52 protein-coding genes (1 of these 52 running past the window's edge) are annotated in these 55937 nt (G+C 69.3%); 31 read left to right on the top strand and 21 right to left on the bottom strand.

Annotated elements, in window-relative coordinates:
• Window positions 1-372 carry the final stretch of a preprotein translocase subunit SecA gene (secA, locus tag ACZ7SW_RS41890; RefSeq protein ID WP_470235920.1) on the top strand. 2547 nt of this gene lie to the left of the window's left edge, so 372 of the gene's 2919 nt are visible here — the last part of the coding sequence; the start codon falls outside the window, past its left edge; its stop codon occupies window positions 370-372.
• A gap of 212 nt (window positions 373-584) precedes the next feature.
• On the opposite strand, the gene ACZ7SW_RS41885 is transcribed toward secA, so the two are convergent.
• Complete coding sequence (locus ACZ7SW_RS41885; RefSeq protein ID WP_470235919.1) at window positions 585-1064, bottom strand: Rv3235 family protein; 480 nt, start codon at window positions 1062-1064, stop codon at window positions 585-587.
• A gap of 361 nt (window positions 1065-1425) precedes the next feature.
• Here ACZ7SW_RS41885 and ACZ7SW_RS41880 point away from each other — a divergent pair, with 361 nt between their 5' ends.
• Window positions 1426-1809 (top strand): HAD-IA family hydrolase, encoded by a 384-nt coding sequence (locus tag ACZ7SW_RS41880; protein WP_470235918.1) that lies wholly within the window; start codon window positions 1426-1428, stop codon window positions 1807-1809.
• Here ACZ7SW_RS41880 and ACZ7SW_RS41875 read toward each other — a convergent pair.
• Window positions 1802-2566: a TrmH family RNA methyltransferase gene (locus tag ACZ7SW_RS41875; protein ID WP_470235917.1), complete on the bottom strand. Its 765-nt coding sequence runs from the start codon at window positions 2564-2566 to the stop codon at window positions 1802-1804. The two genes, ACZ7SW_RS41880 and ACZ7SW_RS41875, sit on opposite strands and share 8 nt — an antisense overlap.
• A gap of 34 nt (window positions 2567-2600) precedes the next feature.
• On the opposite strand from ACZ7SW_RS41875, the gene ACZ7SW_RS41870 reads away from it, so the two are divergent.
• Together ACZ7SW_RS41870 and ACZ7SW_RS41865 are read left to right on the top strand one after the other, a co-directional pair.
• The gene (locus ACZ7SW_RS41870; RefSeq protein ID WP_470235916.1) at window positions 2601-3998 is read left to right on the top strand and encodes a WS/DGAT/MGAT family O-acyltransferase; all 1398 of its coding nucleotides are present in this window, start codon (window positions 2601-2603) and stop codon (window positions 3996-3998) included.
• A complete protein-coding gene (locus ACZ7SW_RS41865) occupies window positions 3995-4486 on the top strand; it encodes a DUF6912 family protein (protein WP_344270789.1) in 492 nt (163 codons plus the stop codon). Before ACZ7SW_RS41870 ends, ACZ7SW_RS41865 begins: the two co-directional genes overlap by 4 nt.
• Before the next feature lie 122 nt (window positions 4487-4608).
• On the opposite strand, the gene ACZ7SW_RS41860 is transcribed toward ACZ7SW_RS41865, so the two are convergent.
• From ACZ7SW_RS41860 to rsgA, 3 genes are all read right to left on the bottom strand, one after another.
• Complete coding sequence (locus ACZ7SW_RS41860) at window positions 4609-5406, bottom strand: SCO4651 family lipoprotein (protein ID WP_470235915.1); 798 nt, start codon at window positions 5404-5406, stop codon at window positions 4609-4611.
• Window positions 5407-5558: 152 nt separating this feature from the next.
• A complete protein-coding gene (locus ACZ7SW_RS41855) occupies window positions 5559-6464 on the bottom strand; it encodes an SCO4651 family lipoprotein (RefSeq protein ID WP_470235914.1) in 906 nt (301 codons plus the stop codon).
• Between the two features lie 310 nt (window positions 6465-6774).
• Window positions 6775-7797, bottom strand: a complete 1023-nt coding sequence (gene rsgA, locus ACZ7SW_RS41850) for a ribosome small subunit-dependent GTPase A (RefSeq protein ID WP_470235937.1) — start codon at window positions 7795-7797, stop codon at window positions 6775-6777.
• A 112-nt stretch (window positions 7798-7909) separates the two neighbouring features.
• Between rsgA and ACZ7SW_RS41845 the strand changes: the two genes are divergently transcribed.
• Both ACZ7SW_RS41845 and ACZ7SW_RS41840 read left to right on the top strand, forming a co-directional pair.
• Window positions 7910-8665, top strand: coding sequence for an SOS response-associated peptidase (locus ACZ7SW_RS41845; RefSeq protein WP_470235913.1), 756 nt, complete (start codon window positions 7910-7912; stop codon window positions 8663-8665).
• Entirely contained in the window at window positions 8662-9270 is a 609-nt protein-coding gene (locus ACZ7SW_RS41840; RefSeq protein WP_470235912.1) for an alpha/beta hydrolase family protein, read from the top strand. Before ACZ7SW_RS41845 ends, ACZ7SW_RS41840 begins: the two co-directional genes overlap by 4 nt.
• A 141-nt stretch (window positions 9271-9411) precedes the next feature.
• Here the strand turns inward: ACZ7SW_RS41840 and ACZ7SW_RS41835 are convergent, their stop codons facing one another.
• The gene (locus tag ACZ7SW_RS41835; RefSeq protein WP_470235911.1) at window positions 9412-10827 is read right to left on the bottom strand and encodes a carboxylesterase/lipase family protein; all 1416 of its coding nucleotides are present in this window, start codon (window positions 10825-10827) and stop codon (window positions 9412-9414) included.
• A complete protein-coding gene (locus tag ACZ7SW_RS41830; RefSeq protein ID WP_470235910.1) occupies window positions 10824-11720 on the bottom strand; it encodes an MBL fold metallo-hydrolase in 897 nt (298 codons plus the stop codon). The genes ACZ7SW_RS41835 and ACZ7SW_RS41830 overlap by 4 nt, the downstream gene beginning before the upstream one ends.
• Window positions 11721-11890: 170 nt before the next feature.
• Here ACZ7SW_RS41830 and ACZ7SW_RS41825 point away from each other — a divergent pair, with 170 nt between their 5' ends.
• Together ACZ7SW_RS41825 and ACZ7SW_RS41820 are read left to right on the top strand one after the other, a co-directional pair.
• A complete protein-coding gene (locus ACZ7SW_RS41825; RefSeq protein ID WP_470235909.1) occupies window positions 11891-12865 on the top strand; it encodes an Lrp/AsnC family transcriptional regulator in 975 nt (324 codons plus the stop codon).
• Between the two features lie 26 nt (window positions 12866-12891).
• Window positions 12892-13620 (top strand): class I SAM-dependent methyltransferase, encoded by a 729-nt coding sequence (locus ACZ7SW_RS41820; protein ID WP_470235908.1) that lies wholly within the window; start codon window positions 12892-12894, stop codon window positions 13618-13620.
• Here the strand turns inward: ACZ7SW_RS41820 and ybaK are convergent.
• Window positions 13617-14096 (bottom strand): Cys-tRNA(Pro) deacylase, encoded by a 480-nt coding sequence (ybaK, locus tag ACZ7SW_RS41815; protein WP_470235907.1) that lies wholly within the window; start codon window positions 14094-14096, stop codon window positions 13617-13619. The genes ACZ7SW_RS41820 and ybaK overlap by 4 nt on opposite strands.
• 188 nt (window positions 14097-14284) lie before the next feature.
• On the opposite strand from ybaK, the gene ACZ7SW_RS41810 reads away from it, so the two are divergent.
• Window positions 14285-14911: a sigma-70 family RNA polymerase sigma factor gene (locus ACZ7SW_RS41810; RefSeq protein ID WP_037816837.1), complete on the top strand. Its 627-nt coding sequence runs from the start codon at window positions 14285-14287 to the stop codon at window positions 14909-14911.
• Complete coding sequence (rsrA, locus tag ACZ7SW_RS41805; protein WP_470235906.1) at window positions 14908-15231, top strand: mycothiol system anti-sigma-R factor; 324 nt, start codon at window positions 14908-14910, stop codon at window positions 15229-15231. The genes ACZ7SW_RS41810 and rsrA overlap by 4 nt, the downstream gene beginning before the upstream one ends.
• A gap of 63 nt (window positions 15232-15294) precedes the next feature.
• On the opposite strand, the gene ACZ7SW_RS41800 is transcribed toward rsrA, so the two are convergent.
• A complete protein-coding gene (locus ACZ7SW_RS41800; protein WP_098515123.1) occupies window positions 15295-15369 on the bottom strand; it encodes a 50S ribosomal protein bL37 in 75 nt (24 codons plus the stop codon).
• Window positions 15370-15561: 192 nt separating this feature from the next.
• On the opposite strand from ACZ7SW_RS41800, the gene ACZ7SW_RS41795 reads away from it, so the two are divergent.
• Window positions 15562-17082, top strand: a complete 1521-nt coding sequence (locus ACZ7SW_RS41795; protein ID WP_470235905.1) for a sensor histidine kinase — start codon at window positions 15562-15564, stop codon at window positions 17080-17082.
• Window positions 17083-17126: 44 nt separating this feature from the next.
• Window positions 17127-18086 carry a GNAT family N-acetyltransferase gene (locus ACZ7SW_RS41790; protein WP_470235904.1) on the top strand — a complete coding sequence of 320 codons (960 nt, stop codon included), beginning with the start codon at window positions 17127-17129 and terminating at the stop codon, window positions 18084-18086.
• Between the two features lie 262 nt (window positions 18087-18348).
• Here the strand turns inward: ACZ7SW_RS41790 and ACZ7SW_RS41785 are convergent, their stop codons facing one another.
• Both ACZ7SW_RS41785 and ACZ7SW_RS41780 read right to left on the bottom strand, forming a co-directional pair.
• On the bottom strand, window positions 18349-18603 hold the full coding sequence (locus tag ACZ7SW_RS41785; protein WP_009082948.1) for a WhiB family transcriptional regulator: 255 nt from the start codon (window positions 18601-18603) through the stop codon (window positions 18349-18351).
• A gap of 271 nt (window positions 18604-18874) precedes the next feature.
• Window positions 18875-19801 carry a diacylglycerol/lipid kinase family protein gene (locus tag ACZ7SW_RS41780; protein WP_470235903.1) on the bottom strand — a complete coding sequence of 309 codons (927 nt, stop codon included), beginning with the start codon at window positions 19799-19801 and terminating at the stop codon, window positions 18875-18877.
• 354 nt (window positions 19802-20155) lie between these two features.
• Here ACZ7SW_RS41780 and ACZ7SW_RS41775 point away from each other — a divergent pair, with 354 nt between their 5' ends.
• A complete protein-coding gene (locus ACZ7SW_RS41775) occupies window positions 20156-20638 on the top strand; it encodes a hypothetical protein (RefSeq protein ID WP_470235902.1) in 483 nt (160 codons plus the stop codon).
• 120 nt (window positions 20639-20758) lie between these two features.
• On the top strand, window positions 20759-22342 hold the full coding sequence (locus ACZ7SW_RS41770; protein WP_470235901.1) for an alpha/beta hydrolase: 1584 nt from the start codon (window positions 20759-20761) through the stop codon (window positions 22340-22342).
• A gap of 51 nt (window positions 22343-22393) precedes the next feature.
• Here ACZ7SW_RS41770 and ACZ7SW_RS41765 read toward each other — a convergent pair whose 3' ends face one another.
• Both ACZ7SW_RS41765 and ACZ7SW_RS41760 read right to left on the bottom strand, forming a co-directional pair.
• Window positions 22394-22876 (bottom strand): GNAT family N-acetyltransferase, encoded by a 483-nt coding sequence (locus ACZ7SW_RS41765; RefSeq protein WP_470235900.1) that lies wholly within the window; start codon window positions 22874-22876, stop codon window positions 22394-22396.
• 1 nt (window position 22877) lies between these two features.
• Window positions 22878-23468: an acid phosphatase gene (locus ACZ7SW_RS41760; RefSeq protein WP_470235899.1), complete on the bottom strand. Its 591-nt coding sequence runs from the start codon at window positions 23466-23468 to the stop codon at window positions 22878-22880.
• 86 nt (window positions 23469-23554) lie between these two features.
• On the opposite strand from ACZ7SW_RS41760, the gene ACZ7SW_RS41755 reads away from it, so the two are divergent.
• Entirely contained in the window at window positions 23555-24031 is a 477-nt protein-coding gene (locus ACZ7SW_RS41755) for a hotdog fold domain-containing protein (RefSeq protein WP_470235898.1), read from the top strand.
• A gap of 124 nt (window positions 24032-24155) precedes the next feature.
• On the top strand, window positions 24156-25778 hold the full coding sequence (locus tag ACZ7SW_RS41750) for a GMC oxidoreductase (RefSeq protein WP_470235897.1): 1623 nt from the start codon (window positions 24156-24158) through the stop codon (window positions 25776-25778).
• On the opposite strand, the gene ACZ7SW_RS41745 is transcribed toward ACZ7SW_RS41750, so the two are convergent.
• On the bottom strand, window positions 25775-26383 hold the full coding sequence (locus ACZ7SW_RS41745; RefSeq protein ID WP_470235896.1) for a dTDP-4-dehydrorhamnose 3,5-epimerase family protein: 609 nt from the start codon (window positions 26381-26383) through the stop codon (window positions 25775-25777). The genes ACZ7SW_RS41750 and ACZ7SW_RS41745 overlap by 4 nt on opposite strands.
• 371 nt (window positions 26384-26754) lie before the next feature.
• On the opposite strand from ACZ7SW_RS41745, the gene ACZ7SW_RS41740 reads away from it, so the two are divergent.
• Window positions 26755-27936: an NAD(P)-dependent malic enzyme gene (locus ACZ7SW_RS41740; protein WP_470235936.1), complete on the top strand. Its 1182-nt coding sequence runs from the start codon at window positions 26755-26757 to the stop codon at window positions 27934-27936.
• Between the two features lie 1020 nt (window positions 27937-28956).
• On the opposite strand, the gene ACZ7SW_RS41735 is transcribed toward ACZ7SW_RS41740, so the two are convergent.
• The gene (locus ACZ7SW_RS41735) at window positions 28957-30381 is read right to left on the bottom strand and encodes a bis-aminopropyl spermidine synthase family protein (RefSeq protein WP_470235895.1); all 1425 of its coding nucleotides are present in this window, start codon (window positions 30379-30381) and stop codon (window positions 28957-28959) included.
• A gap of 96 nt (window positions 30382-30477) precedes the next feature.
• Here ACZ7SW_RS41735 and ACZ7SW_RS41730 point away from each other — a divergent pair, with 96 nt between their 5' ends.
• Genes ACZ7SW_RS41730 through ACZ7SW_RS41715 form a run of 4 tightly spaced genes read left to right on the top strand, consistent with a single transcriptional unit; the run spans window position 30478 to window position 33846 of the window.
• Window positions 30478-31566 (top strand): ABC transporter ATP-binding protein, encoded by a 1089-nt coding sequence (locus tag ACZ7SW_RS41730; RefSeq protein WP_470235894.1) that lies wholly within the window; start codon window positions 30478-30480, stop codon window positions 31564-31566.
• The gene (locus ACZ7SW_RS41725; protein ID WP_470235893.1) at window positions 31566-32258 is read left to right on the top strand and encodes an ABC transporter permease; all 693 of its coding nucleotides are present in this window, start codon (window positions 31566-31568) and stop codon (window positions 32256-32258) included. Before ACZ7SW_RS41730 ends, ACZ7SW_RS41725 begins: the two co-directional genes overlap by 1 nt.
• Complete coding sequence (locus ACZ7SW_RS41720) at window positions 32255-32959, top strand: ABC transporter permease (RefSeq protein ID WP_470235892.1); 705 nt, start codon at window positions 32255-32257, stop codon at window positions 32957-32959. The genes ACZ7SW_RS41725 and ACZ7SW_RS41720 overlap by 4 nt, the downstream gene beginning before the upstream one ends.
• Complete coding sequence (locus ACZ7SW_RS41715; protein WP_470235891.1) at window positions 32956-33846, top strand: ABC transporter substrate-binding protein; 891 nt, start codon at window positions 32956-32958, stop codon at window positions 33844-33846. The genes ACZ7SW_RS41720 and ACZ7SW_RS41715 overlap by 4 nt, the downstream gene beginning before the upstream one ends.
• A gap of 270 nt (window positions 33847-34116) precedes the next feature.
• On the opposite strand, the gene ACZ7SW_RS41710 is transcribed toward ACZ7SW_RS41715, so the two are convergent.
• From ACZ7SW_RS41710 to ACZ7SW_RS41700, 3 genes are all read right to left on the bottom strand, one after another.
• Window positions 34117-34644, bottom strand: a complete 528-nt coding sequence (locus tag ACZ7SW_RS41710; RefSeq protein ID WP_470235890.1) for a GNAT family N-acetyltransferase — start codon at window positions 34642-34644, stop codon at window positions 34117-34119.
• Window positions 34645-34649: 5 nt separating this feature from the next.
• The gene (locus ACZ7SW_RS41705; protein ID WP_470235889.1) at window positions 34650-35858 is read right to left on the bottom strand and encodes an MFS transporter; all 1209 of its coding nucleotides are present in this window, start codon (window positions 35856-35858) and stop codon (window positions 34650-34652) included.
• Window positions 35859-35956: 98 nt separating this feature from the next.
• A complete protein-coding gene (locus tag ACZ7SW_RS41700) occupies window positions 35957-37195 on the bottom strand; it encodes an FAD-dependent oxidoreductase (RefSeq protein WP_470235888.1) in 1239 nt (412 codons plus the stop codon).
• 150 nt (window positions 37196-37345) lie between these two features.
• On the opposite strand from ACZ7SW_RS41700, the gene ACZ7SW_RS41695 reads away from it, so the two are divergent.
• Window positions 37346-37795 carry a nitroreductase family deazaflavin-dependent oxidoreductase gene (locus ACZ7SW_RS41695; protein ID WP_470235887.1) on the top strand — a complete coding sequence of 150 codons (450 nt, stop codon included), beginning with the start codon at window positions 37346-37348 and terminating at the stop codon, window positions 37793-37795.
• Window positions 37796-37853: 58 nt separating this feature from the next.
• On the opposite strand, the gene ACZ7SW_RS41690 is transcribed toward ACZ7SW_RS41695, so the two are convergent.
• Together ACZ7SW_RS41690 and ACZ7SW_RS41685 are read right to left on the bottom strand one after the other, a co-directional pair.
• Window positions 37854-41549, bottom strand: coding sequence for a multifunctional oxoglutarate decarboxylase/oxoglutarate dehydrogenase thiamine pyrophosphate-binding subunit/dihydrolipoyllysine-residue succinyltransferase subunit (locus ACZ7SW_RS41690; RefSeq protein ID WP_470235886.1), 3696 nt, complete (start codon window positions 41547-41549; stop codon window positions 37854-37856).
• Window positions 41550-41804: 255 nt separating this feature from the next.
• A complete protein-coding gene (locus ACZ7SW_RS41685; protein WP_470235885.1) occupies window positions 41805-43319 on the bottom strand; it encodes an FAD-dependent monooxygenase in 1515 nt (504 codons plus the stop codon).
• A 254-nt stretch (window positions 43320-43573) separates the two neighbouring features.
• Between ACZ7SW_RS41685 and ACZ7SW_RS41680 the strand changes: the two genes are divergently transcribed.
• The 8 genes from ACZ7SW_RS41680 to ACZ7SW_RS41645 all read left to right on the top strand — a co-directional run bounded on the left by ACZ7SW_RS41680 (window position 43574) and on the right by ACZ7SW_RS41645 (window position 53811).
• Complete coding sequence (locus tag ACZ7SW_RS41680) at window positions 43574-44596, top strand: methyltransferase (protein ID WP_470235884.1); 1023 nt, start codon at window positions 43574-43576, stop codon at window positions 44594-44596.
• The gene (locus ACZ7SW_RS41675) at window positions 44593-46155 is read left to right on the top strand and encodes an FAD-dependent oxidoreductase (protein ID WP_470235883.1); all 1563 of its coding nucleotides are present in this window, start codon (window positions 44593-44595) and stop codon (window positions 46153-46155) included. The genes ACZ7SW_RS41680 and ACZ7SW_RS41675 overlap by 4 nt, the downstream gene beginning before the upstream one ends.
• Window positions 46156-46239: 84 nt before the next feature.
• A complete protein-coding gene (locus ACZ7SW_RS41670; RefSeq protein ID WP_470235882.1) occupies window positions 46240-46995 on the top strand; it encodes an SDR family NAD(P)-dependent oxidoreductase in 756 nt (251 codons plus the stop codon).
• Between the two features lie 123 nt (window positions 46996-47118).
• On the top strand, window positions 47119-49209 hold the full coding sequence (locus ACZ7SW_RS41665) for an AfsR/SARP family transcriptional regulator (RefSeq protein ID WP_470235881.1): 2091 nt from the start codon (window positions 47119-47121) through the stop codon (window positions 49207-49209).
• A gap of 224 nt (window positions 49210-49433) precedes the next feature.
• Window positions 49434-50687 (top strand): beta-ketoacyl-[acyl-carrier-protein] synthase family protein, encoded by a 1254-nt coding sequence (locus ACZ7SW_RS41660; RefSeq protein ID WP_470235935.1) that lies wholly within the window; start codon window positions 49434-49436, stop codon window positions 50685-50687.
• Window positions 50684-51889 carry a ketosynthase chain-length factor gene (locus ACZ7SW_RS41655; RefSeq protein ID WP_470235880.1) on the top strand — a complete coding sequence of 402 codons (1206 nt, stop codon included), beginning with the start codon at window positions 50684-50686 and terminating at the stop codon, window positions 51887-51889. Before ACZ7SW_RS41660 ends, ACZ7SW_RS41655 begins: the two co-directional genes overlap by 4 nt.
• A 99-nt stretch (window positions 51890-51988) precedes the next feature.
• Window positions 51989-52246: an acyl carrier protein gene (locus ACZ7SW_RS41650; protein WP_067576102.1), complete on the top strand. Its 258-nt coding sequence runs from the start codon at window positions 51989-51991 to the stop codon at window positions 52244-52246.
• 35 nt (window positions 52247-52281) lie between these two features.
• Window positions 52282-53811: an MFS transporter gene (locus ACZ7SW_RS41645; protein ID WP_470235879.1), complete on the top strand. Its 1530-nt coding sequence runs from the start codon at window positions 52282-52284 to the stop codon at window positions 53809-53811.
• A gap of 34 nt (window positions 53812-53845) precedes the next feature.
• On the opposite strand, the gene ACZ7SW_RS41640 is transcribed toward ACZ7SW_RS41645, so the two are convergent.
• Window positions 53846-54868, bottom strand: a complete 1023-nt coding sequence (locus ACZ7SW_RS41640; protein ID WP_470235878.1) for a methyltransferase — start codon at window positions 54866-54868, stop codon at window positions 53846-53848.
• Between the two features lie 168 nt (window positions 54869-55036).
• Between ACZ7SW_RS41640 and ACZ7SW_RS41635 the strand changes: the two genes are divergently transcribed.
• Window positions 55037-55795, top strand: coding sequence for an SDR family NAD(P)-dependent oxidoreductase (locus ACZ7SW_RS41635; protein ID WP_470235877.1), 759 nt, complete (start codon window positions 55037-55039; stop codon window positions 55793-55795).
• Window positions 55796-55937: the final 142 nt, after the last annotated feature.

The raw sequence follows: 55937 nt of genomic DNA, 5'->3' as shown, positions 1-55937 counted from the left end.
CGCGCCGAGCCGGAAACCGTGCAGCAGCCGGAACCGTCGGCGCTCCCGGGCGGCGTCACGTCCGCGACCGCCGCGGCGGCCGGTGCCTTCGGCAACCAGGGCGAGGACGAGGGCAAGCACGCTCGCCCGGCCCCGCCCCAGCCGCCGGCCACCGACTCCGACTCGGTCCCGTCCGCCTTGCGCGGCAAGGGACTCGGCGGCGGTGTCCAATCCGGACTGACGATGTCCGGCCCCTCCGAGGGCGGCGGCGTGGAGTCCCATTCGGACAGTGCGAACGACTCGGAAGCGGGCGGCGCGGGCGGCACCCGACGGGAACGCCGGGCCGCCGAGCGGGCGCAGTCCAAGAAGGGCAAGAAGGGACCGCGTCGCTGACGCGTCCCTGACCGTCCACTGTGGACGGCAAGACTGAGAACGGCAGCACGGGAACGCTCGTGCTGCCGTTCTTTTTGTCTGGCCACAGTGGACTTGAGATCGGTCGGGCCAGCGGATTGGGCGGCAGAGATCCGCTGGCCCGGCCGGACAAGATCTTCTTGGTTTTCGTTGTTGCGGGATCATTGTCCCGATTTCCAGGACGCGTGTCCTGATCAGGCGACTGACGGCCGCCCGGTCTGCGCGCTCTCGGCCCGCGGTGCGAGCACGTGAAAGCGCGTGCACACCCAGCCCGTCCGCGTGCGCTCGAACCGGGCCGCCAGGGCGAGCACGCGAGGTCCGGAATGGATGATCGCGCTGGTTTCGAGCGCTGTCTCAGCCGGACGGCAGACGTGCAGGTCCCCGGCGACGTGGTGGCGGATCCCCGGCATCAGCCCCTGGCTGCTGAGCCGGGAGAACAACGCCTCGTCCACGAGCGGACGGATCTGCCCCGCCGCGCGCCGTCCGGCGAGGACTTCGAGGATGGCGTTGAGACGCTGGCTGAGCCGTCGCCCGGTGGGCGGGTCGGCAAGCCGCAGCAGCCGATGCCCCGCGGGCGGCAGATCGTATGGCGACGGCCACGCGCCGCGTCGGTGTGTTCGTCGGCTCGTGACCCCCGGGGCAGCGGAAAGCGGCCGGAGGCTGTGGTTCGTCATTGAGTTCCTCCCCGAAACATGGACGTCCACCCGGGAGTTAGTGCGCGCCGGCGCCTCGTGATGGGACATTGAGTGCCTGATCCGGCGAAAAGGGCGGAATGACGCAGACTGGGGCTGCCTGATGCGCTATGGGGGCTCGCGCGGCAGTGGCTGCGGAGGCCGTCGGGGTGATGCGGCCGATGTGGTTGAGGCAGAGGGCGTTGCGGGGGAAGCGTTCGCGAGCAGGGCCAGTGTGGGCGCACCGCAGGTGCTCGTGTGGGGCCTGGGAGTCCTGCTTGATCCCCGGCAAATCCAGTTCTGCCAGCCGCGCCCTCCACAACGCGCACCGGCCCAGCGGCCAACCGACAGATAGGCTGGCGAAGTGCTGAAGGGCTTGCTAGTCGACTACGCCGGAGTGCTTACCGACCCGGACGCCGCGCTTCTCTACGACTACCTCCGCGACGCCCGGGCGAACGGCACCCGCACCGCGCTCGTGTCGAACGCGCCGGGAGCCGCGCCGGGGGTGAAAACCGAGCTGTCGCAGTACTTTGACGCGCTCGTCTTCTCCGGAGAGGTCGGGGTGGCCAAGCCGGATCGCGAGATTTACCTCGTCGCGGCCGAGCGGATCGGGCTGGCCGCGCCCAGATGCGTTTTCGTGGACGACGCCGAGCGGAACGTGCGCGGGGCCGTCGCCGCGGGCATGGTCGGCGTGCACCATCGCACGATCGCCGACACTCTCGACGAACTCGCGGCGTTGTTCAGCTGACCCCGCGCCGCACGAGTTCGAAGGACAGCACCGCGGCCGCGGCGGAGACGTTCAGCGATTCGACGTCGCCGGGCATCGGGATCGACAGCCACTCGGTGACCAGTTCCGCGACCGCCTCGCCGACTCCTTCGGTTTCGCCGCCCAGCACGAACGCGGACCGCTGCGGCAGCTCCGCGTCGAACACCGACGTCGCCGCCGAGGCGCCCAGCGCGAACAGGCTGTAGCCGGCCTCCACCAGCATTTCCGCCGCCTCGCGCGCCGATCCGCAGCGCAGTACCGGTGCCCGGAAGGCAACGCCCGCCGAGGATTTCACCACCATCGGATCCAGCGCGGCGACCCCCCGGCGCGGCACGATCACGCCGGACAGCCCGGCGGCCGTCGCGGTGCGCAGGATCATTCCGACGTTGGCCGGCGTCGTGATGCCGTCGAGGAGCAGCACCCGCGCGGGCGGGCGGCGGTCGTCCAGGGCCGCGGCGAGGGCGCGCATTCGCGGCGCGACGACGTCGGCCAGTACGCCCTGATCTTGCTTTCCGTTGCCGGCCAGCACTTTCACCCGATGCGCGCTCGCCCGCTGCACCTGCACCCCGGCGGCTTTCGCGGCGCGCTGGATCTCCGCGGCGGCGGGGCCGCGCGCGGTGTCGGCGAGGATCACCTTGTCCACGCGCAGGTCCGGATCGCCCAGCGCCTCCAGCACGGGCTTGCGCCCGTAAACGGTCAGGAAGCGGTCTTTCGGCGAACCCGCCAGCTCATCACCCACACCGGCCAGTCTCGCATTGTGTAAGGATCGGCTCATGCCCGACCGCCTGTCCGCGCTGGACGCCTCGTTCCTGTACGTCGAGGACCAGACGACGCCGATGCACGTCGGGGGCGTGGCGATCTTCGAGCGGCCGTCGTCCGGATTCACCTACGAGCAGGTGCTCGACCTCGTCGGCGCGCGGCTGGCGTTCCTGCCCCGCTACCGCCAGCGCGTGCTCGCCGTGCCCGGGCACCTCGCGCGCCCGGTGTGGGTGGACGACGTCGACTTCGACCTGAACTATCACGTCCGCCGCTCCGCGCTGCCCCAGCCGGGCAGCGACGACCAGCTGTTCGACCTGGTCGCGCGGCTGATGTCGCGGCGGCTCGCGCCGGAACGCCCGTTGTGGGAGGCGTATTTCGTCGAGGGACTGGCCGGCGACCGGGTCGCGATGGTGACGAAAACGCACCAGTCCGTTGTGGACGGTGTCGGCACGATCGACCTCGGCCAGCTGATCCTCGACGAGACCCCGGAACCGCCCGAGCCGTTCGAGGACATGTGGGCGCCGCGGCGAGAGCCGAGCCGTGCGCAACTGGTTCTCGACGCGATGAGCGAGACCGTGCAACGGCCCGGCGAGCTGATCGAAAACGTGCGCTCGATCGCGGGCGACGCGGTGACCACGGTGAGCAAGGCCGTCGAGACGCTCGGTGGCGTCGCCGCGACGGTGGCCCGGCCCGCCCCGTCCGGGCCGCTGAACGTGCGGGTGTCCGGCGGCCGGGTGTTCTCGGTGGTGCGCACCCGGCTGGAGGATTTCCGCAAGATCCGCGCGGACCACGGCGGCACGGTCAACGACGTCATCCTGGCCGCGATCACCGGCGCGCTGCGGGAGTGGCTGCTCTCGCGCGGGGAGAACCTCACGCCGACCGAAACCGTGCGCGCGCTCGTGCCGATGGCGGTCACCGACGTCGAAACCGCCGAGTTCGCCACGCCCGCGCTGGTCGGCAACGAGGTCGCGGCGTACCTGATCGACCTGCCGGTCGGCGAGCCGAACGCGGCGCTGCGGCTGCAGCACATCGGCCACGCGATGGCCGAACACCTGAATTCGGGAAGATCGGTGGCCGCGCGCGGGTTGCTGAAGGTGAGCGGGTTCGCGCCGGCGACGCTGCATTCGCTCGGCGCGCGGGCGGGCGGATCGCTGTCCGGGCGGATTTTCAACCTGATGATCACGAATTCGCCGGGGCCGCAGGTGCCGATGTACGCGGGGGAGGCGAGACTGGTGGAGATGTTCCCGGTGATGCCGCTGATGCGCACACAGGCGCTGGCGATCGGGGTCACCTCCTACCACGGCGGTGTCTACTTCGGACTCAACGGCGACCGCAAGGCCGCGTTCGACGTCGGGCTGCTCGGCGGGATGATCGAAGAAGCGCTGGAAGAGCTGAAGGGTGCGCACTGGTGAGGGTTTATCTGCCTGCGACGATCGCGATGCTGCGAGACCTGGAGGCCAATGGCGAGTTCCGCGCTCGCAGCGGCACCGGTTTCGCGCTGACGCCCGCCCTGCGCGAGGCGTACGCGAGCGGTTCCGACGAGGAACTGGAATACGCGGCTTTGCTGGACGCGGCCCGGGCGTCGCTGCGCCTGATCGCCGCTGAGGAAAAGGGCGAACCGCGGCGCGCGGTCGTGTCGGTGGACGTCGACGACGCGACGCTGCGCCCGGACCTGGACGCCGCTGTCGTGCGTCTCGCGGGTCCGGTGCCGAAGTCCCAGATCGCGGCGATCCACGTGGACTCGGCCGACGCGGAGGACGCGGTGACCGCCGCGGCGGCGGTGATCGACGCGGCCGACCTCGGCGACGAGGACGCCGAATTCACCCTCGGCGACGCCGAAGACCACGAGCTGGCCTGGTACGCGCTGCAGGAACTGCCCTTCCTGCTCGAACTGCTTTAGCGGTCCTTCACGGCACGTCAGCCGACGACGGCGGTCACGCGGATCTCGACGCGCATGCCGGGCGCGACGAGGGCCGGGACGCCGTCTGCGGATGAGTGAGCTCGCCGACCTGGCCTAGCTGGTCAGCCGCCGGTGAGAGTGCCGACGTCGGCCGGGGCCGGGGCGTCGACCGTGACCGGGGAATTCCAGTCTGTGTAGCGCGCCTTGACCGTGGCGACGCCGGTCTGGCCGGTGGCCTGCATGACCGGCGTCAGGTCCAGGACCAGCTGCATCGGCCGGTGCTGCGGGTCGAGCCAGAGGTCGAACGGGACCGTCTTGCCGCGGTCGCCGAGGCGGGTCAGCGCTTCGGCGGGCAGGCCGCCGGGCAGTTCGGAGCCGAGTTTCGCCAGGTCGACGGTCAGGTGATAGTGCTCGGCCGAGGCCCCGTCGAGCGTGGTTTCCTCGCTGGAGGCCACCGTCCCCGCCGTGCGGATCTGCGCCAGGGTGCGCGTCGGGTCGTTCTGCTCGGCCAGTTGCGCCAGGCTGCCGCCCAGCACCTGCGAGAGCGCATCGGTGCCGTCCGGCGACACCTTCACCCACGCTTTGTGGTCGCTGACCTGGTCCCGCGCGCTTTCCGGGACCTTCGCGTACAGGGTCTTGCCGACCAAGCGCAGTTCGAACGGCTCGCCGACGTAGTCCGTCGTCATCGACAGAGCCGTTCCCGCGCGGTCGAATTTCGCCTGGCCCTTCCCGTGGGACACGAGAGTGCCGGTGGTGACTTCGGCCGTGAACTTCGCGGTGTGTCCGGCCAGGGTCGCGGCGGAGGCGGCGTCCGCGAGCGTGCGGGCATCGGTGAAGCGCTGCGGTTCCGGGGTGCTGGAGCAGCCCGCCGAGGCGATCGCCAGCAGCGCGGCGACACCCGCGACGGCCGTCCTGCGCATCCGAAAACCCTCTCTGACCGGCCGTGAAGTGCCTCCAGCCAAGCACAGCGCGCGGGGCCGACCCGTTCGGGGGAACGCGTGCTACCGGCAGTAGCGCACAAAAAGCGGGCCCCGAGCCGGAATGGCTCGGGGCCCGCGAAAAGCCGCTGGGATCAGCGCCCCATCTTCTTCATGATCTCGCCGAAGTCGGTGACCTGGTCGGCGGACGGCGCGGCCACGTCGACCGGCTTGCCCCAGTCGGTGTACTTGACGGTGATCTTGCCGCCGGCGGCCGCGGCGCTCGAGCCCGTCGACGCGCCGAGCGACTTCATCATCTCGGACTGGTCCATCGTGACCTGCAGCGGAAGCTGGTCCTTGTCGATCCAGATCTCGGCCGGGATCTTGATGTTCTTGCCCTCGAGCATCTTCTTCATCTGCTCCTGGACCTCGGCGGGCTGGCCCTTGGAGTAGGTCTCGATGGACTTGCTGACGTCCAGCTCCACCTTGTAGTGGTTGACCTTCTCGCCGTTCAGCTCGACCTGGTCGGCCCCGGTGATCTGGCCGGTCTTGGAGACCTGGTCGAGGATCTGCGTCGGGTCGCTCTGCTGGGTCGACTGAGCCATGGCCTTGCTGAACGACTGCGACATCGGGTCCTTGGCGTCCGGCGAGATCTTCAGCCACGGCTTGTCGGTGCCGAACTGCTTGGCCTGCTCGGCCGGGACCTTCATGTAGAGGGTCTTGTCGACGTAGCGCATCTCGGTGGCGCCCTGCGGGGTGTTCATCGTCATCGTCATGGCGGAGTTCTCGCCGTCGAAACGCATCGAGCCCTCGGCCTTCATGGACTGGCCGCCCATGGACATGTCCATCGACATCTTCGCCGACTTGGCCTTCTCGGTGCCCTGCTTGGCCGCGTCGGCCAGCTTCAGCGCGTCGCTGAACGGCGACGCCAGGCCGGACCCGCCGTCCTTGGACTGCCCGGCCGGGGCCGCGGTGCCGTTCTCGGCGCTCGAGCCGCAGCCCGTCAGCACCAGCGCCAGCGCCGCACCGGCGGCGACGGCGAACGTCGTGGTCTTGCGCATGGTTCTCCCCCTAGGAAGGAATCGGTCTTTCACTTGCGTGGTCGCCGGTCGGCCTTGACGGCCGCGCCCTTGCGGTCCGGCGCGCGGGCCACTGGCGGGGTGACTCCGCGAGGTTGCTTCTGTGACGCCGTCCGGCGGGAAAAGGTTCCCTCCGCCGGAGAGGTTTCTTCCGGTTTATCTTATCCGCCCACGTCGTCCAGCTGATCCGCAGCTGGCCCCGCGACCTCGAGCGGCCGCGTGACGTCCCCCTGGACTTCAGTGCTGTCGCACTCCGTATCGGCGGCGGACGCCAGGGGTTACACCGGGCAGATCACGATTCGGCGCGGAGGTCCCCGCCGCCGCCCGCCCGCGACACCAGCAGCCTGCGCAGCGACGCCAGCCGGTCCGCTCCGGCGTTGCCGTCGGCGACCACGGCGTCCAGCGCGCAGTCCGGGTCCTCGGGCGGGCCGAGGTGGCCGCAGTTCGTCGGGCATTCCTCGGCGGCCTCGGCGAACTCTTCGAAGGCGTTGACGATGTCGTCCGCGGTCACGTGCGCGAGCCCGAACGACCGGACGCCGGGGGTGTCGACCACCCAGCCCCCGCCCGCCAGCGGCAGCGCGACCGCGGCCACCGAGGTGTGCCGTCCCTTGCCGACCGAGCTGACGTCGCCGGTCGCCAGTTCGGCGGCGGGCACCAGACGGTTGACTAATGTCGACTTGCCGACTCCGGAATGGCCGACGAGGGCGGTGATCCGGTCGCCGAGGCGTTCGCGCAGGCCCTCGGGTTCCTCGTCGTGCCGGGTGACGATGGCCGGGACGTCCAGGCCCGCGTAGCCGGCGAGCAGCGAATCCGGGCTGGCGAGGTCGGCTTTCGTCAGGCACAGCACGGGTTCCAGACCGCCCGCGTAGCACGCGACGAGGCAGCGGTCGATGAATCCGGGACGGGGGAGGGGATCGGCCAGCGAGGTGACGATCAGCAGTTGCGCGGCGTTCGCGACGACCACGCGCTCGTACGGGTCGGTGTCGTCGGCGGTGCGGCGCAAGACGCTGGAACGCTCGTCGACGCGGACGATCCGGGCGAGCGTGTCCGGCCGTCCGGAGACGTCGCCGACCAGCGCCACCGTGTCCCCGACGACCACCGAGACGCGGCCCATTTCGCGGGCCCGCATGGCCATCACGACGCGGCCCGGATCGGCGTCGACCGCGCACGTCCAGCGGCCGCGGTCCTTGCCGATCACCATCGCGGTGACCGCGTCGGCGTGCTCGGGCCTGCGCTTGCTGCGTGGCCTGGTGCCCTTGCCGGGACGCACCCGCACGTCGGATTCGTCCAGCCGCTGCCAGTCGCCTCGCGCCAAGCCGTCCACGTCCTCCCGGTCGCCCTTTGCCTGGTCGAATGATCCCATGCCGGTCGCGCCGGGCCCGGTTTGCGTGCGACGATGGCCGCCGGGGCACTCCGAGGAGGTTGGCATGTGCGGCCGTTACGCCGCGACGAAAGACCCGGCGAAGCTGGTCGAGGAGTTCGCCGCGGTCGACCTGACCGAGGGCCGGGCGCGAGCGGACCACAACGTCGCGCCGACCAAGAACGTCGTGACCGTGGTGCAGCGGCATCCCCGCGACGCCGACGGGCTCGTCCTCGAAGACGAACCGGCGGAGCGTTCGCTGCGGATCATGCGGTGGGGCCTGGTCCCGTTCTGGGCCAAGGATCCTTCGGCGGGTTCGCGGATGATCAACACCCGCGCGGAAACCGCGAAGGAGAAGCCCGCGTTCAAGCGCGCACTGGCGTCGCGGCGGTGCCTGGTTCCCGCCGACGGCTGGTTCGAGTGGCGGCGCGCGGGCAAGGAGAAGGAGCCGTTCTACATGACGGATCCCTCCGGGAATTCGCTCGCGTTCGGCGGAATCTGGGAAAGCTGGCGGCCGAAGGACGACGCCGACGCCGAACCGCTGATCACCTTCTCGATCATCACGACCGACGCCGAGGGCCAGCTCACTGACGTTCATCACCGGATGCCGCTGATCGTGCCGCGCGAGCACTGGACGGGCTGGCTCGACCCGGATCGGTCCGAAGTGGACGAACTGATGGTGCCGACCCCGCCCGCCGTCGTGGAATCGCTGGAACTGCGGCCGGTGTCGAGCCTGGTGAACAACGTCCGCAACAACGGCCCGGAATTGTTGCGGCGCACGGAAACCGGGCAGTCCGTCGACTCGCTGTTCGACCTGTCATGACCACGCTCGAGATCGACACCGAACACGGACCCGCGCGGGTCGAACTGCATTGCGCCCCCGACGGCGACGCGGTGCTGCTTCTCGGCCACGGCGCGGGCGGCGGCATCGGAGCGAAGGATCTCGTGGCGGTCGCCCAGGCGGCGAAGGCGGCCGGGACGCATGTGGCGCTGGTGGAACAGCCTTATCGGGTTGCTGGCCGTCGGGCTCCTGCACCGGCTAAGCAGCTGGATACGGCTTGGTTGACCGTGGCGGATGAGATTTCCGCTCGGTTCGATGATTTGCCGTTGGTGTTCGGTGGTCGTTCTTCCGGTGCGCGGGTTGCTTGCCGGACGGCGTCGGCCGGGCAGGCGGTTGCGGTGCTGTGCTTGGCTTTTCCGGAACATCCGCCGGGGAAACCGGAGAAGTCGCGGCAGGCGGAGTTGGACGCGGTGGAGGTGCCCGCGCTGGTGATCCAGGGGGAACGGGATCCGTTCGGGAGGCCTTCGGCCGCGCCGCATCACGAGATCGTCGTGGTGGCCGGGGATCACACGCTGGCCAGCGATCTGGACGCGGTGGCCCGGGCCGCGGCGGAGTGGTTGGGACGGGTTGTCCGGCCGCATCTTTGACCGGCTGGCTGTGGATAGTCCGATAACCCCTTTCCGCTGGTCAGGGCTCTTTCTATGGAGTTGTCCACAGGGAGTCTCACCTGTGGGCAACTGGTGCGGAGGCGGGTTCCGGGTCGCTTCGGCCGGATAGTGTGGGCGGCGTCAGGTCTTCGGGAACCAATCCTCGGCGAGGCGCGTGATCGCGGGCTCGTCCGCGCGATGGGCCGGCCAGCCCGGGTCGCCGTTCGTGACGTAGGAGACCCAGGCCGCATGGGTGCGAGCGGCCAGCGCCGGATCCGGCCGTCCCACGCCGAGCAGGCCTGATTGGCCGTAGAGGCCTGGCAGAGCGGCGTGGTCGAACACGAACGGCAGCTCGGCGCAGTGGCACGCCCCCAACGGGTGGTCCGGGCCGGGCGGGGGCCATGCGAACTCGTAGACGTGGGTGGGGTTTCCGGCTCCGCTGTGCGCGTCCGCGAGCAGCCGGTTGCTCGCTTCGTACGCCTCGGTCATCAAGCGCGCGGCCAGTTCGCCGGGGGACGCGCCGGGGCACCGCGCCCGGGCGCGGGCGATGGCCGCGGCGGGGTCCGGGAACCGGCGGGCCGCGGCGGCGTACAGCTGGGTCTCGTCGATGTTCGCGGTGTACAGCCTCGCCTCGTCGGCGTTGGTGCCGATCAGGAGGCCGACCGGGGCCGTGCGCCCCGACGCGGGCTGGTCCGGCAGCGTTTCCTCGTCCAGGACTGGTTTGTACGCGCTGTTGCCCAGCGACGTATCGCGGAATCCCGCGATCGCGGCCGGGGGCATCGCGGCCGGTGCGGAGACCAGCCGCTCGTCGTCCAGTTCGCTCAGCGCCGCCGCGGTAGGTGCCACCCCGAGCGCGTCGGCCGTCGCCCGCGTGATCAGGTCCGCCTTCTCGACCGGGAACGCGCATTCGCCGCTGCCGCTCTGGCTGATCGCCCGGCGGAACAGGCCCTCGGCGCCCGGAGCGCCGAGCAGCGCGGCGACAAGCATGGCGCCGGCGGACTGTCCGGCCACCGTGACATTGCCGGGGTCGCCGCCGAACGCCGCGATGTTCCCGGCCACCCAGCGCAGAGCCGCGAGCGCGTCGAGCAGGCCGCGGTTGGCCGGGGCGTCGGGGAGCCGCAACCACCCGGCGACCCCCAGGCGGTACTGCACTGTCACCAGGACGACGCCGTCGCGGGCGAAGGTGTCGCCGTCGTAGAGCTCGGCCTGCCCGGTGCCCGCGGTGAACCCGCCGCCGTGGAAGAAGACCAGCACCGGCAGGCCGGCGGTGGCCGGGTCGGGCGTGCTGACGGTGACCGACAGGTAGTCCGCGCCGGGAATCCAGCCGGAACCCAGCACCGGTCGCAGGTCGGTGCCGCCGAAATCGCGCCGGGCGGCCGGCGCGGTCGGGCCCGGCCGGGTGGCATCGCGCACGCCGTCCCAGCGTGGCGCCGGGGCGGGTGCCTGGAATCGCGCGCCGCCGGACATCGATGCGGCGTAAGGAATCGCGCGAAACGTGTGTACCCCGTTCCGCGTAGTGCCCCGGACTCGCCCGGCGGTGGTGGAAACCACGGTCATGTGTCAGACCCCCATCGCGTCACGGTGAACTTCGATCCGTCCCGGACGACCTCCACGGCCGGTCCGGCTCCGACATGCGCGGGGAAGACCAGCGCGCGGTCCTCGGCGGCCTGGCCGAGCAACCGGTGCCGGGTCGCCGCTGCCCGCACGGGGTCTTCGCAGAAGCAGCTGTTGAGGCCGGGCTCGGCGAATTGCAGCGGGTGGTGCAGCAGATCGCCGACGAACAGCGCCCGGTCGGTGCCGGAACGTACGGTCAGCACGCACGACCCGGGCGTATGCCCGGGAGCCGGTTCGAGCCGGAGTTCGCCGTCGATCTCGCAGCTGTCCTCCCACAACCGGGCTTGTCCACTGTGGACCACCGGAGCGACGCTGTCGGCGAAGACGTTTTCGTTGATCTGGGCCAGTTTCGGTCGGTGCGGGCCAGCCGGGTCCCAGTAGTCGTGATCGGCGCGCGGCAGCAAATAGGTCGCGTTCGGGAACGTCGGGCGCCATTCGCCGTTGTCGAGGCGGGTGTTCCAGCCGACGTGATCGGCGTGCAGGTGGGTGTTCACGACGAAGTCGACGTCTTCGGGTGCGACGCCCGCCGCGGCCAGCCGGTCGAGAAACCCGGTGCGCAGCTGGTGAAACGCCGGGGTGCCGGGCCGGTCCTTGCCGTCGCCGGCGCCGGTGTCGACCAGGATCGTGGCACCCCCGCTGCGCAGCACCCACGTCTGCACACAGGTGCGCAGCAGTCCGGACTCGCGGTCCCAGGAGTCCGGCGGAAACCCGGATTCGTGCGCTCGCCACGTGTCTTGCGCGAGGCCGGGGAACATCGCTTCGGGCGGGCGGGTGGTTCCTTCGTACTCGACGACGCGCGTCGCGGTCACCGAGCCCAAGGCGATCGTGTCGGTCATGCGGTCGCTTTCTCCGTCCGAGACAAGCTCAACACCTCTGTATGGCCGTTTTCCTTCACTAGAGTTCCATGACGTGCCTTATCCAAGCAACCAGTAGTGATATTCGCCTGATCCAGTCATAATCTCCCTTGAGTAGGCTGCGCTGCACGAACTTGAAGGAGGGCACCCGGGTGGCCGACGACGGCGTACTGGACGACTTCGACCTCGATCTGGTCGCCGCGCTGCAGCACGCGCCCCGCGCACCCTTCGACGTGCTGGCCCGCGTCCTGGACAGCTCGGCGCGCACGGTCGGGCGGCGCTACGGCCGGATGCTGGAGGAAGGCATGCTCCGCGCCATCTGCGAGGTCGACTGGTCGCTGCTCGCCGAGGCTCCGCCAGTGCACGTGTGGATCGGCGCCGAGCCCGGCCGGGCCCGCGCGGTGGCGGAGGCACTGGTGCGCCGCGCCGACACCACTCACCTCGCGCTCGCCGCGGGCCGCGGAGAGGTGTACGCCGTGGTCCACGGGATGACCCGCGCCGCGACGGCCCACGCGCTGGTCGACGAGATCCCCGCCGTGCCCGGCATCCGCTCGGTGCGCGCGGAGTGGGCGTTGCGCCGGCTCACCAGCTCCGCGGCGTGGCGGCTTCGGCGGCTGACCCGCGAACAGGAGGAGATGCTCGCCGGGCACGCCGGGGCAGCGGGGGAGGAGCCCGGGACCGAGTTCGGCCAGCTGGAGCGCGAAGTCGCGGCGGTCCTGCGCGACGACGCGCGGACGCCGTACTCGGACGTCGCTCGCGTGCTCGACATCTCCGAGTCCCGGGCCCGCCGCGTCGCGACCGCGATGTTCGGATCCGGGTTGCTGCGGCCTCGCGTCGAGATCGAGCCGGGAAAGCTCGGCTACCGGGTCGAGGCCGTTCTCGGCATCTCCTGTCCGCCGGCGGCGACGGCCCGGCTCGGCGCCGCGATCGCCGCGCACCCGACGACCCGGTATCTCGCGCTCACCGCGTCGTCGTCCACCTTCGTCTACGACGGCGTCTTCCGCGGCGAAGACGACCTGGCCGATTTCGTCAGCGGCGGTTTTCCCGGCAGCGACGACATCACCGCTGTCGAGTGCACCCTTCAACTGGAGATCCTGAAACGCTACTGGCGCGCGCCGACCCCCTGACCGAAGTCCGTGCCAGGGTGGATTCCATGGCTGCCAACGCTTCCGACGAGTCCCTCGCCAACGACTACGACACTTTCGGCGAGGCCTACGCGATCGAAACCGAGCACAGTCTCATCAACGCCTACTACACCCGACCAGCGATTCTGGACCTCGCCGGCGACGTGACCGGCCGGAAGATCCTCGACGCGGGCTGCGGTGCCGGACCGTTGTCCGCCTCGCTGAGGGACCGCGGCGCGCACGTGAGCGGCTTCGACTTCAGTGCCACCATGGTCCGGCTCGCTCGGCAGAGACTCGGCGAGGACGCGGACCTCCGGGTCGCCGACCTCAGCCAGCCGTTGCCCTACGCCGATCGAGAATTCGACGACGTCATCGCGGCCTTGGTCCTTCACTACCTGGAGGACTGGACCGCACCGCTGGCCGAACTGCGGCGGATCATCCGGCCGGGCGAACGGCTGATCTTGGCGGTCAACCACCCGATCCTCTACAAAATCATCCACCTCGAGGGCAACTACTTCGCCACCGAAAGCTGGTCCGAGGAGTACACCTTCAACGGCCAGAAGGGCGTGCTCGAGTACTGGCACCGCCCGCTGCACGCGATGACCGACGAATTCACCAAGGCCGGATTCCGCACGGCAGTGATCAGCGAGCCGTATCCGGCAGAAGGCGCCCAGGAGAAGTTCCCGGACGAAATGCAAGGCAAGGAAGCCTTCCTCTGCTTCCTGTTCTTCGTCCTCGAAGTACCCGAAGCCGTTTAACCCGCCGCGATCCCGGCCACCACCGCGCCAGTCAGCCGGACCAGTTCGGCCGGGTCCAGTTCCACCTCGAGCCCGCGCCGGCCGCCGGAGCAGAACATCGTCGGATAGTCCAGTGCGGAGCCGTCCAGCACGACCGGCAGGCGGCTCCGGTGGCCGAGCGGCGAGATTCCGCCGAGTACGTACCCGGTGGCCCGCTGAGCAGCGGTCGGGTCGGCCATTTTCGCCTTCTTGCCGCCGGCCGCCGCGGCCAGCGCCTTCAGGTCCAGCTGGCCGGTGACCGGCACCACGCCGACGACCAGTTTCCCGTCCACGTCCGCGACCAGCGTTTTGAACACCCGCCCCGGCTCCAGGCCCAGCGCTTGCACCGCTTCCAGGCCGAACGACTCCGCCCGGGGATCGTGGTCGTAGGTGTGCACGGTGTGCGCCACCTTCTGCTTCTGCAGCAGCGCTGTCGCCGGAGTGCCCTTGCCCGCCATGCGGGCGAGTCTACGAACGGGCCGGGAATGCCCGGTCGGCACGTTCTGTTACACCCATCGTGACCACCACGCTCGCCACTCCCCGCGCCAGCAGGAGCCGTCCCGGGACCGGCTTCCCGAACCCCCGCGTAAACTCGGTGCTGCCGTATGCGCAGACGCGCATCGACGCCGAACGGGAAGGGAACGGTTTGCCGAGCACCCCCAACTCCGCGCCGGAGACGGCGGCCGACGAACTGGAGCTCGCCGAGCGCTTCGAGCGCGACGCGATGCCCCTGCTCGACCAGCTATACGCGGCCGCGATGCGGATGACCCGCAACCCGTCCGACGCCGAGGACCTGGTCCAGGAGACCTACCTGAAGGCGTACGCGGCGTTCGCGTCCTTCAAGGCGGGCACGAACCTCAAGGCGTGGATGTACCGCATCCTCACCAACACCTACATCAACGGCTACCGCAAACGTCAGCGGCAGCCGGTGCAGCAGCCCACGGACGAGATCAGCGACTGGCAGATCGCCAGGGCGGAAAGCCACACCTCCGCCGGTCTTCGCTCGGCCGAGGTCGAGGCGATGGACAACCTCCCGGACACCGACGTGAAGGCGGCTTTGCAGAAGCTGCCCGAGGAGTTCCGGCTCGCGGTCTACCTCGCCGACGTCGAGGGCTTCGCGTACAAGGAGATCGCCGAGATCATGGACACTCCGATCGGCACCGTGATGTCCAGGCTGCACCGCGGCCGCGCGCAGCTGCGCGACCTGCTGGCCGACGTCGCGCGCGAGCGCGGCTTCATCCGGGGGAACCGCGAGGAGGTGGCGAAACGATGAGCTCGGAAGACGTGCCCGCGGAGAAGATGCCCTGCGAGGACGCGCTCGCGGAGATCTACCTGCTGCTGGACCGCGAATGCAGTCCGGAGCGGGACGCGGAACTGCGCAGGCACATCGAGGACTGCCCGCCGTGCCTCGAGGAGTACGGCATCGACGAGCAGCTCAAGCACCTGCTGGCCCGCAAATGCGGCGGCGACCTCGCCCCGGCGGAGCTGAAGAGCAGGCTGCGCGCGTCGATCCGGCAGACCGTCGCCACGCAGGGCGGCATCACCGTGGAGCGCACCGAGATCACCGTGGAACAGCGCACCACCCGCGACTGACCACCACGACAACGGCCCCCGTACCGATCAGGTGCGGGGGCCGTGTCAGGTCCTGGCGCGGACTCAGGCGTTGGGCTTCTTGCCGTGGTTGGCGCCGTTCTTCTTGCGGTCGCGACGCTTGCGGGCGCGCTTCGACATGTTCTCTCCTCGGGTGTCCGCTGAGTGGCCCGGGGCGGGGTGCGACACACCGGCCGGGCACGGGTCAACCGCTCAAGTGTGGCATGCGGGCGCCGCGCTCCTCGGCGGCACCCGCCGTACGCTCTGGTTGGATGTACTCAGGAGGTGCGCAGGCATGAACGAACACACCGCATTCGAGGGCGGCCGGTAGCCGTGTCGACCCTTTCCGACCTGCTCGCCGAGAACACCGGCCTCCCCGGCGAAGCGGCCGACCACCTGCAGACCGTCGTCGCGGAGTGGCAGCTGCTGGCCGACCTTTCGTTCGCCGACTTCCTGCTCTGGGTTCCGGTTTCCGCCGAACACCAGCCCGACGGCGGCGATTTCGTGTGCGTCGCGCACGCCCGGCCGACCACCGCGCCCACTGCGCATCCCGAGGACGTCGTCGGCACCCGGTTCACCGTGGACGAGCACCCGCAGCTGGCCAAGGCCATGCGCGAGGTCAAGATCTGCCGCGAGGAAGACCCGCATTGGTACCGCGACCTGCCGATGCGCCGCGAAGCGGTGCCGGTGAGCTTCGGCGGCGAGGTGATCGCCGTGCTGAGCCGCGAGACCAACCTCGCCGCGCCGCGCGTGCCGAGCCCGCTGGAGATCGCCTACCTCGGCAGCGCGGGCGACCTGTGCCAGATGATCGTGGACGGCACCTTCCCGCCCGCCGGCGGCAACCAGACCGACACGCACACCAGCCCGCGCGTCGGCGACGGTCTCGTCCGGCTCGACCAGGCCGGCACCGTCGTGTTCGCCAGCCCCAACGGCCTGTCCGCCTACCACCGGATGGGCCACGAATCGGACCTCGTCGGGCAGCGGCTGGCCCCGCTCACCCGGTCGCTGATCCGCGACCCGTTCGACGCCACCGAGGTGTCGCACCGGATCATCGAGGCCCTCGACGGCAAGCCGTCCACCCGCACCGAGGCCGACTCGAAACGGGGTGCGGTCGTGCTGTTCCGTGCGCTGCCGCTGCGCCCGGCCGGGCAGCCCGCGGGCGCGTTGGTGCTGGTCCGCGACGTCACCGAGGTCAAGCGCCGCGACCGCGCGCTGATGTCGAAGGACGCCACGATCCGCGAGATCCACCACCGCGTGAAGAACAACCTGCAGACCGTCGCCGCGCTGCTGCGGCTGCAGTCGCGGCGCACCACGAGCGACGAGGCCCGGCTGGCGCTGGGCGAATCGGTGCGGCGGGTGTCGTCGATCGCGATGGTGCACGAGGCGCTGTCGATCTCCGTCGACGAGCGCGTGGACCTGGACAAGCTGCTCGACAACGTGCTCCCGATGGTCGGCGAGGTCGCCACCGCGGAATCGAAGGTCGGGATGAGCCGCAAGGGCTCGTTCGGCGTGGTCGTGGCCGAGATCGCGACGCCGCTGGTGATGGTGCTGGCCGAACTGGTGCAGAACGCGATCGAGCACGCGTTCCCGCAGGGACGGCCGGGCAAGGTCGAGCTGATCGTGGAGCGCTCGGCGCGCTGGCTGGACATCCTGATCCGCGACAACGGCCGCGGGCTGCCGTCCGGGTTCTCGCTGGAGCGCAGCGACGGGCTGGGCCTGCAGATCGTGCGGACGCTGGTCGAATCGGAGCTGCGCGGGTCGCTTTCGCTGCGCCAGGTCCGGACCGACGAGGCGGGCAACCGGGTGCCGGGCACCGAAGCGGCGCTGCGGATTCCGTTGTCCCGGCGGCTCTAGAAAACCCGGCGACAGCCAGGGAGCGCCGGATTACTGTCCGGCGCATGCCTGACCTCACGTGGCGGCCGCTCACGAAAGCGGACGCCCAGTCCTCGGCCGATCTGCTCAACGCCATCGAAACGGTCGACCGGATCGGCGAGAGCTACACCGCGGAAGACACTCTCCAGGAGCTGATCGACCCGTACTCCGACCTCGAACGCGCGAGTCTCGCCGCGTTCGACGGCGACCGCATGGTCGGCTATCTGAAGACCCGGTACAAGCGGTACGCCGAGGGAACCCATCGCGTTTTCCTCGACGGCGGCGTCGATCCCGCCTACCGCAGGCGCGGGATCGGGACCAAGCTCGTGGAAGCGGGAATCGCCGGGGCGAAGACGGTGCACGAACTGCACCACCCGACGCTGAAGCTCGCCGTCGACATCCACAAGGCCGAGCACATTGCAGGGACGAAAGAACTCTTTGGCGCGCACGGCTTTTCTCCCGCGCGCTACTTCCAGCGCATGGAACATCCACTCGGGACTGTCGGCGAGGCGGCGGTCCCGGAGGGATTCCGGATCGAACAGTGGACTCGGGAGCTCGACGAGGAGTTCCGGCTCGTCCGCAACGAGTCCTTTCAGGACCACTGGGGAGCGACCCCGGTGGCCGCGGACGCGTGGCAGAACAAGTTCACCAACCACACTCTCCAGCCCGAGATCAGTTTTCTGCTGCGGGACAAGGCAACCGGCGCTCCGGTGAGTCTTGTGCTGACCCTCTCCTGGGTCGCCGACACCGAGACGACCGGCGTTCGCGACGCGCACTTCATGGTGGTGGGCACCATTCCCGGCTACCGGAACCGCGGGCTTGCCAGCGCGGTCGTCGCGCACGCGCTGCGGGCCGCCGTCGAGCACGGGTACGACCAAGCCAGCCTCACCGTTGATTCGGCGAGCGCTTCGGGGGCTCCCGGAGTTTTCGAGCGCGCCGGGTTCGCGCCGAAGATGCGCTACGTGCGCTGGGCGCTCGAAGTGTGAGGTGTCCACAGTGGACCCCAGACGCGTTGAAGGGCCGGTACCAGTGAAGCTCGGCGGTACCGGCCCGTTCAACGTTCCGCGGGAGGACTTGGATAGTCCTGGGTGAGGCGGCACCCGGATGCGGGGTGGCCGACCTCGGTTGTTACGCTCGAACCGGGTATATGTCGCCATGTGCGGCACGGGCACGCGAATGCCCGCCGGGCGAAAGTCCGGTCCGAGGTGGTGAGATGTGATTCTGGGTGGTGCGGCTGAGTCGAAAGACTCAGGCGGTGGTACGCGTGCCGATGTGCGTACGGCGGCGCTTGAGCGCGCGTCGCTCGTCTTCGCTCATTCCGCCCCAGACGCCGGCGTCCTGGCCGCTGGCCAGAGCCCAGGCCAGGCAGTCGGAAGCTGCGGGGCAGCGGTGGCACACGGCCTTCGCCTCGGAGACCTGCAACAGAGCCGGACCGCTGGTTCCCACCGGGAAGAACAGCTCGGGGTCCTCGTCTCGGCAGGCCGCGTCGTGGCGCCAGTCCATGTTCGTGAGCTCCTTCACAGTGACGCGGGAGGGCCGCGCCACAGTAGTGGCGGTCGTGTTTTTGGGTGCTTGTGAATGCTTTCACGAAGCACCGCGTTCGACAAGGGTTTCGACAAGATCGGTGAGTCAGCTCACCCGGCCGAGCTATGCCTCTGACCTGCGGTTTCGTTCTGAAAAGGTCCGCTCGTCGGAAGGCCCGTGCGGTGAGTGGAGGGTTTGCGTCGCCGAGCGGCAGCACGCACTTTGCCGCGGGCGATCAGTGGTCACACCGTCATCCGACTACGGTGAGTGCATCCGGGACGCTCTGAAACTCGACCCGGGTGCGTTGCCCGACGAGGTCCCCGTCGACCTGGAAGTTGACCGGTTCAGCTGCGTCGATGCGGATCAGAGGCACATCGTCGCGGCGGAGCAGACGGCGGCCATGCTGATCGCTCTCCGTGAGCAGAGCTTGCCGTACATGCGTGAACACGGTGGGCAATCGAAGACCGTTCAACGCGAACAGGCCCAATCCGGTCTCGAACGAGCAGCCGGAGTTGAGGTGGACCGGACGTTGTCCGAGGTAAGTCCACGGATCGGTGTTCGACACGAACGCCGTCACCGCCTCGGCCGGTTCCTCGCCGGGGATCCGGACGGTCAGCATCGGCCGCCCGAGCGGCGGACGGAAGTAGGAGCGGACGGCGGCCCGCAGATAGAGGCTGGCGCTGGTTTGCTTGCCGCGCCGTTTCGCGACGCGGCCGACGACGTCGGCGTCCCAGCCGAGGCCCGCGTTGAAAGTGAACCAGTGCCCGTCGGCCAGCCCGAGGCCGATCCGGCGGGTCCGTTCGGTTTCCAGCGCGGTGAGCAGTTGGTGGGTCGCCTCGACCGGATCGGCGGGCAGTCCGGCCGCGCGCGCGAACACGTTGGCCGAGCCGCCCGGCACGACGCCGAGCATCGGGACGGACCCGGAGCGGCCGGGAGCGCCCGCGGAATCGGCGAGCAGGCCGTTGACGACCTCGTTGACCGTGCCGTCGCCGCCGTGCGCCACCACCAGGTCGTAGCCGTCACGAGCCGCCGAACGGGCCACCGCGAGCGCGTGCCCGCGGTAGTCGGTTTCGACGACGTCCAGCTTCACCTGGCTGGCCAGCGCGTGCGCCAGCACGTCCCGGCCACCCGCGGTGGTCGAGGTGGCCTGGGGATTCACGACGAGGATGGCGCGCACTACCGCAGGGTAAGTGCTTTCCGCCCGGCGGACGTACCTCCAGCGCCACATGGTGACGCGAAGCTCAGCCGCTTGCGCAAGCCGTCCCTGGCTCGGTGACCTGTGGCGACCCTGTGGCGGGCGGTCCTCCTCTGCAGACGGCGAAAACTCCGCGCGTCGTGACAAGTGCACCCGGGCCGACCGCCCGCTCATCGACGACTACCCCGATTTTCTCTTCGGCCGCCGCCCCGGAAAACGGCCGACCGGGTGGCATACGATCGGTAGTGCTCACGCACGGTGACTCGCGCTGGTCGGGTGGCTGTGCCCCGGCAAGTTCCCGCGAAGTTCCGCACAGCAGCTGAAAGGGCCGCGACCGTGTCTCATCCGGAGAATCCGCCGCCCACCCCGTTCGAGGTCCGCCTCGCCGGCGTCCTGACCGGGCTGCCCGGGCTGGGCCTGCTGGTCTTCGGCGTGGTGCTGCTGGTGCACGGGCTGCGGACCCCGCCGATCCCGGGCAACAACGTGTGGGCCGAATTCGGCACCTACGCGGTGCTCGCGCTGATCTTCCTCGCCGCTTCCGTCGGACTGCTGCTCGGACAGACGTGGGCGCGTTCGCCCGGCGTCGTCGTGGCGCTGCTGCTGATCGGGGTGGGCTGGTACCTGCTGGGGCCGTCCGGACAGCCGCTGTGGGGCGTGCCGATCGGGCTGTGCGGGCTGGCGGCGCTGGTGCTGCTGTTCCGCCGTCCGTCGCGGGCCTGGGCGCTGGGAATGCACGACGACGAGACCGAGGAAGAGGCGGCCGAGCGCGGCGGCCTGGCGGGACGGCGTGCCGAGCGGGAGCGCCGCGAACAGGACTGAGCGACAGTGACGTCACGTCATAGCGGACAGGTGACGCGGCGACACTGGTCGTAACCCCTCTCAATCGATGGAATCGGGACTGCGCAACCGAATTCATCCGAATTCCGAAGAGGGGAACCCATGCGGAGACTGCGTCTCGTCGTGACCAGCACAGCGGTCGTGTGCGGGCTGCTCGCCGGGGCATTACCGGCAGCGGCGGGCACCGCCACGATCCCGGCCCGCTACACCGGCCAGGCGCTGGACTGGCACGCCTGCGCGCCGGGCGAGCTGGCCGATCTGCCGCCGGGCACCGATATCGCGGGGCTCGAATGCGGCGCCTACCGCACACCCCGGGACTGGGACCGTCCGGCCGACGGGCAGTACCTGACCATCGCGATCAGCAGGCTCAAGCCCACCGGCACGACTACCGCGTCGGTGCTCACCAATCCGGGCGGTCCCGGCGGTCCCGGACGCTGGTTCCCGGTCCTGCTGCGCGGACAGGAGAAACTGCGGCAGCACCAGGAGATCATCGGCATCGACACCCGCGGCACCGGCCGCAGCGCCAACGTGACCTGCGGCGGCGAGGCGAGCACCGGCGCCGATCTCGACCCGCGCGACCGCGATCCGCGCAATCTGAACCAGATCGTCGACGCGGTCCAGTACGTCGCGACTGCCTGCCACCGGGCCTCGGGCGAGCTGGGATCGCTGATCAGTACCTTCCAGAACGTCCGGGACCTCGACCTGCTGCGGACCCTGCTCGGCCGCGACCGGATCAACTGGATCGGGTACTCGGCGGGCACCTGGCTCGGCGCGCACTACGCCCAGCAGTTCCCGCGGCACACCGGCCGGTTCGTGCTGGACTCCTCGACCCAGTTCACCGGCACGTGGCAGCAGTCGTTCGACTTCCAGCCGCTGGGCTACGAACGCCGCTGGCGGCAGGATTTCCTGCCCTGGCTGGCCCGCTACGACGCGAAGTACCACTTCGGCGCCAGTGGCGAGGCGGCCCGGCAAACCTACGAGAGTGTCCGGTACGCGCTGACTCGCGAGCCGGTCGAGGTGAACGGCACGAAGATCGGCGCGGTCACGCTGGATTCCTTCATCGTCGGCGCGCTCAAGGCCAAGAGCCAGTTCCCGACCATCGCCTCTGTGCTGGTCCGGGTCAAAACGCTGACTGACACGCGGGCTTCGGCGCAGGCGAAGGGCGACGCGCGCGAGGCGCTGGGCAAGACGTTGTCGGAGGCGAAGAAGACCGGTCCGATGGACGTAGCGGCCCAGGCCGGTGCCGACGACGCGATGATGTCGACGTTGATCACGACCCTGTGCAATGACGGTCGGTGGAAGGGCGATCGGCAGTCGCTGATCCGCCGGTCGCAGGACTATCTCGACCGGGGCGTGACCCTGCACAGTTCGTTGTGGATGGGGCTCCAGGTCTGTGCGTTCTGGCCGGGTCGGCCCCGGCCGATGCCGGTGCTGAACGGCAAGGGCGTGCCGCCGGTGGTGATCGTCCAGTCCGAGCACGATCCGGCCACGCCGATCGAAGGCGCGCGGAAGGCGCACGCCGCGTTCCAGAACTCGCGGATGCTGACCGTCACCGGGGAAGGCGACCACGGCATCTACGGGATCGGCGGCAACAAGGCCGTGGACAAGGTGGTCGACGACTACCTGGTCGACGGCGTCGTCCCGGCGGACCAGAACCTGCCGGGGCTGCCGTTGCCCACGCCGTGAAAGGACTCGTGCGTGCTGATCACGGTTCTGACCGTGATCAGCACGCACGACTCACGCTTCCTTGGCGAGCACCTTCAGCGGCTCGTCCGTCAGCCGGTACACCGACCATTCGTCCTGCGGCAGCGCGCCCAGCGCCCGGTAGAACCCGACCGCCGGGTTCCAGTTGAGCACCGACCACTCCAGCCGGTGGTAGCCCTTGTCCACGCACTCCGCGGCCAGCGTCGCCAGCAGTACCTTGCCGAGGCCCGAACCGCGCTGTTCCTCGCGGACGTACAGGTCTTCGAGATAGATCCCGTGCGTGCCGCGCCAGGTGGAGAAGTTCAAGAACCACAAGGTGAATCCGGCGATCTCGCCGTCCACCTCGGCCACGTGGCCGAACAGTGCCGGGGCCTCGCCGAACAGCGCGCCGTGCAGCTGCTCGGAGGTGAGACGGCATTCCTGCGGAGCGCGTTCGTACTCGGCCAGTGCGTAGACGAGCTCCACGACGGCGTCGACGTCTTCCGGCTTGATCCGCCGTACGCGGGGGTCGGTCACTTCAGCCCTCCAGCGCGGGCAGCAGGTTCAGGTGCTCGATCTGCGGTTCGCCGCGCTCGTCGCCGAGCACCGCGAGACCGGCCGGGTCCAGTCCGAAGTGGACGCCCGCGGTGCCGGGCAGGCCGAGCCAGCGCGCGACGAGCACGCGGCTGAAGTGCCCGTGCCCGACCAGGACCACGTCGCCGTTCTCGATTTCGCGGCGGGCCCGGTCGAGCACCTTGTCCGCGCGCGCCTGCACGTCCTGCGCGCTTTCGCCGCCGGGGATCGGGCGGGTCCAGACGGTCCAATCCGGAACCGTCTCGCGGATCTCCGGCGTGGCGACGCCTTCGTAATCGCCGTAGTCCCATTCGGCCAGGTCCTCGGTGACCTCGTCCACGCGCAGGCCGGCGAGTTCCGCCGTGCGCAGCGCGCGGCCGCGCGGGCTGGAAAGCACCAGCCCGGGTCCGCCGAGCAGGGTTCGCAGGGTGCCGCCCGCCGCGCGCGCCTGGTCCTCGCCCGCCGGGGTCAGCGGGATGTCGGTGCGCCCGGTGTGCTTGCCGTTCGACGACCATTCGGTCTGGCCGTGCCGGAGAAGAAAGAGCCGATGTGCCACGCGGCCGAATATAGCCGGGGCGGGTTCGCCCGGCAGGTTCGTCGTGTGCTTGGCTACTGGAGAGTAACTTCACCTGGGAGGTGCTGATGGGTTCGCCGTCGACGTACGGGCTTTGGCGCAAGCTGGCCGCCAAACCCGGTGGCAAGCAGCTGTTTTCCGCCGCGATGTGCCTGCGCGTGCCCTACTTCGGCACCGTCTTGCCGACCATCCGGGAGATCCGTCCCGGGCACTGTTCGGTGACCGCGCCGAAGTGGTGGGGTGTCCACAACCACATCAAGACCTTCCACGCGATCGCCGCCTGCAACCTCGCCGAGATCGCGATGGGCATGCTGGCCGAGGCCACTGTCCCGGCCACGCACCGGTGGCTGCCCAAGGGCATGGAAGTGAGTTACGTCGCGAAAGCCGGAACCGGGCTGCGGGCGATCGCCGAATTGCCGGAGATTCCCGAGTTCGGCTCCGAGGGATTCGATCTTCCGGTTCCGGTGCGGATCGTGGACGCCCGCGGTATCGAGGTGGTCACCGCGACGATCACGGTGTGGGTCACGCCCCGGAAAGCCGCCTGACCGGCGAAACCTGTACTTCCCGTTACCCCGGCCGAGTGAAACTTAACACCGTTTACTGGGCAAATGCGAATAGTGTTCGTTTTAGCCTTGCCAGGGTGCTCGGCGCCACGTCAGCATGCCGGGCATGGCCTCCCTCAACCGTCGCCGATTCCTCGGCCTCGCCGCGCTGAACTCCGCCGCGGCCCTCGGACTGACCAGCATTTCGGCGACGACCGCGCGTGCCGCGACCGTTGCGCCGCTGCCGGACTATTCGCCCGCGGTGGTGATCGGCACCGGGTACGGAGCGGCGGTCACCGCGCTGCGGCTCGGCGAGGCGGGCGTGCCCACGGTGATGCTCGAAATGGGCCAGCTGTGGAACGAACCGGGCCCGGACGGCAAGGTCTTCTGCGACATGCTGAAGCCGGACCGGCGGTCGATGTGGTTCAAGAAGCGCACTGAAGCGCCGCTCGCGTCGTTCCTGTGGCTGGACGTCGCGAACCACGACATCGATCCGTACGCCGGGGTGCTGGACCGGGTGAACTACGGCGGGATGTCGGTGTACGTCGGCCGCGGCGTCGGCGGCGGATCGCTGGTGAACGGCGCGATGGCGGTGCAGCCGAAGCGTTCGTACTTCGAGGAAATCCTGCCGCGGGTGGACGCCGACGAGATGTACGGCAAGTACTACCCGCGCGCCAACGCCGGACTCGGCGTGAACCACATCGACGAGGACTGGTTCGAGACCTGCAAGTCCTACCAGTTCGCCCGGGTTTCCCGGAAAGCCGCGCAGAAAACCGGGCTGAAGACCACTTTCGTGCCGAGCGTCTACGACTTCGAGTACATGAAGAAGGAGGAGGCGGGCACCGTCGAACGCTCGGCGCTGGCGTCCGAGGTCATCTACGGCAACAACCACGGCAAACGCTCGCTGGACAAGACGTATCTCGCCGCCGCGCTCGGCACCGGGCACGTGACCATCCAGACGCTGCACCAGGTCCGCGAGATCATCCAGCAGCCGGACGGCACGTACACGCTCGTCGTGCGCGAATCCGACGCGCTCGGGAACGTGCTCTCCACCAAGCACCTGTCCACGAAGTACCTCTTCCTCGGCGCGGGCAGCCTCGGCTCGACCGAACTGCTGGTGCGCGCCCGCGACACCGGGCGGCTGCCGCGGCTGTCCGAGGCCGTCGGCCAGGGCTGGGGCACCAACGGCAATGTGATGCTCGGCCGGGCCAACCACGTGTGGGACACGACCGGCAGCCTGGAGGCGGGAATGCCCGCGCTCGGCATCGACGACTGGGACAACCCGACGCATCCGGTGTTCGCCGAGATCGCGCCGGTGCCCGCCGGGCTGGAGACGTGGGCGAGCCTGTACCTGGCGATCACCAAGAACCCCGAACGCGGCCACTTCACCTATGACGCGGCCAGCGATTCGGCGAAACTGCAGTGGACGCCGGACCAGGGGCAGCCCTCGATCGACGCGGCGAAGTCGCTGTTCGACCGGATCAACAAGGCGAACTCCACGATCTACCGCTACGACCTCTTCGGCGACACGCGGGCGTTCGAGAACCGCTTCACCTACCACCCGCTCGGCGGATTGGTGCTCGGCGACGCGACCGACAACTACGGGCGCGTGAAGGGGTACCGGAACCTGTACGTCATGGACGGTTCGCTGATCCCGGGCAGCACCGGCGTGAACCCGTTCGTGACGATCACCGCGCTGGCCGAGCGCAATATCGAACGGGTCATCGCCGAGGACGGCGTGCGCGCCTAGCGGTGCGCTGAGCGCAGCTTTTCGTAGTACGCCAGGCAATCCTCATACGACGGCAGCAGGCCCTGGTCGAGCGCTTCGGCCAGGGTCGGCGCCGCTTTGTCCTTTTCGGACACAATGGGCGCCAGATCCGCGGGCCAGGGAAGGTCGAGCGCCGGGTCGAGCGGGCTGATGCCGTGCTCGCGCTCCGGGGCGTAGGGCTCCGAGCAGAGATACGACATCACGGTGTCGTCCTCCAGCGCGATGAACGCGTGCCCGATTCCTTCCGCCACGTACACCGCGTGGAACTCGGTCGCGTCGAGGCGTACCGAATCCCATTCGCCGAACGTCGGCGAGCCGACGCGCAGGTCCACCACCACGTCCAGCAGCGAGCCGATCGGGCAGTAGACGTATTTCGCCTGTCCGGGCGGGGTGTCGGCGAAGTGCACGCCGCGGATCGAGCCCGCGCGGGAAACGCTGTGGTTCGTCTGCGCGACGCGCAGCGGGTGCCCGGCCGCGCGGACGATCGCTTCCTCCTGGAACGGTGCGACGAACAGTCCGCGTTCGTCGGGGAAGACACGCGGGACGAACTCGAAAGCGCCGGAGACCTTGAGCGGGCGGAAGTCCATGCCCGCCACCCTATCGAGTGCGATTTCCGGACCCGGAACGGAACTGCTTCCGAAACCGGACGGACGTCTTGGGAATCGCGAATCTGTGACATGAGCCGCACCGAGGGGTCGGGCGCCACCGGGGGCCTGTCATGATTGACGAACCGCAGCGTCGGCGGCCATCGCCACACCCCACGGATCGGATGGCCGCGCAGACGCCTCGCCGACAGGCCGGCGCTACCGCGCTGGGCTGCCGTCCGGAGGACGAGTTCCCACTCTCGACGTGCGCGTTCGCACGTTGACCAGGTGGTCCCCCGCTCGCAGTCCCAGGAGTACGTTCGATGACCCAGACCCATCCGCCCGCTTCCGTCATCCGCACGACAGGAACCCCGATGACCGACCAGGCCAGCACCGTCGCGGCCGTGACCGACGCAGAGATCTTCACCGGGCACGAGGGCGGCAAGCTCTCCGTGGCGGCGACCCGGCCGATCTCCGACCCGCGCGACCTCTCGATCGCCTACACGCCCGGCGTGGCGAAGGTGAGCCGCGCGATCGCCGAGGACGCGGCCAAGGCGAAGCGGTACACCTGGGCGGACCGGCTCGTGGCAGTGGTCAGCGACGGCACCGCGGTGCTCGGGCTCGGGGACATCGGCGCGAGCGCGTCGCTGCCGGTCATGGAGGGCAAATCGGTGCTCTTCAAGACCTTCGGCGGGCTGGACTCGATCCCGCTGGTGCTCGACACCACCGACGTCGACGAGATCGTCGAGACCCTGGTGCGGCTGCGCCCGTCGTTCGGCGCGGTCAACCTCGAGGACATCTCCGCGCCGCGCTGCTTCGAGCTGGAGGACAAGCTCAAGGAAGCGCTGGACTGCCCGGTCATGCACGACGACCAGCACGGCACCGCGATCGTCACCCTCGCCGCGCTGCGCGGGGCGAACCTGGTGCTCGACCGCGACATCGCCGGCGAGCGCGTCGTGGTGTCCGGGGCGGGCGCGGCCGGGGTGGCCTGCGCGAAGATCCTGCTCGCGGCCGGCGTCGCGGACGTGACGGTGCTCGACTCGCGCGGCATCGTGCACGCTGGGCGGGAGGATCTGAACCCGATCAAGCGACAGCTGGTGGAGACGACGAACAAGGCCGGGCTGACCGGCGGGCTGGCCGAGGCGCTGCGGGGAGCCGACGTGTTCCTCGGGCTGTCCGGCGCGACGATCGATCCTTCGCTGCTGCCGACGATGGCGGACGACTCGATCGTGTTCGCGCTGTCCAATCCGGACCCGGAGGTGCATCCGGCGGTCGCGGCGCAGCACGCGGCGATCGTCGCTACCGGGCGCAGTGACTTTCCGAACCAGATCAACAATGTGCTGGCCTTCCCCGGGGTGTTCCGGGGCGCGTTGGACGCTGGGGCCAGGGCGATCACGGAGAACATGAAGCTGGCCGCCGCGGAGGCGATCGTGGCGGTGGCCTCGGATGATCTTGGGCGGGACCGGATCGTGCCGAGTCCGCTGGATCCGCGGGTCGCGCCGGAGGTGGCCGCTGCGGTGGCCAAGGCTGCTGAGCGGGATGGCGTGACTGGCTGAGGTTTTTCTGGGAGGGCCCTCTGGCGTTGGTTGCCGGGGGGCCTTTCTTTTTGGGGTTGTTTTGGACTTTCTGGTCCATTTTTGGTTGCCGCGGTCGAGGGGCTTGGGGTGTTCGGGGTTGTGGATGTTGTAGCTGGCCGCGGAGCTGGGTGGTGCCGTATTTGGTTCTGCCTGGGTATCCGCGGGTGGCTCGGGCTCGGGCTCGGGTGGAGAATCCTTATTTGGGGTTGAGCGATTATGTGAGCAATTTGCGGGGTTGGGGGGGGCTGGGGCGGATCATGTTGTGGTGCAGGTGATTGCGGGAAGTGCTAGATGCGTCCTGGGTTGCCGGGGGTGTGGCTGCAGGTTTATGACGATGAGGTTGGTCGGGTTTGTCGGGAGTTGGCTGGGGTGTTGTTTTAGGGGGCGGCTCGTCGCCTGGCGGCGACATTGCGCCTCGTTGTTGCGGGGCACCCCGAAGCTGATTGTGATGACGGTCTGAGGGTGCTTGTCAAGGCGGGAAAGATGCCTTGACAAGCACCCTCAGACCGCATTTTGGCTTCGTATCGGGGTGCGGGGGTGGTGTGGGTGCATGGTTGGTTTGGTGTGCGGGCTGCGGTGGTGTGGGTGCTCGCTGGTTGGGCGCGCGGGACGCGGTGGCGCGGGGGTGGTGTGAGTGCGTTGGCTGCGGTTTGTGGGCGGGTCGCGGCTTGGTTGCATCGCGGCGGTGGACCGTTGCTGGTCGTGAGGGGAACCCTGAGGGACTCAGATTCCCTCAGGGTGGCCCTCACGGCTTTGGCTGGCGGCGGTGGCCGCTTGCGTGAGTCCAGGCGAGGTGGATTGCGCTGGTGAGGGGGACTGCTCGCTGGCCGTTCGATCAGTTCAATCTGGCCGCCGACCGCCTTCAGCCTGGCCGCCCGGCCGCCCTTCACCCGGGCCGCCCGACCGCCTTCAATCTGGCTGGCCGACCGCCTTCAATCTGGCCGCCAGAGTGCCTTCACCCTGCCGCTCAGGTCGCTTCGACCTGCCCGCCGCGCGGGTTTAGCCGGGGAGCAGTTCTGCCAGGCGGTGTCGTGGCACGTCCACCAGGCGTAGGTCGGCCAGTTCCGCGGGGACGTTCAGTGCGGCGTTCGCCAGCCTTGCGTGGGCTCGGGTCAGCAGTTCTGACGGGTGGTCGATCAGGTCGGCCGCGACGATTGCGTGGCGGTTGTCTGGGGTGCTGCGGAGCAGGCGCAGCTGGTACTTGTCCGCCACCAGCGACGTCAGGGCTGCTTGTGCGGCTGCGTCTGCCAGATCGGGGTGGTTGTTCGGCACCAGCAGCGCCAGGCGGCGGGCGTTCGTGCCCAGCAGGGTGCGTAGGAGCCAGGGGCCGGGATCTGCGGAGAGGTCCATGGCGACGGCGTCGCCTTCCGGGCCGGACGTGGCCCAGCCGACGGGGCGCGTTTCCAGGGCTAGGCCGCCTTCGGAGGCGATTTCCCGGGCGGCTGCCAGGAGGCCCGGTTTAGTCGCGGCCGATTCTACTGACTGCGGGCCGTGCGTGTAGATCGCGGAGCTTCCCTTGCGGGCGAAGGACTTTTTCGCTTTGGCGGTTGGCTGGCAGACGTACAGGTCCGCTGCGCTGCCGATTGCTTGGGCACCGGTGTAGCGGTTGAAGTCCGGGAGGATCGCTTCGAAGGTCAGGCCAAGGGTGGCGAGCGCGCGCTGCACCTGTGCGCCTAGGGCGGGGTGGCGCGGGCTGTAGCCGTAGGCCAGGAGGATTCGGCCTTCGGTGGGTTCCCGCAACGCTTGTACTGCGCGGGCGGCGAACAGGCCCATGCCTTCCGGCGTGTAGGGCGGATCGCTGAAGACCAGGTCTGCTTTGCCGGTGAGGGCGGGAGGCAGGCCGACGCGCAGGTCGGCGTGGGCGGTGAAGATGTTGCGTTCGCCGGTTGTGTCCAGGTAGGACAGGACGCGTTCGTCCAGGTCCACTACGGACAGTTCGGCTTCCGGGCACACCGCGCGCACGGCAAGGGAGGTCAGGTCGTGGTCGCCAAGGAACAGGACCTTGCTGCGGCGGAGGTCGTAGCGAGAGTTCAGCCACAATGCGCGGCGCAGCACCGTCTCCGGGGTCGCTTGCACGTGGTCCAGGGCGGCTAGCGGCGGCGGGACGGCGGCGATCCGTTCGGCCAGCATGGTGAGCAGGGCGGGCTGGGCGGCGACTGCGGCGTCGAGGGGGTCGGGCAGAGGGGGCAAGGAGTACGACGCGTAGGCCGCGCGCGATTGCGGGGCGATTCGGACGCCGGCGGGGGACCGTTCCAGGTCCGGTTCCAGCGCCGCCAAGAGGTCTTCGACGCTTCGGCGCGGGGCAGCGGTGAGCCGCACTAGGTCGGGCAACTCGTACGAGCCGCTGCGCAGCAGGCCTAGTACTTCGTAGAGCGGGCGGACGGCGGCACCGTGTGCGGCGAGGACGTCGTCTAGGGCGGTCACGGGGTCCGAGAGTAGTAGGCCACCCTCCGGGACGGGCTGCCAAGGCTGCGCGAGTGGGCTACCGTCGGACTCTGCACCGGACGTGGGGAGAAGTCTGTGACCATCGAATTCCGAGACGTCGTCAAACGCTATCCGGACGGCACGGTCGCGGTCGACGGTCTCTCGCTGACCGTGGAGGACGGCACGATCACGGTGTTCGTCGGCCCGTCCGGCTGCGGCAAGACCACCTCGCTGCGGATGATCAACCGGATGGTCGAGCCGACCTCGGGCTCGGTGCTGCTGGACGGCAAGGACGTCAGCGAAGGCGATCCGGCGGTGCTGCGCCGCGGCATCGGTTATGTGATCCAGCACGCGGGTCTCTTTCCACACCGGACAGTGCTCGACAACATCGCCACCGTGCCGCTGCTGTCCGGATGGGACAAACGCAAGGCGCGCGCCCGCGCGGCCGAGCTGCTCGAGACGGTCGGCCTCCCGACGGAACTCGGGAAGCGGTATCCGGCGCAGCTGTCCGGCGGGCAGCAGCAGCGCGTCGGCGTGGCTCGGGCGCTCGCCGCCGATTCGCCGGTGCTGCTGATGGACGAGCCGTTCTCCGCGGTCGACCCGGTGGTCCGGGAAGGGCTGCAGGACGAGCTGCTGCGGCTGCAATCCCAGCTGGGCAAGACAATCGTGTTCGTCACGCACGACATCGACGAGGCGGTGCGGCTCGGCGACAAGGTCGCGGTGATGCGCGTCGGCGGCAAGCTCGCGCAGTACGGCACGCCGGCCGAGGTGCTGCGGCATCCGGTGGACGACTTCGTCGCGTCGTTCGTCGGCCGAGATCGCGGGTATCGCGGGCTTTCGTTCCTTCCGGCGAGCGGCGTCGAGGTGTCGCCCGCCCGCACGATCGATCTCGGCAGCAAGGTCGATGGTCCGTCGCAGGGCTGGCTGCTCGCGGTGAACGACGGGAAACAGCCGCGCGGATGGCTGCCGCCAGGCTCCACTGTGGATGGTCCGTTGGCCGAAACCGACCTCGTGGCAGGCGGATCGCTGTATGTGCGGGGGACGCCGATCCGCGGGGCGCTCGACGCGGCGCTGTCGTCGCCGGCCAGCCTCGGTGTCGTCGTGGACGAGGAGAACCGCGTGCTCGGGACGGTGGTCGCGCACCAGGTCTTGGATGTAATCGAGGCCTCCCCGCAGGCGTCCTGATGGGCGGCTTCTTCGGCGAACTCGGCCGGTACCTCTCCAGCGCCAACAACCGCGACGAGATCCTCGCCAATCTCCTCGAGAACATCTATCTCGCGCTGGTGCCGCTGGTCGCGGGCATCGTGCTGGCGATCCTGCTCGGCTGGCTCGGGCATCGCTGGCGGCCCGCGCGCAGTGTGCTGCTGGTGGTGGGGAATCTGCTGTACACGATTCCGTCGCTGGCGCTTTTCGTGGTGATTCCCGGCATTATCGGCACGAAGATCCTCGACAGCGTCAACGTGATCGTCGCGCTGACGATCTACACCACCGCGCTGCTGGTGCGTCCGGTGCTCGACGCGCTGGAAGCCGTGCCACCGCACATCGTCGCGGCCGCCACGGCGATCGGATATCGCGAGCCGCGCCGGTTCTTCAGCGTCGAACTGCCGCTCTCGGTGCCGGTGCTCGCGGCCGGGGTCCGGGTGGCGTCGGTGAGCAATATCAGCCTGGTCAGCGTTGGTGCGCTGATCGGGACCGGAGCGCTGGGCGTTCTGTTCACCGACGGATTTCAGCGGGAATACTTCTCGCCGATCGTGGTCGGAATCGTGCTGACGATGGTGCTCGCGCTGATCGTCGACCTGCTGCTCGTGTCGCTGCGCAATCTGTTGACGCCTTGGGAGAGAGCGGGTCGCGCGCCGGCCGCGGAGGTGGCGGGATGATCGGCGACGTTTTCACCTGGTTCACCACCGCCGCGAACTGGCAGGGCACGGGCGGCATTCTCGCCCGGCTCGCCCAGCACGTCGGATACATCGCGCTGGCGCTCGTCATCGCGCTGGTGATCGCGATCCCGATCGGACTGTTCGTAGGGCACACCGGCCGCGGCGGCGTCGTGCTGGTCGGCGTCGGCAACGCGATCCGCGCGCTGCCGACGCTCGGGCTAGTCACGTTCCTTTTCCTGCTCTTCACCGAAAGCACGACGGCGACGATCATCGGCCTCGTGGTACTGGCGATCCCGCCGGTGCTGGCCGGGACGTACGCCGGTCTGCAGGCGGCCGAACACGATGTCGTCGACGCCGCGCAGGGCATCGGGATGACCGGCTGGCAACGGCTGTGGCAGGTGGAGGTGCCGATCGCGCTTCCCTTGGTGCTAGGCGGAATTCGCAACGCCGTACTGCAGCTGATCGCGACCGCCGCGGTGGCCGCGTACGTCGGTCTCGGCGGCCTGGGCCGGTTCCTGCTCGACGGACTGGCCATTTTGGACTACACCGAGGTCGTCGCGGGCGCGATTCTCACCGCGCTGCTGGCGATCGTGGTCGACCTGCTGCTCGCCGCGGCGCAGCGGGCGTTGGTGCCCAAGGGGGTCCGGCTGGCCGCGCAAGCGGCGTCCGGCCGGGCAGTGGCTGCGGGAGGAGCGGCGTGAAACGGTGGGGGATCCTGGTGGCCGGGCTGGCGCTGGTGGCGACAGCGTGCGGAAATCCGCTGTCCGGCGGGGGCGAGGGCGGCAGTACCGGGGACATCATCATCGGTGCCTCGGACGTCGGGGAAAGCTCTTTGCTGGCCCAGATTTATGCCGGGGCGCTGCGAAACGTCGGCGCGCACAACGTGACGGTTCGGCCGCCGGTCGGCAGCCGCGAAGTCGTGGTGAAAGCGTTGCAGGACAAGTCTTTGTCGGTGGTGCCGGATTACTCGGGAAACCTGCTGCGGTACTTCGACAAGAACACCGCGGCGACCACCTCGGAAGATGTCTACGCGCAGCTTAAGCAGAAAATCCCGACTGGGTTCGAGGTTCTCGCGCAGTCGCCCGCGCAGGACAAGGATTTGCTCGTGGTGGGCAAGGAACTCGCGGCCACCGGGGTGAAGACGTTCTCCGACCTCGGGCCGCGCTGCAAGGACCTGGTGATGGGCGGGCCGGGCCAGTGGAGCAGCCGGTGGAAGGACCGGATCAAGCAGCTGTACGGGTGCGAGTTCAAGGAAATCCGGACCACGGATACCGGCGGACCGGTGACGGTGGCGGCGTTGAAGTCGGGCGAGGTGCAGGTGGCGGACCTGTTCAGCACGTCGGCGACTATCGCGTCCAATGGGTTCGTGCCGCTGGAGGACGACAAGCACATGTTCCCGGCGCAGAACATCGTGCCGTTGGTGTCGCGGGGGACGTTGAATGCCGCCGAGACGGCCGCGCTGAACCGGGTTTCGGCGGCGTTGACTACTGAGCAGTTGACTGAGTTGAACGTGCAGTACACGGATGAGAAGCGGAATGCGAAGGATATCGCTGAGGAGTTTTTGCGGCGGAATGGGTTGAAGACTTAGCCGAGCGCGGTGTATTCGGCTGGCGGGCGGAGCAGGTCCGGGTGCTTGGCCCAGTAGTGTTCTCCGTGGATCCCAGGCCTCGTCGTGGAAGATCAGCCCGCGATACGGTGCGTCGGGTGGTTCGTAGGGGTATCGATCCAGGGCCGCTGCTTTGGCTTCGGCGGGGGTCATTCCGCCGTGGTGCTGCATGACCCAGGCGAAGTGACGACGTTCGTCTGCTAGGTACTCGACGTATTCGTCCTCAGTAATTGGCGCTCCTTCTCCAGAGGCTCAAAGCCGATCAAAAGCCGCAGCGTAACGGAATGCTCCTCGGTTCTCCGGGGCGTACGCCGCCAGTCGGAGGGCTTGGAAATGCGGGGCCCATTCCGGCACCGGTGGTGTGATGCCGAGCGTTTCAGCCAGTACGAAACCGAAGCGGGAGTAATAGCCCGGGTCGCCCAGCAGGATGATCAGGCCGTACCCGAGAGCGTTGGCGGCGCCGATCGTGGCGTGGACCAGGGCTGAGCCCGCGCCGCTGCGTTGGTGGGAGGGGTGGACGCCTAGCGGGCCGAAGCCGATGGCGGATTCTGGGTCGTCTCCCAGGTGGCCTGGGCTGCAGCAGGCGTGGCCGATCAACTCGCCGTCGCGGAGGGCGGCGAGTGAGAGAGCGGGGAGCAGATCGCCGTCGGCGGTTAGTTCGGTTACTAGTTTCGCTTCGGGGATTTCACCGGTGACGTCCGGGTTGTGGACACGGAAGGCCGCGGTGTGCACGGCATGGATCGCGGGTGCGTCGGCGGCGGTCGACTGGCGGATCTGCATGCCGCTCAGTCTCCCTGAGTGGCGGGCTGCGCGGAAATTGATTTCAGGGTTGGCCGGTCGTCGCGCATGAAGAGGAGGACTGCGGCTCCGGCCAGCGGTCCGGCGGCCAACGTGAGGAAGGCTGAATAGAACGAGCCGGTCGCGTGGAAGACCGGGCCTACGACGGCGGGCACGATTACGCTGCCCAGTTGCCAGAAGGCGTTCACGGCGCCAGCGGCGGAACCGGCTAGGCGGGGGCCGGTCAGGGCGGGGATCATGGCGGCGGTCAGTGGGCTGTAGGCGTAGGCGCCGATGCCGAGGATCGGGGCTACGACTAGGAAAGCGCTGTAGCTGTTCAGGGAGCCGAAGACCAATAACGCCGCGCCGAAGAGGATCAGGACGCCGATGATCGGGATTCGCCTGCCCAGGCCGACTTTGTCGGTGAGCCAGCCGATCAGGGGTTTGATGACTACCGCGGTCCCGGAGAAGATCACCAGGACGACACCGGCGCGCACCGGGTCGATGTGTTCGCCTCGGATCATCAGGGTGTTGGACCACGTGACGAAACCGTAGGTGCCCCAGAGGCCGCCGAAACCGGCTAATCCCAGTAGCAGCAGGTCGCGGTTGCGGAAGAGCGGGCGCGGATTGGGGAAAGCGCGGGTGTCAGTCGAGGGGGTGCCGTTGCGGATGAAGACCAGGCACAGCAGGCCGAGTACGACGGTGACTCCGCCGAAAAGGTGGTACGACACTGGCCAGCCGCTGTTCTTCACCAGGGTGGGCACGACGGCGTTGGCTACGACGGTGCCTAACGACGTCGCGGTCATGAAGACGCCGCTTGCGAGTCCGTGCTCCTCTGGGCGGAACCAGGTGGTGATCAGTTTCAGTCCGGCGGAGAAGTCGACACCGGCGAACAGGCCTAGCAGGGCTTGCAGCACCAGGCCCCAGGCGATGGAGGTGGTCGAGCCGAACCCGACCATCACCACACCCGCTACGAGGGAGCTGATGCCCAGGACCGCACGGCTGCCCAGCCAGTCGGACAGGAAGCCGCCCGCGGTGTTGGAGATGACGTAGCCGATGTAGTAGCAGGTGGCGAAGATCCCGAGCGCGGCCAGCGGGACGCCGAGCGAATCGCTGACTGCCGACGACGCCGGGCCCCAGGTCGACCGGTCTACCGAGGTCATCGTGAACACCGCCCAGCAGAGCAGCAGGACGACCCAGCGATAGCGGCTCGGCATGGGGGCTCCTTCGGCCTGGGGATGATCAGGGAAGGTTCCCGTTACCGGGCGCGGCGGGTCAAGCCGGGGCGCGGCTCGCTTCGCCCAGAGCCGGAGGGTCAGGCCAGGCCGTCTTGGCGGTGCAACTCGGCGCGGATCGCGCGGACGTCGTGGGCTCGGCCGTCGACGTACTGCGCGGCAGCGATCCCCGCCGCGTGCCCGGTCGCGAAGGCGGTGCCCATGACTCGGACCGAGGCGTACGCGTCGTCGTCGGAGCTGGTCAGGCGGCCGACCGCCCAGAGGTTCGCGGTGTCGGCGGAGCAGATCGAGCCGTAGGGGAGGTCGTACCAGCCTCGGTCGGCGATCGGTTCGTAGCGGGTGACGCCTGGCCCTGCGTGGTCTTCGATCGGCCAGCCGCAGCGACCGATGGACGCGTCCGGGCGTTTCCGGGCGGTCAGGACGTCGCGGCCAGTCAGTTGCTCGCGGCCTACCAGGTGCCGACCTTCGCGAATGCCTAGCTGCGGGCCGGTTTCTTCCAGGCGCGCGGAGGACCAGCCGGGCAGGTGTTTGCGCAATGCGTCCAGGTACTGCCAGGCCTGACGTCGCGCGTTGGCTTCATCGCGGCTGAGTGCGGCGGCGTTCAGGACGTCGGTTTGTTCGTCCACCAGCAGCGCGATGACGTTGCGGGTCAAGGGAAGGTGCACGGCGATGCCGTAGTCGCGGGCCAGCTGGATGCCGGTTTCTCGTTGGTACGCGGCGACTGCGGCGCGCAGGCCCTCGCGTGAAAGGTCAGCGTCTTCGGGGACGCCGGAGAAACGGCAGACGAGCGTGCTGGTTTGCCGGTCGCTCAGCGGCGCGATGCGGACGGCGGCTCCGGCCGCGGCCAGGAGCGCGCCGTCGCCGCTGGCGTCGATGAACGCGCCGGCGGTGACGCGTTCCAGGCCGCCGCGGTGGTGCAGTTCGACCTCGGTGACGACACCGTGGGTCCGCTTCGCGCCGATGAGCTTGGTGTGCAGGAGGACGTCCACGCCGGCGTCGGCGGCCAGTTCGTCGTAGACCAGTTTGGTGGTTTCCAGGTCGAGCAGGACGATCTTGTTGCCGGTCCAGCCCATCGTCTTTTCTTCGTAGGCGCCGCGCCGGCGCAGCCGCCGCAACACCTCGTCGCCGACGCCCCCGACGACCTGCTCGCCGGTCTGGTCGAAGAAACCGCACAGGGTCAGCACGGAACTGATCGTCGCCGCGCCGCCGAGGTACGGGTACTGCTCGACCAGCAGCACCCGCGCCCCGGTCCGCGCCGCCCCGGCCGCGGAGGCGATACCCCCAGCACCGCCTCCGACTACGACGACGTCGTAGTGCACTACAGCCCTCCTCGGGTGTTTGCCGACCAGTCAACTTGGTTCGGCCAGGGCGTCGCCACTGCCTTTCCGGCACCCCGGGCATAACCGGAAGGTATAGCTATGAAGTCAAGAAAGTATGAAACTCATACAAGTTGGCGTACGCTCGACGCCATGGACACCAAGGCAGCCGGATACCGGCGCAAGGTCAACACGATCAACCGGGTCATCACCGCCCTGCAGCGCGCGGGGCTCGCGTTCGGGCCGATGGAGCTGCTCACCGTCCCCGGGCGGCGCAGTGGCGAGCCGCGGACGTTTCCGTTGGCAGTATTGAAAGTTCGGGGCGAGCAGTACCTGATCCAGGCGTTCCCGAAGGCGGCCTGGGTGGCGAACGTGCGCGCGGCCGGGGCGGGGACGTTGTCTCGCGGCCGACGGTCGCGGCGGGTGCGGTTCGTGGAGGTGCCGGTCGCGGAGCGGGGGCCGGTGTTACGGGAGGTGGTGGCGGCCGGACCGGCGAGTGTGGGGCGGCGTTATGTCACGACGGGGCTGGCGGAGTCGCCGACGCCGGACGGGGTCGCGGCCGCCGCGGGGAGGATCGCGGTGTTCCGGGTGGAAGCTGCCTGAACAACGGCGAAGGCCGCCGCGGGAACGGATCCCGCGACGGCCTTCGGACGAACCGAGATCAGTCGAACGCCTTGGCGATCAACGCCTTCTGCTCGACCTCGTGCACCTTGGACGAACCCGCCGACGGGGCGGCCATCGGGCGGCGCGCCACCACGTCGAGTCCGCCGAAGAACTCCGGGAACTTCCGCGGCAGGTTGAGGCCGAAGAACGGCCACGCGCCCTGGTTTTCCGGCTCCTCCTGGACCCAGGCGATCTGACTCGCGTTCGTGTAGCGCTCCACCGCCGCCAGCAGCTTCTTCTTCGGCAGCGGGTAGTACTGCTCGATCCGCACGATCGCGACGTCGTCCGCGCCGCGCTTCTCGCGCTCGGCCACCAGCTCCCAGTAGAGCTTGCCCGAGGTGAGCAGCACCTTGCGGACCTTCGCCGGGTCCGTGTGGACGTCGTCGATGACCGACATGAACCGGCTCTGGCCGGTGACGTCCTCGACCGCCGACGTCGCCGCCTTGTTGCGCAGCATCGACTTCGGGGTGAAGACGATCAGCGGACGCTGGATGCCGTCGAGGGCGTGGCGGCGCAGCAGGTGGAAGTAGTTCGCCGGGGTGGAGGGCACCGCGACGGTCATCGACGCCTCCGCGCACAGCGACAGGAACCGCTCGATCCGGCCGGACGTGTGGTCCGGGCCCTGGCCCTCGTGACCGTGCGGCAGCAGCAGCACGACGTCCGAGCGTTGGCCCCACTTGGCCTCGCCGGAGGAGATGTACTCGTCGATCACGGTCTGCGCGCCGTTGACGAAGTCGCCGAACTGCGCTTCCCACATCACCAGCGCCTCGGAGTTCGCCACCGAGTAGCCGTACTCGAAGCCGACGGCCGCGTACTCCGACAGCGCCGAGTCGTAGATCATCACGCGGCCCTGGCCGTCGGCGAGGTGCTGCAGCGGCGAGTACTCCTGGCCGTTCTTGCGGTCGATGAACACCGAGTGCCGCTGGGTGAAGGTGCCGCGCCGGGAGTCCTGGCCGGACAGCCGCACGAGACGGCCTTCCAGCGCCAGCGACCCGAACGCGAGCAGTTCGCCGAACGCCCAGTCGATGCCGCCTTCGCGGGACATCTTGTGGCGGCGCTCCATGACCGGCTTGACGCGCGGGTGCGGGGTGAAGCCCTCGGGCAGGTTGACGAACGCGTCGCCGATCTGCTCGACGACCTCGCGCGACACGGCGGTGGTGACCTTCGCCGGGATCTGCTGCTCGCCCTCGACCGACGGGCTCGCCTTCGCCGGGTGCTTCTCCAGTTCGCGCACCTCGTTGAAGACGTGCTCGAGCTGGCTGGAGAAGTCGCGCAGCGCGGCCTCGGCCTCTTCGACGGAGATGTCGCCCCGGCCGATCAGCGATTCGGTGTAGATCTTCCGGACCGAACGCTTCGTGTCGATGATGTCGTACATCGCCGGCTGCGTCATCGAGGGGTCGTCGCCCTCGTTGTGGCCGCGGCGGCGGTAGCAGATCAGGTCGATCACGACGTCCTTGTGGAACGCCTGGCGGTAGTCGACCGCCAGCTTCGCGACCCAGTGCGCGGCTTCGGGGTCGTCGCCGTTCACGTGGAAGACCGGCGCGCCGATCATCTTCGCGACGTCGGTCGCGTACTGGCTGGACCGCGAGTGCTCCGGCGCGGTGGTGAAGCCGACCTGGTTGTTGACGACGATGTGCACGGTGCCGCCGGTGCGGTAGCCGCGCAGCAGCGCCAGGTTCAGGGTCTCGGCCACGACGCCCTGGCCCGCGAAGGCCGCGTCGCCGTGCATCAGGACCGGCAGCACGGTGTAGCCCTCGCCGCCCTTGTCGAGGACGTCCTGCTTGGCGCGGACGATGCCCTCGAGCACCGGGTCGACGGTCTCCAGGTGCGACGGGTTGGACGCCAGCGACACCCGGGTCTCGCCGTCGCCGAACATCCGGAAGTACTTGCCCTCGGCCCCGAGGTGGTACTTCACGTCGCCGGAGCCGTGCGCCTGTCCCGGGTCGAGGTTGCCCTCGAACTCCTGGAAGATCTGGCTGATCGGCTTGCCGACGATGTTCGCCAGCACGTTCAGCCTGCCGCGGTGCGGCATGCCGATGACGACCTCGTCCAGTTCCGCCTCGGCGGCCTTGTCGAGCACCGTGTCCAGCAGCGGGACCAGGGTCTCGCCGCCTTCCAGGGAGAACCGCCGCTGGCCGACGTACTTGGTCTGCAGGAAGGTCTCGAACGCCTCGGCGGCGTTGAGCTTCGACAGGATGTACTTCTGCGCGGACGGCTCCGGCTTGCTGTGCCGGACCTCGACGCGCTCCTGGATCCAGCGCCGCTCCTCGGGGTCGAGGATGTGCGTGTACTCCACGCCGACCGTGCGGCAGTAGGAGTCGCGCAGCACGCCGAGGATGTCGCGCAGCTTCATCCGCTCGCTGCTGGAGAAGTCGCCGACCGCGAACTCGCGGTCCAGGTCCCACAGGGTCAGGCCGTGGCTGAGCACGTCCAGGTCGTGGTGGCTGCGCTGGCGGTAGTTCAGCGGGTCGGTGTCGGCCATCAGGTGGCCGCGCATCCGGAACGCCTCGATCAGTTCCATGACGCGCGCGGTCTTGTCGACCGGGCCGTCCGGGATGTCGGCGACCCAGCGGATCGGCTCGTACGGCAGCCGCAGGCTGGTGAAGACGTCGTCGTAGAAGCCGTCCTCGCCGAGCAGCAGCTCGTGGATCCGCTTCAGGAACTCGCCGGACTCCGCGCCCTGGATGATGCGGTGGTCGTAGGTCGAGGTCAGCGTCATGATCTTGCTGACCGCGAGGTCGACCAGGGTCTTCTCGCTGGTGCCCTCGAACGACGCCGGGTACTGCATCGCGCCGACGCCGATGATCGCGCCCTGGCCCGCCTGCAGCCGCGGCACCGAGTGGTTCGTGCCGATGCCGCCCGGGTTGGTGAGCGAGATGGTGGTGCCCGCGAAGTCGTCCGCGGTGAGCTTGTTCGTGCGGGCCTTCTTGACGATCTCCTCGTAGGCCTGCCAGAACTGCATGAAGGTCATGTTCTCGGTGGCCTTGATGGAGGCCACGACGAGAGTGCGGGAGTCGTCCTTGCCCTTCATGTCGATGGCGAGCCCGAAGTTCACGTGCTCCGGCGTGATCGCGAACGGCTTCCCGTCGATCAGCTGGTAGTGCCGGTTCATGTTCGGGAAGTCCTTCAGCGCCCGCACCATGGCGTAGCCGATGAGGTGCGTGAAGGAGATCTTGCCGCCGCGCGTGCGCTTGAGGTGGTTGTTGATGACGATGCGGTTGTCCGCCATCAGCTTCGCCGGGACCGCGCGCACGCTGGTCGCGGTGGGCACGGAAAGCGAGGCGTCCATGTTCTTGGCGATCGCGGCCGCGGCGCCGCGCAGCTGCTTGGACTCCGGCTCGGCGTCCTTCGCCGGCGCGGACTTGGCGGGCGCGGAAGCCGCCGGCTTCGCGGCCGGGGCGGGCTTGGCCGCCGGGGCCTTCGCGGCCGGAGCCGCGGGGGCGGGCGCGGCCTTGGCGGCCGGGGCCGCCGGGGCCTTCGCGGCGGGGGCGGCGGGCTTGGCGGCGGGGGCGGCCTTGGCTTCCCCGTTCCCCTCGGCCTGGGTGCCGTTGCCGCCCGGAGTGGGCTTGTAGTCGGCGAAGAAATCGTGCCAGGCGGCGTCTACCGACTGGGGGTCCGCGAGAAACCGCTCGTACATTTCTTCGACGAGCCACTCATTGGCACCGAACTGCGATGCGGGACTGCTGCTGGCCACGGCTGGCTCTCGCCTCTATCCATTCTCGATCCGATATCACAAGCATCTGCTGACCGCCAGGCTAGTCCCCTGCCGGTGGCCCGAAACACGCCACCTGGACGCTCGTGAGACAGGTCATTGTCTGGATCGGTTGAGAGGCCCAGCCTGACAGACAGCAGGGACCACCGTACGCGTCGCAAGGGCCGAATGCCGTCACCTCGGCAGGTTTGAGGTGATCTCAGACACAACAGTCACAGCTCCTGCGACGCGGCCCGGTCAGCCCGCCGCGGCGGGAAGGGAGCGGACCGGCGCTGGTCCGAACCACGCGCGCAGGGCCTCGCGCAGGTCGGCAGGGTCGGTGTCCGGGCTCTCGGCGAGCCAGGCGACGTGCCCGTCCGGACGGAGCAGGAACGCGGCGGGGACCTCGCTGGTGCACGGCGTGCCCGCGACGAGGTCGATCCGGTCCAGCCACGGCGCGGCGGTGCGGGCCACCGCGGGGCCGTCGGTGAGGTCGACCAGCACGCCGCGGCCGGAGTGCAGCAGCTTCATCGTGGTCGTCGCGTTGCCGTCGACGAGGATCGACCACTCCGGCACCCGCGTCCCGGCCAGCGGGTGGTCCGAGGAGGGCTGGGTCGGGTACCGCACGTCGAGCGCGGTGATCATCTCCGCGAGGTAGCGGTTGACCTCGTCGAACTCCATCAGCGTGCCGAACAGCTCGCGCAGCGGGCCGATCTCCGGACGCGGGTCCATCAGCGCGAGCTGGGCCTGGGTGTTGAAGCAGACGCGCGCGCCGACCGGATGGCGTTCGTCGTGGTAGGTGTCGAGCAGGGAGTCCGGGCTGCCGTTGACGACCGCGGCGAGCTTCCAGCCGAGGTTCACCACGTCCTGGATGCCGGTGTTGAGGCCCTGTCCGCCCGCCGGGAAGTGCACGTGCGCGGCGTCGCCGGCGAGCATGACCCGGCCCTTGCGGTACTGCGCGGCCTGCCGGGTCGCGTCGCCGAAGCGCGAGAGCCACACCGGGTCGCGCATCGGGAGTTCCTGGTCGGTGACCCGCTTGACCGAGGCGGCGAGTTCTTCCAGTTCGACCGGGTCGTCGCGGTGCGCGGTCGGCGGGCGGAACTCGACCGACACGACGCGGTAGAGGTCGCCGCCGAGCGGCACCGTGCCGAACACGCCGCCCTGGCACCGGGCCAGGTGCGGACCGTCGGGCACCTGGTCGAGGTGGACGTCGGCGAGCATCGCGTCGATGTTGGAGGCGGTGCCGGGGAAGTCGATGCCGGCCAGTTTGCGGACCAGGCTGCTGCCGCCGTCGCAGCCGACGAGGTAGCGGGAGCGGATCCGGTACTCGCCGTCCGGGCCGGTCACGGTGGCGACCACCGCGTCGGCCCCGTTCTCCAGTTCGGTCAGCCGGTGGCCGCGGCGGATCTCGACGTCCAGTTCCCGAGCGCGGTCTTCGAGGATCGCCTCGGTGCGCGACTGCGGGACCATCAGCGCGTAGGTGTGGCGTCCGTTGAGCTTGCTGAGATCGAGCAGCCGCATGCCGGCGAAGTGGCCCTTCGGCCACACCGGCGCGCCCTCGCTGAAGCGGGGCAGCAGGCCGCGCTGGTCGAGCACCTCGACGGTGCGCGAGTGCAGGCCGAGCGCACGGGACTGCCCGCTCGGTTCGGGAAGCCGCTCCAGCACCAGCACCCGCCCCGGCCGCAGCCCGAGTTCGCTCGCCAGCATCAGGCCGACCGGGCCGCCGCCCACGATCACTACGTCGTACTCGACATCCATCCCGGTGCTCCCCATGTGTCCGTCCCTGTCGTCAGTCCGGTCAAGCCTGGAGTACCGCGCGGGTTCGCGGCCATACGCGCTGTGCTGGGGATTCAGCACTCGCCGAGCGGTCTTGGACGCCGCGTGAGCGGGCCCGAGGCGGGCGTCGGCGGAGGTCGAGAGCGTGTTGAGGGGCCTTCGAGATCCGGCCGGAAGCATCGCCGCACACGAGGATTTCCGCGGCTGTGCTGCCCGCGGACCACCAGAACGGAAGGCAGGTACGACCCGGGATGACTGCCCACACCACCGTGGACGCGCAGGCGATCGCCCGCCTCAACATGCTGTTCACCCAGTCGAAGATCCTGCACAGCGCGGTCGAGCTGGGCGTGTTCGAACTGCTGGCTTCCGCGCCGCGGACGCTCGAGGAGATCCGGCGGGAACTCGGGCTGCACGAACGGTTCACCGGCGACTTCCTGCACGCGCTGGCCGCGCTCGGCCTGCTGGAACGCGACGGCGAGAAGTTCGGCAACGCCCCGGCGGCCGCGGAGGTGCTGGTGCCGGGCGCGCCCGGCGGCGGGTACCTCGGCGCGCGGGTCCGCACGACCGCTCAGCGGCACTACGCGATGTGGGGCAAGTTGTCCGAGGCGCTGCGCGACGGCGAGCCGAAGGCGGACATCGGCGGGCACGGCGCTTTCGCCAAGCTGTACGAGGATCCGGTGCGCGCCAAGGCTTTCCTGGTGCACATGGACGCGAACAACGCGTTGGTCGCGCCGCAGCTGGCCGAGCACGTGGACTGGTCTTCCTACAAGAGCTTCGTCGACGTCGGCGGCGCTCGGGGCAACGTCGCGGCACAGTTGTGCCTCGCGCACCCGCATCTGCACGGCGGGGTGTTCGAGCTGCCGCCGATCGAACCGCACTTCGACGAACTGATGGCGGAACTCGGCGTCGCGGACCGGGTCACGTTCCACGCCGGCGACTTCTTCGAGACGCCGCTGCCGGAGACCGACGTGGTCGTGTTCGGCCACGTGCTGCACGACTGGGACCCCGAGCGCCGGGTGGAACTGTTGAAGCGGGCCAAAAACGCGGTGCCGAGCGGGGGCGCGGTCGTGGTGTACGACCAGATCCTCGACGACGAGAACCCGGATCTGCGCAGCCTGATCGGCAGCATCAACGTCGGCCTGATCACCGACGGCGGTTCCGAGTACACCGTGCCGCAGCTGCGCGAGTGGCTGGACGAAGCCGGGCTGGAGTTCCGCGCCGCCACGACCCTGCCGCGAGGCAACGACACCGTTGTGGTCGCGGTGAAACCGTGAGCGAACAGCGGCCACAGGCGCTGGTGGTCGGCGCCGGACCGGTCGGGCTGACCGCGGCGCACGAACTGGCCCGGCGCGGCGTGCGGGTGCGGATCGTGGACCGGGCGTCCGGTCCGGCGGTCACGAGCCGGGCGCTCGCGACGCATCCGCGTTCGCTGGAGATCTACGACCAGATGGGCGTGCTCGACGACCTGCTGCCGCGCGGGCAGCAGGTGCGCGCGTTCACGATTCACATGCGCGGCAAGCGAATGGTCGGTCTCCGGGCGGACTACTCGCGGCTGCCGACTCGGCTGCCGTTCACGTTGATGGTCGACCAGGTCATCACCGAGGAGGTGCTGCGGACCGCGCTGGCGAAACAGGGCGTCGAGGTCGAATGGGGCGTCGGGCTGGCCGATTTCACCGACACCGGGGGCGGCGTCCAGGTCCGGCTCGAACGCGACGGTAACGTCGAGGAGACCTCGGCGGACTGGCTGGTCGGCTGCGACGGCGGGCACAGCGCGGTGCGCAAGAAGCTGGGGCTGAAGCTCGAAGGCGATTCGTCGGAGACCTGGCTGATCGCCGACGCGCAGGCGGACACCGCGTTGCCGCGCGACAGCATCCATCTGATCCGGACCCCGGGCGGTTCGGTGATGATGGTGCCGTTCCCGGACGAGGGCAAGTGGCGGTTGCTCGACACCCGGGACGTCGAGTACTCCGGCTCCGGCGACGACGCGGCGGTAGCGCGGCGGTTCTCGGAGAAGGTGTCCGCGGCGACCGGCGTGCCGACCGTGGTTTCGCCGCCGACGTGGGTTTCGGTGTTCTCCATCCAGCAGCGGATGGTGCCGACGATGCGGTCCGGCCGCTGTCTGGTCGCCGGAGACGCCGCGCACGTGCACAGCCCGGCGTCCGGCCAGGGCATGAACACCGGCGTGCAGGACGCGTACAACCTCGCGTGGAAGCTGGCGACGGTTCTCGACGGGCACGCCGACGAGGAACTGCTCGACAGCTACTCGCGCGAGCGGGTGCCGGTGGGCGCGGAGCTGCTGCGCACCACGAAGAAGGCGACTTTCCTGGTACAGCTGAAAAATCCGTACGTCGCCGCGGTACTGCCGGTGGCGTTCGGCGTGATGCGCAACGTTTCGGCGCTGCGCGGCAAGCTCGAACGCAAGATCATGGGCGGGATGTCCGCGCTGGGCCTGTCCTATGACGACGGTTCCGCCGAGGCCGGACCGGGACCGCGACCGGGCGAACGGCTGTCGGTCGTCGCCGGTGCGGAGGCGGAAACCCCGGCGTGGCAGGCGTTGCTGGCGCAGTTGCGCGAGCCGGGCTGGACGTTGGTGCTCGGCCCGGAGGCGGCGCGCGACGACCTGCCGTCCCTGGACGGCTGGCTGGTGCCGCAGGTGGCGGGCCCGGGCGGCGACCTGCCGGACGCCGACGGCGCGTTGCGGCGGGCGCTCGGCCTCGCGGAGACCGGCTGGATCCTGGCGCGCCCGGACGGTTACGTGGCCGGTCGCGGCGACGTGACGTCCGCCGCCGCCGTTCGGGCCGTGCTGCGGCACGCGCACATTTGCTGTCCGTGAGGGGAACCCTGAGGGAATCAGATTCCCTGAGGGTTCCCCTCACGGACGGGAAGATCCGGGCTGAAGCGAATCCAAGGAGCGAAAGTGGATCTGGGGCTGACCGGCAAGGTCGTGCTGGTGACTGGCGGCAGCGGCGGGATCGGGGCCGAACTCGCGCGCACGTTCGCCGCGGAAGGGGCCAAGGTCGCGGTGACCTACCGGGCCAACCGCGAGGCGGCCGAAGAGGTCGCGCGCGAGTGCGGCCCGGACCGCGGCCTGGCGGTGCACTACGACCTGGCCGATCTGGCCAGTGTGGACGCCGCGGTCGAACGCGTGCGGGGGCACTGGGGATCGGTAGACGTGCTGGTCGCGAATGCGATCAGTCCCGGCGCGCTGCGCAAGCCGGGGAAATTGTTCGAGGAACTACCTACGGAGGATTGCGTTTCGTTCCTCAATGTGAATATCGCGCCGGTCCTGCACACGGTGGCGAAGGTACTGCCCGGGATGCGCGAGAAGAAATGGGGACGGATCGCATTTATTTCCTCGCGCGCGGCGACCGCGGGCAAGCCGGGCCGCGAGGCCTATGGTGCGGTTAAGTCCGCATTGCACGGTTTCGCCACGAGTCTCGCCTGGGACGTCGGCCGCGACGGAGTGCTGGTCAACACCATTCTTCCTGGCCTGACCGTCACTCCTCGTGTTGCGGAGCAGGTTCCGCCCGAGATGCTGGAGCGCGAGCGAGCCATCACCCCCAGTGGCCGATTGAGCTGTCCGGGTGATGTCGCACAACTGGCAGTGTTCCTGTGTTCGGCCGCCAACGGCAATACGAACGGGCAGTTCGCAGAAGTATCAGGTGGACGTTAAGTTTTTCCCGGCCGGGATCAAGAACCCGTTTCTCTGCTAGCGTCGCTGGCGTCTCGCTGGGGGAAAGCGAAGCACGCCAGGCCACTGCCTGACGTGTTCTTTCGGCAGGTATCTGGGGGTCGGATGCAGATCGCAATATTGGGACCGCTGGCCGTGCGCGCGGACGGAGTGGGCAAGACGCCGTCCGCGCCCAAGCTCCGTACGGTGCTGGCCATGCTCGCGCTGAACGCCAACCGGGCGGTGCACTTCGAGCAGTTCGTCGAGGAGTTGTGGGAGAACAACCCCCCGGCGAGCGCGGCCACGACGTTGCAGACCTACGTTTACCAGCTGCGCAAATCGTTGCGGCTGGCCGGTTCCGCCGAGGAGGGCGCGACAGTACTGCTGACCCGCCCGCACGGCTACGAACTGCAGGTCCCGCGAGCGGACGTGGTCGACGCGGTGCGCTTCTCGGCGCTGCTCGACCAGGCTCGCGACCGGCACGACGCGGGCGATCTCGAGGCCTGCGCCGAACTGGCCAGACAGGCGCTCGCGCTGTGGCGCGGAGCGGCGCTTTCCGATCTTCCGCTCGGCCCGACCCTCTCCGCGCGGGCGACCCAGCTGGAGGAGAGCCGCAAGGCCGCGCTCGACCTGCGGTTCGAGGCCGAGCTGGCGCTGGGAAGGCACCGTCGCGTGGTGGACGAACTGGCCGGCGTGGTCAAGGCGAATCCGACGCACGAGGCGTACTCGGCGAAGCTGATGGTCGCGCTCTACCGCTGCGGCCGCCGGGTCGAGGCGCTCGACGTCTACCACCGGGTGCGCAGCGATTTCATCGCGCAGCTGGGCATCGAGCCGTCGGCGACGCTGCGTTCGGTGCACCAGCAGATCCTGGTGGACGATCCCGCGCTGACCCTTCCGGCCCCGCGCGCCGGCAGTGTGAGTGAAGCCACAACTGGTCTAGACAACGGACTAATCAACCAGAACGGGCAAAGCGAGCGCGCTGCGGAAGCCATCGTCCGGAGTATCGACGACAACGGCACCGTGACTGAGAGCAGTGTCGTGGAAGTGGTTTCCGTCGTGCGCGCGGATGCGGAGGGTGATCTGGTCCCGCTGCGCCCCGCGGCGGCGGAGATGTCCGGGCCGAATCACCTGCCGTCCGACGTGACCGATTTCGTCGGCCGGGAAGAGGAGATCCGCGAGCTGGTGCGGCGGTGTTCCGCGGCCCGCACCAAGCTCACCGGAGGCAGCGCCGTCGTCGAGATCACCGGCGGGCCGGGCGCGGGCAAGACCTCGCTGCTCGTGCACGTCGCGCACCAGGTCCGCGCGACGTTCCCGGACGGGCAGATCTTCGCGTCGCTGACCCCGGTGCACCGCGGCGAGGAGACGATGGCCGACGTGCTCGCCGGCTGCCTGCGCGCGTGCGGCGTTCCGCTCTCGGCCACGCCGTCGATGTCCGAGCTGGTCAACGTCTACCGCGCCTACACCTCGACCCGGCGGCTGCTGGTCGTCGTGGACGACGCCGCCCGGCCGGCCGAGGTTGATCTGTTGCGCCCCAGCGGTTCTGGCAGCTTGCTGCTGGTCGCGAGCAGACGGCGGCTGTACTTGCGCGGCGTGGTCGCGCCGGTGAACCTGCCGCCGCTGACGGTCAACGAGTCGTTGGAGCTGCTCGGCCAGTTCATCGGGCGGCGGCGGATGCTGGAGGACCTCGACTGCGCCAGTGCGCTGGTGCGGATGTGCGGCAGGCTGCCGCTGGCGGTCGCGGCGGTCGGCGGGTATCTCGCCTACCGGCCGGCCTGGTCGCTGCGCCGGATGCACGACCGGCTGTCCCGCGATCCCGGTGCGGTGCTTCGGTTGCCGTGTGGGGAGGGCACGGTCGACGCGAGCGTCCGGGCCAGTTACCGGACGTTGTGCGGACCGGCGCAGGAGGCGTTCCGGCGGCTGGCGAGCGTCGACGAGTTCACCGTGCCGGACGCGGTCAAGCTGCTGGGCCGGTCGGGCGAACTGGTTCGCGAAGTGCTCGAGGATCTCGAATCCGCCGGGCTGGCCGAGGAAATCGGCGAACGCGGCGGATCGGGCCCGCACCGGTACCGCGATGCCGAGTCCAATGTAGACGTTCTGCGGCCGTCCACCTCGGACGCGGTCTATTGCGTTCCCCGGCTCCCGTCGTTCGCGGGCCGTTGGCTGGCAAGGGAAGCCGAGCCCGCCGCGCGCGAGGCCGCGGCGGCCGCCACCGGCTGAGAACGGGACGGGGTCGAGCCGCTCTCGCTCCCGGTCGAATCCGGCTGGAGCGCGTTCGACCCCGCTTCGATCCGTCTTGGACACCCCGGGCCCAGACTCGAAACCAGCGACGTCGGGCGCTCGGAGCGCGAAGGGCAGGTGCAGACGGAGTGAGTACGAGTGCAGGGCACCCCGGGGCAGCGGGAGTGCCGGCGCGGCACGGCGGCGGAGGTCCGCGCCGGGCGGTGATCACCGGGATAGGTGTTGTGGCGCCGGGGAAACCGGGGCGGGAACCGTTCTGGGACATGGTGTCGGGCGGGCGGACCGCCACCCGGCCGGTGTCGTTCTTCGACGCCTCCCAGTTCCGCTCGCGGATCGCGGCCGAATGCGATTTCGACCCGGAGGCCGCCGGGCTCGGCCCGCAGCAGGTGCGGCGGATGGACCGGGTCGCGCAGTTCGCGGTGGTGTGCACGCGGGAGGCGCTGGCCGACGCGGGGCTCGCACCGTCCGATGTGGACCCGTACCGGACCGGGGTGTCGATCGGCAGCGCGGTCGGGGCCACGATGAGCCTCGAACGCGAGTACGTCGTGGTGAGCGACGGCGGACGGAAGTGGGAGGTCGACGCCGAATACGCGGTACCGCATCTGTTCGACCAGTTCGTGCCGAGTTCGATGGCCAGGGAAGTGGCCTGGGAAGCGGGCGCGGAGGGTTCGGTGCAGGTCATTTCGACCGGCTGCACGTCCGGATTGGACTCGGTGGGACACGCGCGGGACCTGATCGCCGAAGGCAGTGCGGACATCGTGCTCGCCGGTGGTTCGGACGCGCCGATCTCCCCGATCACCGTGGCGTGCTTCGACGCGATCAAGGCGACTTCGCCGCGCAATGACGAGGCGGCGACGGCTTCGCGGCCGTTCGACAACACCCGCAACGGGTTCGTGCTCGGCGAGGGTGCTGCGGTGTTCGTGGTGGAGGAACTGGGCCGGGCGCTCGCCCGCGGTGCCCGGATTTACGGCGAGATCGCCGGATTCGCCACGCGGTGCAACGCCTATCACATGACCGGCCTGCGCGCGGACGGCGTCGAAATGACCGAGGCGATCCGCCAGGCGATGGGCCAGGCGCGGGTGACGCCGGAGGCGATCGGCTATGTCAACGCGCACGGCTCGGGCACGAAGCAGAACGACCGGCACGAGACGCAGGCTTTCAAGAACTCGCTGGGAGAACACGCTTATCGCGTTCCGGTGAGCTCGATCAAGTCGATGGTCGGGCATTCGCTCGGCGCGATCGGCTCGATCGAGATCGCCGCCAGCCTGCTCGCCATGCGCGACGGGCTGCTGCCGCCGACGGCCAACCTCACCGAACCGGACCCGGAGCTGGACTTGGACTACATTCCTTTGGTGGCACGAGAAGCCGCGGTGGACACCGTGCTGACGGTGGGCAGCGGGTTCGGCGGTTTCCAGAGTGCCATGGTGCTCACCGCCAACGTCGGCGGTCCGGCATGAACGCGGTGATCACCGGGCTCGGCGTGCTCGCGCCGACCGGCAGCGGCGTCAAGCAGTTCTGGGAAGCCACGCTCGAGGGGGCCAGCGGCATCGGCCCGGTGACCCGGTTCGACGCTTCGGATTACCCGAGCACGCTCGCCGGCGAGGTCGCCGGGTTCAGCGCGAAGGGCATCCTGCCCAGCAGGCTGCTGCCGCAGACCGACCATTCCACTCGAATGTCGCTCGTGGGCGCGGAGTGGGCGCTTGCCGACGCCGGTGTCGATCCGGAGGCGCACGACGGGTTCGATCTCGCGGTGATCACCGCCAGTTCGGCGGGCGGCTACGAGTTCGGGCAGCGCGAACTGCAGAACATGTGGAGCAAGGGCGGCAAGTACGTCAGCGCGTACCAGTCGTTCGCCTGGTTCTACGCGGTCAACACCGGGCAGATCTCCATCCGGCACGGCATGCGCGGGCCGGGCGCGGTGGTGGTGTCCGAACAGGCCGGTGGGCTCGACGCGATCGGAAAGGCCCGCCGCGCGGTGCGTTCCGGGACCGCGGTCGCGCTGACCGGCGGTATCGACAGCGCGCTGTGCCCGTGGGGCTGGGCGGCGATGCTGACGTCCGGCCGGCTCAGCAGGAGCAGCGAACCGGCGACGGCGTATCTGCCGTTCGACCAGTCCGCCGCCGGGTATGTGCCCGGCGAGGGCGGGGCGGTGCTCGTGCTGGAGCCCGCGGAGTCCACGCGGGACCGGCAGCCGCCGTATGCCGAGATTGCCGGGTATGCGTCCACTTTCGACCCGAAACCGGGCAGTGGGCGTCCGCCGGGACTGCGCCGGGCGATCGAACTCGCACTGACGGACGCGGGTATTTCGGCCGCCGACGTCGACGTCGTTTTTGCCGACGCGGCCGGGGATCCGGCGCTCGACCGCGAGGAAGCCGAAGCGATCAGCGCGGTGTTCGGCGAACGCGGTGTCCCGGTCACCGCGCCAAAGGCCGGAGTCGGCCGGCTGTCCGCGGGCGGTGCCGCGCTGGACGTCGCGTGTGCGGCGCTGGCGATCCGGCACGGCGTGGTGCCGCCGACGCCGAACGTCTCGGATCCGGTGCCGGAGCACGGGATCGACCTGGTCACCGGTGCCGCGCGGGAAACGCCGGTGCGGGCCGCGGTCGTCCTCGCCCGCGGCATCGGCGGGCACAACGCCGCGCTGGTACTGCGCGGAGTGTGAGGGACACGTTTTCAAGATCACCCGAACGGCCGAACCGCAAAGCCTTGTCCAGCAAGAAGAACCACCGACGGCCGCATTCGCGCGGCAGGAGGAGCGATCATGCGCGAGCTGACCTACGAAGATCTGATGGAGATCATCCGCCGCTGCGCCGGAGAGAGCGACGAAATGGCACAAACCGCCGACGCGCGCGACATTCCGTTCGCCGAATTGGGCTATGACTCGCTCGCACTGATGGAGACCGCGAGTATGCTCCAGCGCGACTACGGGGTCGAGCTGCCGGACGAGACGGTGGTCGACATCGACACGCCGCGCGCTCTGGTCGAGCTGGTGAACAGCAGGCTCGGTTCCGCGGTGTAAGGGGAAATCCGCCAAAGCCTTCCTAAGGAGGACAGGTGTCCGAGCCTGCCCTGAACCCGCGCCGCTGGGCGATCCTCGCGGTGCTGCTGACGTCCTTTTTGCTCACCGTGCTGGACGCGACGATCGTGACGGTCGCCTTCCGCGCGCTCGCCGATCCAGTGGGCGGGCTCGGCGCGTCCGCGGGCGAACTGCAGTGGGTGGTCAACGGGTTCACGCTCGTGTACGCCGGTTTGCTGCTGGCGTGGGGCGTGCTGGGGGACCGGCTCGGGCACCGGAAGGTGCTCCTGATCGGGCTCGTGGTGTTCGGCGTCTCCAGTGTGCTGGCGGCGTTCGCGCACTCGCCGGGCGAACTGGTGCTGTGGCGCGTCGTGATGGGCGCGGGCGGCGCGGCGATCCCGCCGACGACGCTCGCGACCATCTCGCACGTGTTCGGCGACAAGGAACGCCCGCGCGCCATCGGGTACTGGGTGTCCGCCGCCGGCATCGCGGCCGTCATCGCCCCGGTGCTCGGCGGCGTGCTCATCCAGTTCGCTTGGTGGGGCTCGATTTTCCTGGTGAACGGCCCGATCGTGATCGCCGCGATCGTGCTGACCGTGCTGATGGTCCCGGAATCCACCTCGACCGCGCGCAAGCTCGACCTGCCCGGCGTGGTGCTTTCGGTCGCGTGGAGCACCGCGCTGGTGTACGGCATCATCCAGGCGGGCAACCTCGCCACGCTCGCCGATCCGCGGGTGTACGTGCCGCTGGTGCTCGGCGTGGTGCTGCTGGTCGTGTTCATCCTGGTGGAGCTGCGGTCCGCGGCCCCCGCGCTGGACCTGCGGCTGGTGTCCGATCGCCGGGTGGCCGGCGCGACCAGCGCGGTGACGCTGGCGTTCTTCGTGAACTTCGGCGTCCCGTTCTTCCTGATCTTCTACCTGCAGAGCGTGCTCGGCGTGAGCCCGCTGATGACCGGCCTGGCGATTCTCCCGCTGGCGCTCGCCCTGGCGGTGTTCTCGCCGCGCTCGGCGGCACTGTCGGCGAAGTTCGGCGCCAAGAACGTGCTCGTCGGTGGCTTGCTGCTGCTGGCCGTCGGCGTGGCGATTTTCGCGCTGCTGGACCAGAACAGCCCGCTGTGGCCGGTGTTCGTCGCCGACTTCCTGGTCGGCCTGGCGATGGCCAACGTGATGCCGCCCGCGACCACCACGATCATGTCGGCGGTGCCGCGCGAGCGCGCGGGCGTCGGATCGGCGCTGACGAACATGGGCCGCAGCATCGGCGGGGCGATCGGCATCGCGGTGCTGGGTTCGCTGCTGACTGTCGTGTACCGCAACGGGGTTGAGCCCGCGCTGTCGGTGCTGCCCGCGCAGTCCCGCGTCGCGGCTGGCGATTCGATCGAGGCGACGAAGGCCGCCGCGGCGACGCTCGGCGGTAACCAGGGTGCCGACTTGTTCGCGGCGGGCGCGGACGCGTTCTCTGTCGCGATGCGAGCGACGGCCCTCGCCGCTGCCGGTGCCGCGGTGCTGGCAGCGATTGTGGTGCTCGTGGTGGTGCCGGCCCGGGAACGGCGGACGGCTGAGGTTTCCTGACACGTTCCCGGGCCTCGGCGATTAGCTTCGACGGTTAGCTTCGGCGGGTGGCGGAGATCAGCGAGAACTCCTGCGGCAGCGGAGTGATCGCGTCCAGCGCGAACCCGGCTTCTTCAAGGAGCCGGGTCACTTCCGCGCTGGACCGGATCCCGCCCCCGCCGAAGAGCACGTACATCAAGGTGTCGTGAGACAGCAGCAGCGCGTTGTCCACGCCCGGCCCGGACACTCGCTCCACCAGCAGCAGCCGCGCCCCCGGAGCGGCCGCTGCCGCACAGTTCGCCAGGATCCGGGCGCAGTCCACGTCCGGCCAGTTCACCAGCACCCGGGCGAGCAGATAGACGTCGCCGCCTGCGGGAACGGACTCCAGGAAGTCCCCGGACTCCACGTCGCAGCGCTCGGCGACGCCGGCTTCCGCGATGGCCTTTTTCGCGGCCTCAGCGGACTGTTCGGCGTCGTAAACAGTTCCGTGCAGCTGCTGGTGCGCGGCGAGCAGCCGGACCGCCAGCTCGCCACTGCCGCCGCCGACGTCGACAAATCGCTTGTGCGCGCCGAAGTCGTAGGCGCCCGGGACCGCGTCGAACAACGCCGTGTTGCCCGCCATCGCGCGGTCGAACAGTTTTCCCCGCTCGGGGTTTGCGGAGAGGTACTCGAAGAAGCTAGACTGAAATGCGCCTTCGAAAGCATTTTGTCCGGTTCGCACGGCGGAGGCGATATCAGTCCAGGCGCGATGGAATTCGGAGCCGGCGATGAGCGTGTACGGCCGCAGCGAGTCTTCCCGGTCGCTGCGCAACAGCTCGCCGAGCCCGGTCAGCCCGAATGAGCCGGCTTCCTCGCGGAACACCCCCAGTGCGACGAGGTACTGCAGGAACCGTTGGGTGGCAACAGGATCGGTGCCGGAGTCGGCGGCCACCTGCGCGGCCGTACGGGGTCCGTCGGCCAACTGATCGGGCCAGCCAAGCTCGGCGGCCGCGTAGACGGCGCGGGCTTTCCAATCGCCGATGATGAGGTTCATCAGCTCCATCTGCGGCGTTTTCGCGCGCGCGAGGTCGTCGGACATCCGGGTGTCTCCTCAGCCGAGTTCGGGTAGTCGTCCGATGCTCGCTGCCGCGGTTCAAAGGGTTCTCGAAGATCTCTGAAGGCGGTGTCGCGGCAACGGTTTCAGCCGATACATTGGCAGAAACGGCGACCCGGGGAAGCCGGGAGCCTCGAAACCGAGGAGCAGCGGGTGGAAGATCAGGTACGCCGCGTCGCGGTGGTGACCGGGGCGGCACGCGGAATCGGCCGCGGGATCGCGGAACGGCTGGCCGCACGAGGCGACCGGGTAGTGATCAACTACCTGACGTCCAAAGAGGCCGCGGAAGAGGCGGTAGAAGCGATCACCGCCGCCGGCGGCGAAGCGATCGCAGTAGGAGCCGACGTCCGCGACGCCGAGGGCGCCCAATCACTGATCACGGCGGCGGTTGAGGCCTACGGCCGCGTGGACGCGCTGGTCTGCAACGCGAACGTCGGTCTCGCGCAGGGCTCGGTGGCGCAGATTCCCTGGGAAACATTCTCGACCAAGGTGAACGACGAGCTGGCAGCAGCCTTCCACCCCACCCGCGCGGTGTGGCCACTGATGGCGGACCAAGGCTACGGCCGAATCGTCTACCTGGCCGCAGAAGCGAGCAAGGGCCCGGTCGGCGCAGACGTAGTCGCACACGCCGCGGCGAAGTCAGCCCTGATCTCCTACGCGAAGTTCGCCGCCCGCGAAGGCGCCCCGCAGGGTGTGGTGGCGAATGTAGTGTCGCCCGGCCTGACCCGCACCGACGCCGTAGGCGAGGCCCCTCCAGACTGGTTCTCCGCCTTCGAAAAGCGCATCCCCGCGGGCCGCGCCGCAGAGCCGCGCGATGTGGCGGCGCTGGTCGCCTTCTTCACCAGCGAGGAAGCAGGCTACATCGCAGGCACCGTGGTCTCAGTCAACGGCGGCTCAGATATGACCCGCTAACGCCGCAAGAGTCTGTGAGGGGAACCCTCACAGACTCTGATTCCCTCAGGGGGTGTTGCGGAACCTGGGTGGTTAGTCGTCGTGGTCTTGGGCTAGGCGGCGTGCTGCTTCGGTTTCGATGGGGCCGCGGGGTTCGATGTGC

The sequence above is a fragment of the Amycolatopsis sp. NPDC114484 genome, from assembly GCF_055633755.1.
Note: the sequence above shows the minus strand (reverse complement) of the source record. Positions and strands in the feature narration are given on the sequence as shown.

What these genes read in the sequence shown, in the direction of transcription:
- ACZ7SW_RS41695 (WP_470235887.1), top strand. Translation starts at nt 37,346, where the DNA reads ATGGACACCAAGGCAGCCGGATACCGGCGCAAGGTCAACACGATCAAC.
- ACZ7SW_RS41790 (WP_470235904.1), top strand. Translation starts at nt 17,127, where the DNA reads ATGCCTGACCTCACGTGGCGGCCGCTCACGAAAGCGGACGCCCAGTCC.
- ACZ7SW_RS41820 (WP_470235908.1), top strand. Translation starts at nt 12,892, where the DNA reads ATGGCTGCCAACGCTTCCGACGAGTCCCTCGCCAACGACTACGACACT.
- ACZ7SW_RS41725 (WP_470235893.1), top strand. Translation starts at nt 31,566, where the DNA reads ATGGGCGGCTTCTTCGGCGAACTCGGCCGGTACCTCTCCAGCGCCAAC.
- rsrA (WP_470235906.1), top strand. Translation starts at nt 14,908, where the DNA reads ATGAGCTCGGAAGACGTGCCCGCGGAGAAGATGCCCTGCGAGGACGCG.
- ACZ7SW_RS41720 (WP_470235892.1), top strand. Translation starts at nt 32,255, where the DNA reads ATGATCGGCGACGTTTTCACCTGGTTCACCACCGCCGCGAACTGGCAG.
- ACZ7SW_RS41860 (WP_470235915.1), bottom strand. Translation starts at nt 5,406, where the DNA reads ATGCGCAGGACGGCCGTCGCGGGTGTCGCCGCGCTGCTGGCGATCGCC.
- ACZ7SW_RS41705 (WP_470235889.1), bottom strand. Translation starts at nt 35,858, where the DNA reads ATGCCGAGCCGCTATCGCTGGGTCGTCCTGCTGCTCTGCTGGGCGGTG.
- ACZ7SW_RS41770 (WP_470235901.1), top strand. Translation starts at nt 20,759, where the DNA reads ATGCGGAGACTGCGTCTCGTCGTGACCAGCACAGCGGTCGTGTGCGGG.
- ACZ7SW_RS41665 (WP_470235881.1), top strand. Translation starts at nt 47,119, where the DNA reads ATGCAGATCGCAATATTGGGACCGCTGGCCGTGCGCGCGGACGGAGTG.
- ACZ7SW_RS41840 (WP_470235912.1), top strand. Translation starts at nt 8,662, where the DNA reads ATGACCACGCTCGAGATCGACACCGAACACGGACCCGCGCGGGTCGAA.
- ACZ7SW_RS41830 (WP_470235910.1), bottom strand. Translation starts at nt 11,720, where the DNA reads ATGACCGACACGATCGCCTTGGGCTCGGTGACCGCGACGCGCGTCGTC.
- ACZ7SW_RS41785 (WP_009082948.1), bottom strand. Translation starts at nt 18,603, where the DNA reads ATGGACTGGCGCCACGACGCGGCCTGCCGAGACGAGGACCCCGAGCTG.
- ybaK (WP_470235907.1), bottom strand. Translation starts at nt 14,096, where the DNA reads ATGGCGGGCAAGGGCACTCCGGCGACAGCGCTGCTGCAGAAGCAGAAG.
- ACZ7SW_RS41755 (WP_470235898.1), top strand. Translation starts at nt 23,555, where the DNA reads ATGGGTTCGCCGTCGACGTACGGGCTTTGGCGCAAGCTGGCCGCCAAA.
- ACZ7SW_RS41870 (WP_470235916.1), top strand. Translation starts at nt 2,601, where the DNA reads ATGCCCGACCGCCTGTCCGCGCTGGACGCCTCGTTCCTGTACGTCGAG.
- ACZ7SW_RS41650 (WP_067576102.1), top strand. Translation starts at nt 51,989, where the DNA reads ATGCGCGAGCTGACCTACGAAGATCTGATGGAGATCATCCGCCGCTGC.
- ACZ7SW_RS41835 (WP_470235911.1), bottom strand. Translation starts at nt 10,827, where the DNA reads ATGACCGTGGTTTCCACCACCGCCGGGCGAGTCCGGGGCACTACGCGG.
- ACZ7SW_RS41750 (WP_470235897.1), top strand. Translation starts at nt 24,156, where the DNA reads ATGGCCTCCCTCAACCGTCGCCGATTCCTCGGCCTCGCCGCGCTGAAC.
- ACZ7SW_RS41640 (WP_470235878.1), bottom strand. Translation starts at nt 54,868, where the DNA reads ATGTCCGACGACCTCGCGCGCGCGAAAACGCCGCAGATGGAGCTGATG.
- ACZ7SW_RS41855 (WP_470235914.1), bottom strand. Translation starts at nt 6,464, where the DNA reads ATGCGCAAGACCACGACGTTCGCCGTCGCCGCCGGTGCGGCGCTGGCG.
- ACZ7SW_RS41685 (WP_470235885.1), bottom strand. Translation starts at nt 43,319, where the DNA reads ATGGGGAGCACCGGGATGGATGTCGAGTACGACGTAGTGATCGTGGGC.
- ACZ7SW_RS41680 (WP_470235884.1), top strand. Translation starts at nt 43,574, where the DNA reads ATGACTGCCCACACCACCGTGGACGCGCAGGCGATCGCCCGCCTCAAC.
- ACZ7SW_RS41745 (WP_470235896.1), bottom strand. Translation starts at nt 26,383, where the DNA reads ATGGACTTCCGCCCGCTCAAGGTCTCCGGCGCTTTCGAGTTCGTCCCG.
- ACZ7SW_RS41655 (WP_470235880.1), top strand. Translation starts at nt 50,684, where the DNA reads ATGAACGCGGTGATCACCGGGCTCGGCGTGCTCGCGCCGACCGGCAGC.
- ACZ7SW_RS41740 (WP_470235936.1), top strand. Translation starts at nt 26,755, where the DNA reads ATGACCGACCAGGCCAGCACCGTCGCGGCCGTGACCGACGCAGAGATC.
- ACZ7SW_RS41845 (WP_470235913.1), top strand. Translation starts at nt 7,910, where the DNA reads ATGTGCGGCCGTTACGCCGCGACGAAAGACCCGGCGAAGCTGGTCGAG.
- ACZ7SW_RS41710 (WP_470235890.1), bottom strand. Translation starts at nt 34,644, where the DNA reads ATGCAGATCCGCCAGTCGACCGCCGCCGACGCACCCGCGATCCATGCC.
- ACZ7SW_RS41885 (WP_470235919.1), bottom strand. Translation starts at nt 1,064, where the DNA reads ATGACGAACCACAGCCTCCGGCCGCTTTCCGCTGCCCCGGGGGTCACG.